The organism is Ensifer sp. VA4, assembly GCF_055710065.1.
This window is the reverse complement of the sequence record NZ_JBVQPO010000015.1, coordinates 57077-112812: the sequence shown is the minus strand read 5'-3', so window position 1 is coordinate 112812 and position 55736 is coordinate 57077. Positions and strand designations below refer to the sequence as shown.

The following is a 55736-nucleotide window of genomic DNA, read 5'->3' as shown; positions in this document are numbered from 1 at the left end:
GACATCAAGTCCGTCGGGCTTCTGCCCAACGTGCTTGCCCGCCAGAAGGCGAAGGAGGAGGGTGCGCAGGAGGCGATTTTCGTCGACGCCGATGGCACGGTGAAGGAGGGCGCCGCGACCAATGTCTGGATCGTCGATCGCGACGGAACGCTGCGCACACGCCCGGCCGAGCACGGAATCCTGAAGGGAATCACCCGCACCACACTGATGGACGTGGCGGGCCCGCTTGGGCTCAAGGTCGAGGAGAGAGCATTCTCGATCGAGGAAATGCTCGCGGCGCGCGAGGTCTTCATCACCGCTGCTACCAGCATCTGCTTTCCGGTCGTTTCGGTGGACGGCAGGCCGATCGGCAATGGCCATCCGGGAAGCATAGCACAGAATATTCGTGAAGCCTTTTTCGGCGTTGCGGAAAAGACATTGATTTGATACCAAACTTAGAGAGGTGTCGGGGAAGGTACTTGTGGCGCCTCTGATTGCAGATATCGACAAAAATGCACCGGCGCGAAACGCCGGCAAATAAGAAAGAAGCGGCGCGATGGCGGAACGTTCTCAAAACTTGCAGGATCTCTTTCTCAACACGGTCCGCAAGCAAAAGATTTCATTGACAATTTTCCTTATCAACGGTGTCAAGCTCACCGGTGTCGTGACATCTTTTGATAATTTCTGCGTCCTGTTGCGTCGCGATGGCCACTCGCAACTGGTCTACAAGCACGCGATCTCGACCATCATGCCCGGCCAGCCGCTGCAGATGTTCGAGAACGAAGAAGCCGCATCCTGACGGGACGTTAGGCACATTACCAAGCGGGATTCAAAATCGTCGTCGATCATTCCGGAGCTCGAGAAGCTCCGCGACGACATGCGCGCGGTCGTCATCGTTCCGGTCTTGAAAAAGACCGGAAGACAGTCCGCAGAGATACTCTCGGCCACGACCACACGCTCGGATGAAAGCCGCCTCGAGGAGGCGACCGGGCTGGCGCTGGCGATCGACCTCGATGTCGTGCATGGCGCCATCGTTCCGGTGGCGCAGCCGAAGCCCGGCACCTTGCTCGGCACCGGCAAGATCGAGGAGATCGGCCATATCCTCGTCGAACAGGATGCCGGTCTCGTTATCGTCGATCATCCCTTGACGCCGGTGCAGCAGCGCAATCTCGAGAAGGGATGGAACGCCAAGGTCATCGACCGAACGGGCCTCATCCTCGAGATTTTCGGGCGCCGCGCTTCCACCAAGGAAGGCACGCTGCAGGTCGATCTTGCGCATCTCAACTACCAGAAAGGCCGCTTGGTCCGAAGCTGGACCCACCTTGAGCGTCAGCGCGGTGGCGGCGGCTTCATGGGTGGCCCGGGTGAAACCCAGATCGAAGCGGACCGGCGCTTGCTGCAGGACCGCATCGTCAAGCTCGAGCGCGAACTGGAACAGGTCCGCCGGACCCGGCAGCTGCACCGTTCCAAGCGCAAGAAGGTGCCGCATCCGATCGTCGCCCTCGTCGGCTATACCAACGCCGGCAAGTCCACGCTTTTCAACCGCATGACCGGGGCGGGCGTGCTCGCCGAGGACATGCTGTTTGCGACGCTCGATCCGACGCTTCGGCGTCTGAAGCTGCCGCATGGCCGCATGGTGATCCTCTCCGACACCGTCGGTTTCATTTCCGACCTGCCGACGCACCTCGTCGCTGCCTTCCGCGCGACGCTCGAAGAGGTGCTGGAGGCGGATCTGATCTTGCACGTGCGTGATCTCTCCGACCCGGACAACCAGGCGCAGGCAAGCGATGTGCTCCGCATTCTCGCCGATCTCGGCATCGACGAGAAGGAAGCGTCCGAACGGCTGATCGAGGTCTGGAACAAGATTGACCGGCTGGATGTCGAATCGCGCGAAGCGTTGCGCGGCAAGGCAGCGACCTCGGAAAATACGGTTGCCGTCTCGGCGATTACCGGTGAGGGCGTTGACGAACTGCTCGCCGAAATCGGCCGACGCCTGTCGGGCGTTCTGACGGAATGCACCGTCGTTCTCGGCATCGACCAGTTGCAGCTTCTGCCCTGGATCTATCAGCACGCCATCGTCGACGGCCGCGAGGATCTGGAAGACGGGCGCGTGAGCCTCGATCTCCGGCTGACCGAAAACGAGGCGTCCGATCTGGAACGCCGTCTCGGAAACGGGCCGAAGCCCGTCGAAGAAGACTGGTAAGCCAAAGACTGGTTAGCCCAAACGTTTTGCTCGAGCCATCGGTTCGCTGGCTGCCTGCGAGGGACGCATCGGAAACATCATGCGTCCCGACGGTCTTAGCCGAGCTGCCGCTCGATCGCCTTGGCCGCCTGCCAAAGCTCTTCCATCCGCTCCAGCGTCGCGTTATCCAGCGTCTCGCCGCCGGCTTCTAGCTCGCGCTCGATATGGGCGAAGCGGCGGCGGAACTTGGTGTTGGTGCCGCGAAGCGCCATTTCGGGATCAGTCCCGACGTGGCGGCCGATATTGACCACTGCGAAGATCAGGTCGCCCAGTTCGTCGCTGACCTTGGCGCGATCCTTTTCGCGCAGCGCCTGGCGCAGTTCGCCGATCTCCTCCTCGATCTTGTCGAGGATCGGTTCAGGTTCCGACCAGTCGAAGCCGACCTTTGCCGCGCGCTCCTGCAGTTTCAGGGCTTCGACAAGCGCCGGAAACGAGCGCTGGACCGAACCGAGGTGGCTCTTAGCGGCATCCGGGGCGAGGCCGTGCTTGGTGCGTCTCGCCTGCCGTTCTGCCTTCTCTGCCTGCTTGATCTGGTCCCATTGCAACTTGACCGCCTCGGGCGTATCGGCGTCGGAACGGGCAAAGACATGCGGATGCCGGCGGATCATCTTGCGCGTTACTGCCTCGACGACGTCGCCGAAGGCGAAGTCACCCGCTTCCTCCGCCATGCGGGCGTGGAACACCACCTGCAGAAGAAGATCGCCGAGTTCGTCGCAAAGGTCGTGCATGTCGCCGCGCTCGATGGCGTCGGCGACCTCATAGGCTTCCTCGATCGTATAGGGCTTGATCGTCTCGAAGGTCTGAACGATGTCCCAGGGGCAGCCGGTCTCGGGTTGGCGAAGCGCCGCCATGATGTCGAGCAGGCGTTGGATGTCGCGCGAAGGTTCCATGGATCTCAGTTCAGCGGAATGGCGTTCTGATCCTTGCCCGACTGGTAGCTATCGGAAAGGCTCTGGTAGCGGGCGCGGATGCGGGCATCCTGGGCGGCAAGCCGCGCACGGGTCTCAGTATCGGCGCCCTTCGCAAGGTCCGCGATCGAGGCCGAATGCCAGAAGGCGTTGTCCTTGGCGTAGCCACCCGGCTCCAGGCGGAAGACTTCCTTCAGGATCTTCAGATCATGCGGGATCGCGAAACTGTCGCGCGAATCTTCGTGGCTGAAGAAGTAATAGAAATTGTCGAAACCGGCCCAGGTGATGGCCGAAAGGCACATGGAGCAGGGCTCGTGCGTCGACAGGAAAATGAGATCGCGCGTATCGGGCTTCTCCGCCATCTCGTAGAAACGCTTCAGCGTGTGGACCTCACCATGCCAGAGCGGGTTTTCCGTCTCGTTATTGGTTTCCGCCAGCACCAGCGACAGGTCGGATTTGCGCAGGATCGCAGCGCCAAACACCTTGTTGCCTGCGGCCACACCCTTTTCGGTGAGCGGCAGGATATTCTGCTCGATGACGGTCAAAAGCCGTTCGGCGAGGTCCGATTGGGTCATGTCTTGCATCTCCGGCAGGTCAGTGACCGCATTTAACGGAGGTTGCCCCCGCGGCGCAATGGCCGCGGAAGGGTCGGCGGCTTAAGGGGACCGGAGATATTTGCTCAAAATGGTGCACCACCGAGCAAAACAATACGGGACCGGAAAGGCATTGAAATTTCTGTTCCTTCAATTGTCGTGTTCCATGCGGGATATTCGGCGCAGCCTGTAGAAGGAACCCTCTGCCAGACCATGACGCAGCAGCTCGCCGTTTTCCCCGCATTCTTTCGCGTCGCGCAGAAGCGCGTGGCGGTGTTCGGCAATGGCGACGAGGCCTTTGCCAAGGTGCGGCTGTTGCTGAACACGGAAGCCTCGATCGTCGTCTACGCCGATGAGCCGGAAACAGAGTTCGCGCAGTACCTTCGTGATCGCGCGATCGAACGCGTGGCGGCCGCCTTCGCTCCCGAGCAGCTCGACGGCGCCATCCTCGTTTTTGCCGCGACCGGCAATGTTGCCGATGACCGGCGCATCGTTGTCGCGGCGCGTGAACGCAGGATCCCGGCCAATGCAGTCGACCAGCCCGACTTTTGCGACTTCTTCACGCCGGCGCTCGTCAATCGTGCCCCGGTCGCAGTCGCCATCGGCACCGAAGGGGCAGGGCCGGTGCTGGCCCAGATGATCCGCGCCCAGATCGATCAGCTCCTTTCGCCTTCCCTCGGTGTCGTTGCATCGCTCGCCGCGAGCTATCGCGAGGCCGTTGACCGCCTGGTGCCGCGTGGTGTGGCGCGCCGCCTCTTCTGGCGCCGGTTCTTCCTGGGTCCGGTCGCCGACAGGGTCGCCGGCGGCGATCTGGCGGCTGCCCGCCGCGAGGCGTCGCGTCTGCTCGATGCGCCCGAGAAGGCGGCTGGCCATGTCTGGCTCGTTGGTGCCGGTCCGGGCGCTGAAGACCTGCTGACGCTTCGCGCTCAGCGCGTGATGATGGAGGCCGATGCGATCGTCTATGACGCGCTGGTGCCGCAGGCGATCGTCGATATGGGCCGCCGCGACGCCGAGCGCCTGTCCGTCGGCAAGCGCAAGGGCTGCCACACGAAGTCTCAGGACGAGATCAACCAGTTGCTCGTGGCGCTCGCGGCCGAAGGCAAGCGAGTCGTTCGCCTGAAGTCCGGTGATCCCTTGGTCTACGGCCGCGCTGGCGAAGAAATGGCAGCACTGCGCGAAGCCGGTATCAGCTATGAGATCGTCCCGGGGATTACGTCGGCCTTTGCTGCCGCCGCTGATTTCGAATTGCCGCTGACGCTGCGCGGCGTTGCCTCTTCGCTGGTCTTCACCACCGGTCACGATCTGACCGGCGAAGTTCTGCCCGATTGGGCACGGCTTGCCGTTTCCGGTGCCACGATCGCGGTCTATATGGGCCGGACTGTCGCCGCGTCCGTCGCTGGCCGTCTGATGCAGGCGGGCCTTCCGGCGGAAACGACCGTCGCCGTCATCGAGAACGCCAGCCGCGCGGATCGTCGCTTGCTGCATGGCACGCTGAAGGATCTTCCGGATCTCGAAAACCGGAGCGAGCTTTCAGGTCCGGTCATGGTCATCATTGGCGAGGCCGTTGCCGGCGCCAACTTCGGGCGGTCCGAACCGCTCGTCGTCGGCAAATCACGCGGTGCCAAGAAGACCGCTGAAGTCGCCTCCGGGCGCAACGAACAGATTTTGAGCTGAGGAAGAGACGATGGTGAGCAAGGTTTTGACGGCAAATCGGCTTTCGGACGGCATTTCCGTCTGGCTGGATGCCGCCGGCAACTGGGCCGAATCGCTTCAGGATGCCTTTGTTGCCCGCCATGCCGAGGCCGTGACGGCACTCGAAGCCACGGGCAAGCAGGCGTTCGAGGATAACAAGGTCGTCGACGTCAATGTCGTCGACGTCGAAGAGATCAACGGCACGCTTCGGCCGCTGCGCATGCGTGAACGCATCCGCGCCGAAGGCCCGTCCATCCCCTATGCTGCCGGCTACAACGGTCTGGCCGGCCCGAAACACGCTGCCTGAGGAACCGATACCCGATGTACCGTTACGATGAATTCGACCACGCTTTCGTTTCCTCCCGCGTCGAACAGTTCCGCGATCAGGTCGGGCGCCGCCTGAGCGGCGAGCTCGCCGAAGATGCCTTCAAGCCGCTGCGCCTGATGAACGGAGTCTATTTGCAGCTGCATGCCTATATGCTGCGCGTCGCCATTCCCTATGGCACGTTGTCGAGCCGTCAGATGCGCATGCTCGCCCATATCGCGCGCAAATATGACCGCGGCTATGGCCACTTCACCACCCGCCAGAACATCCAGTACAACTGGCCGCGCCTTTCCGATACGCCGGATATCCTGCAGGAACTGGCGACGGTCGAGATGCACGCGCTCCAGACTTCGGGCAACTGCATTCGCAATGTCACCGCCGATCACTTCGCCGGGGCGGCGGCCGATGAGGTCGCTGATCCAAGGCCTTATGCCGAGATCCTGAGACAATGGTCGAGCGTTCACCCGGAGTTCTCGTTCCTCCCGCGCAAGTTCAAGATCGCCGTCACCGGCGCCGAACGTGACCGCGCCGCGATCCAGGTCCACGATATCGGTCTGCACCTCAAGAAGGACGAGAACGGCCGCATCGGCTTTGCCGTCTATGTCGGCGGTGGCCAGGGCCGCACCCCGATGATCGCCAAGAAGATCCGCGACTTCCTGCCGGAAGAGGACCTGCTGTCCTACACGACGGCGATCATGCGCGTGTACAACCTCCACGGCCGCCGCGACAACAAGTACAAGGCCCGCATCAAGATCCTCGTGCACGAGACCGGCGCCGAAGAACTGGCGCGCCAGGTCGAGGTCGAATTTGCTGCACTCAAGGACACGGAGCTGAGGCTGCCTGAGACGGACATCCAGGCGATCGCCACCTATTTCGCGCCGCCGGCGCTCGGCAACCGCGCCGAAGGCTGGGAGAGCCTCGCGCGCTGGAAGAAGACCGATGCGGACTTTGCCCGCTGGGTGCAGCAGAACGTGCAGCCGCACAAGCACCCGGATTACGGCATGGTGACGATCTCGCTGAAGCCGATCGGCGGCATTCCGGGTGACGCCAGCGACGCGCAGATGGATGCCGTTGCCGATATCGCCGAGGAATATGCCTTCGACGAAATTCGCGTCAGCCACGAGCAGAACCTCATCCTGCCGCATGTGGCGCTGGCCGATCTCGAGCCGGTTTACCGTGCGCTCGTTGCCGCCGGCCTTGCGACCGCCAATGCCGGCCTGATCACGGATATCATTGCCTGTCCGGGGCTGGACTACTGCGCGCTTGCCAATGCACGCTCCATTCCGGTGGCCCAGGAGATTTCGAACCGCTTCGGCTCGCCCGAGCGCCAGGCCGAAATCGGCGAGCTGAAGATCAAGATCTCCGGCTGCATCAACGCCTGCGGTCATCACCATGTCGGCCATATCGGCCTGCTCGGTGTCGAGAAGAAGGGTGCGGAACTCTATCAGATCACGCTCGGCGGCTCCGGCGACGAGAACACCTCGATCGGCGAGATCATCGGCCGCGGCTTCGAGCCGGAGAAGGTGACCGATGCCGTCGAGACGATCGTCGACACCTATCTGGGACTTCGCCGCGACAAGGACGAGACCTTCCTCGAAGCCTATCGCCGCGTCGGCCCGCAACCCTTCAAGGACGCGCTCTATGGCAGTGCGCAGGAAGCTGCCTGAGGCGCAAGGAACGGATATGACGAAAATTTGGAAGGAAACCGGCTTCGTAGGCGACGATCCCTGGATCATCGAGACGGAGGAAACGAAGGCGGGCTCGAACGAGAAGGCGATTATTGGCCTCGATGCGTTCCTCGCCAAGGTCGAAACGAGCGACGAAACCGGCCTCGGCGTGGTCATCGCGCCGGCGGATGACGTGACGAAGCTGGCGCCCCATCTCGATCGCATCGCTCTCGTGGCAGTGGCGTTCCCGGCCTTCAACGACGGTCGCGCCTTCAGCCACGCGTCGCTGCTGCGCTCGCGTCTCGGCTTTGGCGGCGAGGTGAGGGCGATCGGTGACGTGCTGATCGACCAGATCCCGCTTATGCTGCGCTGTGGTGTCGATAGCTTCGCAGTCAGCAATGCGACGGCTCTCAAGCGCCTTTCGGAAGGGCGCTTGCCTGGAATCGCCGTTCACTACCAGCCGACGGCAAAGCCCTCGACCGACGCAAAATCCTATAGCTGGCGGCGTGTTTCATGAAGCAATGCCAGGAAAAATGTGATGCGGTTTCCGTCTGGCTTGGCGCAAGAGTTGGGTCGGATCAGCCGCGACAGTGTGAAGCACGCTGAAAATCCCCCGAAAGCGACTATATTTGGAAGGGAATTCCTTCCCATCGCGCGTGGCTTGGAATATCCGGTCATTGTTGATAAACAGGGTCATCATTACAGGACTTTAGCCAGATGAATGCTCCGGCAAAAACGGAAGATTTCGCGATCCAGGCACCGGCAGGCGTTTACGTCGAGACGGTGACGAGCGTTGAGCATTATACGGATCGGCTCTTCCGGTTCCGCATGACCCGCCCTGCGGAATTCCGTTTCCGCTCGGGTGAATTCGCGATGATCGGCCTGATGGTTGGCGACAAGCCGATCTATCGCGCCTATTCGATCGCCAGCCCCGCCTGGGACGAAGAACTCGAGTTCTTCTCGATCAAGGTGCCGGATGGCCCGCTGACCTCGCATCTCCAGGCGATCAAGCCCGGCGACAAGGTGCTGATGCGCAAGAAGCCGACTGGCACGCTGGTGCTTGATGCGCTGGTTCCCGGCCGCCGTCTCTACATGTTCTCGACCGGAACCGGCATTGCACCCTTCGCGAGCCTGATCCGCGATCCGGAGACCTATGAAAAGTTCGAGGAAGTGATCCTCACCCATACCTGCCGCGACGTCGCCGAACTGAAGTACGGCTTTGATCTCGTAGAGGAAATCCGCAATCACGAGTTCCTGAACGAGATCGTCGGCGACAAGCTGCGCCACTATGCGACGGTGACCCGCGAGGACTATCCGTTCAAGGGCCGTGTCACCGACCTGATGGTCAACGGCAAGTTCTTCTCCGATCTCGGCCTGCCGCCGCTCGATCCGGCTGTCGACCGCGGCATGATCTGCGGTTCGACGGCGATGCTGAAGGACACCAAGGAGATCCTCGAGGCAGCCGGGCTGACCGAGGGCGCCAACAACAAGCCGGCCGAATTCGTGATCGAGCGGGCCTTCGTCGGCTGATCCCGGTTCCAGGCAATCTTCGATTTAACGAAAGGCGTCCCCAGGGCGCCTTTCGTTGTTTGTGGTGGGCATTCGTCGCTAAGGGCGGAGCCATATCGCCGGAGGTTTCGATGGTCTCGCATGTGGGGCATACGGAGCACGATGTCGATATTCTGGTGACCGAGCACCGGCAGCCGACCTGTGCGGCCTCGCGCCGCGCGAGCGCGGCCGCGACCCGTGGTGGCCAGACGCCTCATATCCTAATGGCGCGATGCGTGGCTTGACGGTATGAGAGTGAAGAAATCATTGTCAAAGCAAATGGTTGCGGTGATTTCCTCGCACTTGTGCGACCGGTCCTCAGGCGTCTGATAGATAGTTCATCAATTCCGTCATCGCCGCAGACGCAGTTGGAGCGTCACCCCTTTCGATCGCATCGATCACGGTGATGTGGCGGCGAACCGATCCAGCCATCTTTTCCGGAGAGGACGACGCAAACCAAATGCGACGCGCATGGGTCTGCAAAGGTGCCAGCGCCGCAGTCAGGAAGCGGTTGGAACAGGCCTCCTCCATCAGTTCGTCAAAGACCTTGTCGGCGACGAGGAAACCCTCCAAGTCGCCTGCGTCGAGACAGGCGGCCATCTCCACGCCGCAGGCTTTCATCGCGCGCCGGTCATCGGCGCTCGCGTGTGTCGCGACCAGAGCTGCCGCAAGCGGCTCCAACTTCTGCCGGGCCTGCATGACGTGGACCTGGTCGTCGGGACGGATCGTGGTGATCTGCAGGCCGACACGCGGTCGCACATCCATCAGGCCCTGCCAGGCGAGCTTCTGGATCGCCTCGCGAACCGGCGTTCGGCCAAGCCCCGCGAGCTCGATCAACCGTTTCTCGGTGACCAGGGCGCCGGGCTCGAGCTTGAGTGTCACGATGAGCCGCTCGAGCGCAAGGTAGGCTAGGTGCGCTTGGGATTGCAGTGACATGCCGTTCCTTTGCTTCTGATATATCAGGAGCTTGCACAATTTCTCACAAGGAGGCAAGCAAGGCGATCGTCGCAACCCGGTATCGCCTTTCAAGCTGATGCGAACCTTGAGAAAGGTAAATGAGCAAGCGCTCAAAAATCACGAATTTCAAAGGCATGAATAAAGGAAGCTCATCAGCCGTTTCCAGCGGGAATGATGTTGACGAATGGTAAGGGGCTTGTCAGTCTTCCCCTTGGCAACAACCATCTGACGTCGGCGTTGAGGGGCGCAGGATGCAAGTGGGCGCGTTTCTGGTCTGGTCGCTGATGGTGATTGCGGGGCTGTTGGCCGTGCCCGCAGTCAGCCACACCAACGCATTGACGACATTCTCCCTGATGGCCTCGTCTGCCGCTTTCGTCGGCATGGCGATCGCTCAATTCATGGCCGCGCGCCCGCCGTTCGTCGAAGCCTTGTTCGGCGGTCTCGACCGCGTTTATCACTTCCACCGCAGGATCGGCATCTCCGTGCTGATCCTGATCCTCGTCCATTATTTTCTAAAGCCCGATTTCAAGGGGCTGGCACTGACGAGCGGCCTGAATCACCTAGCCGCCTCGGCCGGGAAGTATGCCTTCTATGGGTTCGTCGTCCTGCTGGTCCTCAGCATCGTCAAGGTCATCCCGAGGACAAAGATAGAGATTCCCTACCACCTCTGGCGATACACGCACCGCCTGATCGGTCTGCTCTTCGTTCTCGTCGCTTTCCACCAGATGTTCATCAAACGTCCTTACGACGGCACTGCGATGCTCGCGGTCTACCTGAACGTTTTTGCCGCGCTCGGCATTCTGAGCTACGCCTATACCCAGCTTCTGCCCTGGCTCAGAACGCGCGGCTACGAGGTTTTTGACGTGGCCAGGGAGAACGGCGCGACCGTGATCGCAGCGCGGCCACTCGGGCGTCGCCTCCGCGCGAGGCCGGGGCAATTCGGGTTTCTGCGCGTGATGAAGCCGGGCCTTCGGGAGCCGCACCCATTTACGATCGCCGGCATTGAGGCTAACGGCATCGTCCGCTTCGCGATCAAGCCGCTCGGGGACTATACGCAAGCGCTCCGTGACAATATCGCGGCCGGTGATCGGCTGAAGCTCGAAGGCGGCTACGGCCGCTTCAATCATCGTCGTGGCGGCAAGAAGCAGATCTGGCTTGCCGGCGGCATCGGCGTTACGCCGTTCCTGGCGATGGCGCGGCACCTCAAGGGCGACGAAGGGCAGCAGATCCACATGGTCTATTGCGTTCGCGACCGACGCGAGGCGATCGGCCTGGAAACCTTCGAGGCGCAGGCGCGGACGCTCGGAAACTTCAGTTTCGTCCTGCATGATTCCTCTGCGGATGGACGCCTGGACGCGGCCAAGCTGGCAACCGGAAGCGTGATCGATCCGTCGGAGGCCGACCTGTGGTTTTGCGGTCCGCCGCCGCTGAGAGAAGCAATCGTCAAGGACTTGAACGAACTCGGCAAGAAGCCAAGGCGAATCGAGTTCGAGCGGTTTCAGTTTCGATAAGCAGCAGATTTCACGAGTGACTTTTTGAATGAGGAGAGGGTTTCATGCGCGGTCTGCGGAGAAGGCTGGGGAGCGTCTCGCGAAGAGCCGGCCCCGGCTCGGGGGCATTGGCATTGTCGGCGGCGGCATTGCTTGCCATCTCGTTTTGCCCCGCCCTTGCAGAAGCACGCGATGCCTTCGCCGATGACGCGTTTTCGACCTACAAGGCGAATGTGGAAAACGGCCAGTACATGTTCAACGCAGCAGGCTGCGGCGCCTGTCACGGATCCGGCGACAATACGGAACTGCTTTCCGGCGGCATGGAGATGAACACTGCGATCGGCACCTTCTATGCGCCGAACATTTCTCCGCACGCCAACGGTATCGGCGGGTGGACAAACGCACAGTTCCTGAACGCGGTGCTGGTCGGCCTCGATCGAGAGGGAAACAACCTCTACCCGGTCATGCCCTACACGTCCTATGGCGGGATGAAGCCGGAGGATGCGCTCGACATCAAGGCCTATATCGAAACGCTGCCGCAGTCGGACGCCACCTCCAAGGAACACGAGATCGCCTTCCCCTTCAGTCGCCAGACGACGATCACGCTCTGGAAGCGCAGCCACTTCACGGTGCCGGGCTATCAACCGCGGGAAGAGACGCAAGCCGAGCGCGGTCGTTACCTCGTCGAGAATGTCGGCGCTTGCGGCGATTGCCATACGCCGCGCACCACCACCTATGGCTTCGATCTCGAACGTGCCTACCAGGGTGAAAAGGACCTGACGGGGGCGGTTGCGCCAGACATCAGCAAGGCGAAGATGGCGGGCCTTGCTTCGCCCGAGGTCTTCACCAAGGGTCTCATCGACGAAGGAAAGAAACTCTCAGGTGCGCCAGTCAGCGATCCCGTCATGCGGCGCATCGCCAAGGGGCTGAAAGCTTTGACGGAGGACGACCGGCGGGCGATCTACGCCTTTCTTTCCGACCGCGAAGTGAAGGCGCCGGCGCCGGTGGCGCAGTCTGTGACCGCCGTCTGCAAGGAAAGCACGGCAGCGGAAGCGCTCGGCGGCGACCATGCGGTGCTGGCACAGCAGGCGGATGCCTTCATCGGCAAGTATTGCCGCAATTGTCACGGACCGGGCGAAAGTTCGCAGGGGAGCTACCCCGCCGGCGATCTCGCTTCGATCGCCGCCGATGCCAATTTCGTGGTACCGGGCGACGCATCGAAGTCGCGTCTCTATTCCACGGTCGTCAGCGGCCGCATGCCGCTCGGCAAACGGCCCTCGGCTGAAGAGATCAAGGTGCTGGAGGACTGGATCAACGCGCTGAGCGAGAAAAGCCTACCGCAAACCGCAGCGACCAAGCCCGAACGCTCGCGCCCGATGTTGACCTACGGGCAGTTCGTCGAGGCGGCGCTGAAGGACATAGGGACTGTCAGCGAGCGCGATCGTCCGTTCATGCGCTATTTCTCTTATCGCGACCAATACAACGGCATGATGGGCTGCGAGGACGACCAGACCTTCATGAAGCGCATGGACGTGCTCGCGGGCGGCTTCAAGAAACTGCTCAATTCGCTCTCCTATGGGCCGAAACTGGTCCTGCCGACGGAGGTCGACGGCACCAACGGGCTGCTGGTGCGCGTCGATCTGCGCGAGCTGCAATGGGAGGCCGCGGACTATGACTTCCTGATCAAACGTTATTTCTACGGCATCGATCCGCAGAGCGATCCGTCGCTGGCGGCACTTTCCAGAGAAACGGCCACGCAACTGCCGATCATGCGGATCGACTGGTTCATGAGCAATGGCGCCCGGCCGGAGATCTACAATCGGCTGATGAGGCTGCCGACCCAGATTGGTGAGCTCGAGGCGCGCTTCAAGATCGACGTCGCCGGCAACATCCGCCGGCGCGACGTCCTGCGTGCCGGCTTCGCCGACGGCTCTTCCGGCGTATCCGACCATAACCGCATGCTGGAGCGGCACGACATGCCCTTCGGCGGCTATTACTGGAAATCCTATGATTTCGGCGGCGACGTCGGCAAGCAGGTGCTGAAGCGGTTCCCGCATGGGCCGACGGAACTCGCTCCGCTCGATGCGGGTCTGGTGCCCTTCGAGCATGATGGGGGCGAGATGATCTTCTCGCTCCCGAACGGCTTGCAGGGGTACTACTTATCGACCGCGGCGGGCAAACAGCTTGATGTCGGACCGACGACGATCGTGTCGTTCCGCAAGCGGCCGATCGGCAAGAGCGTCGAGATCGTCAATGCGCGTTCCTGCGTCGATTGCCATGCCGACGGTATTCTGTCGAAGCGCGATCAGTTGCGTGAGCATATCGAGACATCGACGCTTTTCAGCAAGGATCAGCAGGACGTGCTGCTCGCCATGTATGTGAAGCAGGAGGAACTGGACGAGGCCTATCGCAAGGATCGCGAGCGCTTCGTCGCCGCCCTCAAGGCGCTTGGAGTGACCGAGCCGACGCCCGATGGCGGTCTCCAGAGCAGGCATGCGCCGGGCGACGCAGAGATCATCACCTACTTCGCGGACAAATACGAAGACGAACTCGACTTTGACGGCTTGGCGGCAGAATTCGACATGACGCCGAAGCAATTCTCCAATGCCATCAAGCGCGTGACGAACACCGATGTCCTGCGCCTGGGGCTCGACTGGGTGACGACCCTGGAAGCCGGCGGAACGATCCCGCGCAACGAGGTCGAACAGCAATATGCCTTGCTGCTGGAACCATTGCTCCAGCGCCGTCCCCTGGACACGGCGGCAATCGTCGTTGCCGGTGCCGATCAGTCGTCGGACGCGAAGCCACAATCGATCGCGGTCGCGGTGCCCGATTATCGCAAGGAGAAAGCGGAAGCTGGCGACAGGCTGGCGCTCGCACTGAACGTGAAGTCGACGACGGCGAAGGTCGGCGATCAGCTTTCTTTCGAGCTCAGCGCCAATCAGGCCTGCGAGTTGCAGATCCTTTATGTCGAGGAGAACGGCAATGTCGAGGTCATCCCGGATGTGATGATTGGCAACACGACGCTGCAGCCGGGCGAACGGCGCCTGATCCCGCAGCCGGGGACAGGCACGCTGACCTTCGACACGCCGGCACCATCCGAGTCGATGTTGGCTTTCTGTCGCGTCGGTGGGCTTGGCGATCAGAGACTCACTGTGGAGAAGGCGCGCGACTACGTGGCGAAGTCGCGGTTGCCGCCGACGAGGGGGCTGGCGATCAATCTGGCCAAGCAGGCCCAGGGCGATGGCGGGGCCAGCAGCGTTCAGATGGTGACGTTCGAGATCAGGGAGTGACGCGCGAATTATGGCAAAGGTGATGAAATCCCTCATTCTCGTGTCGGCGTTGGCGCTGCCTTTTGCCTGGCCCGCGACGGCCTGCGATGGCCTTCGCCAGGCGTCCGAAGCGCTGAACCGGAGCGACGAGGCGGCTGCGCGCGCAGCGGTCGATCCCGAGCGTTTCGCCGGATGTTCGGCGACCGAGATCGCGCTGACGCGTCGGGTCGCGGCGTTGGCGACTTTCAATCGGGTCGCGGCCGCTGTGGGGCAGGGCGCCAAGCTCGAAAGCTTCGAAGGCGACCTGACGACTGCGAGCAGGGACGCCGGTGGGCCCTGTCTCGATGCTCTCGGCGACATCAACCGGGAGCGCCGGGATTATGAGGCGGCGGCGACCTATTATCAGCAGGCGCTGGAAGATGCGGCGAACGAAGAGCTGACCCCCGATTGGATGGCGCCGGACAAGGACTATATCCTGCGGCTGGACAGGCTGGCCTCGGAGATGCGACTTGCGGCAACCAAGCCCGTCAAGCTCGCGGCGCGCGGCGCCTGCAAGTTCTCCTACCGCGGCATATCGATCAGGAAAAAGGCCACGCCGGTGCGCTACGTCTTTGGCACCGCCGAGTTCACGCCCGAGGGATTGCAGTCGGCAAAGGATCTTTTCGAATGCCTGAAGTCGGCAAAACCGCCGACAATCACGCTGATTGGTCATACCGATCCGGTTGGCACGACAGAGGCGAACAAGGCGCTGTCGATCGCACGCGCCGAGGCATTGGCGAAGTACCTCGTCGGTGCCGGCTACCCAGGCACCTGGACAGTCGTCGGCAGGGGCGAGGAAGAGCCGTTCAAACCGGACGATCCGAACGCCTATGACGAGGTGATGCTGCACCAGCTCGACCGGCGGGTGGAAGTGGATGTGGGGAACTAGCGGTGCTGCACAGGATCCTGCTTTCGACGGCGCTCTTCGTCCTGCCCGCAGCTCCCGTCTTCGCTGCCACTTCGGCGCTTGTCGTTGGGGTCGATGCCTATCCGCATGAAGTGAGCCTCGACGGCGCGGTCAAGGACGCACGCGATGTCGCGCAGGCGCTAAAAGCGGCCAATGTCGGCACGATACGGCAGTTCATCAACGAGCAGGCGACGAAGGACGCCATCCGCTCCGCGTGGACCGAATTGATTGCCGGCGCAGCCCGCGGCGATACGATCGTCTTCACCTATGCCGGGCATGGCGCGCAGATGCCGGAATTGGTCGCGGGCAGCGAGGATGACGGCCTGGACGAGTTCCTGGAACTGCCAGGCTTTGACAGAAGCCTTGCGGAGGAAACGGGCAAGGAGATCATCGTCGACAACGAACTGAACGCCTGGTTCGCGGAAGCCGAGGCCAAGGCCATTCAGGTTCTGTTTGTTTCGGACAGCTGCTTTTCCGGCGGCATGAACCGTTCCATATACGGCAAGACGCGGCTTGCGCCGATCGTGCGCGCGAAGGTACCTCCACCATCCGAGGAGGCGCTCGAGGGCGCCAGGGTGAAGGAGGCGGAACTGTCCAGTGTGACGATCCTGGCCGCATCGCTGGAAAGCCAGCCGACACCGGAAGTGGTGATCGGCGGAGAGCCGCGCGGAGCCCTGAGCTGGAGCTTCGCCCGGGCCCTCGAAGGCGCTGCCGATCGCGACGGCGATGGCCGGATCTCGCGCATCGAACTCGAGGACTACGTCTTCTCCAACGTCAAGCTTCAGTCGGAAGCCCTGCAGGTGCCGAACTTTACCCCGCAGTTGCCGCGCTCCGACAAGGAGATTGTTCTGTCGCTGCCGCGCAGTGCAACGATTGGTGCGACTGCGACCGGCGAAGCCAGGACGCGGCTGAAATCACCGCGTGAGATGGGGTGGACGGGGAAACTGGCACTGAGCGTTGCTGGTGCGGCGCCGCCGCTCAACAATCTGGGCGGCAATGGCGTGCCCTACCGCTGGGATGCGGCGACCGGCGTGTTTTATACGCCAAACGGCGATGTCGCCGGCGAGCATATCGCGCCGGAAATGCTCCAGGGCGCCGTCGACAAGTTCATCCTGGTCGACTTCCTGAAAACCTTGGCGGCGCAGAGCCCTGGCAGCGTTTCGCTTGCGCCGCTCAAGGACATCTATGCGGCAGGGGACCGTCTCAATTTTAAGGCGGCGCAGGGCGACTACGCCAACATGCTGGTTTTCAATCTGGCGAATACCGGTGAAGCGCAGCTTCTCGATGCGCAGATTGCGGGCAGCGGCAGCCATGCGTTTCAGCTTCAGGGCCTGGAAGTGGTGAAACCCTTCGGCGCCGATCATCTGGTCGTCATTTCGACCAACACGCCGATCGACGCCATTGCGGCCGCCTTCACCAACTCCAAGCTCGACGCCGCGGCGCTTCTGCGCCTTCTTGAGACACGATTGGAAGGCAGCGACAGCACGGTCGCCATCCAGCCGCTTTACACGAGGGAGCGGGGCCAATGAGCACGCATGGCAGGTCTTGGTGTGCCGTGCTTGCTGTGGTGACATGTCTCGCCTTGCATCCTGCTCCGGCCGCAGCCGGCGACCGAGCCTTGCTCGTCGGTGTGGGAAGTTACGCGAACGCCGAGCTTCTCGAGTTCGTAAGGGCGCAATCGACCGCTGATTGCGCTTCGCATGACAAATGCGGCAATCTCGACCCGCAGTTGGAAAGCAAGGCGCAGGCTCTTGGTGAGAGCGCAGTCGCGCCCGAAAAGCTGGACGCAAACGGCAACGGGCAGGGGGCTTATCTGCAAGCCGGCACTCCGAACCTAGCCCACCCCATCCATCAAGATGCCAATGCCGTCAACGCGGTCAGCGACATCATCGGCAAGACAGAGACCGGAGATGTCAGGATTGCCATAGACTGACCGACACCATGAGGGCCGGCGACGTTTTCAAGCTGACGGTGACCAGCCGCACCAGCGGCGACCTGCTGCTCTTCGACGTGAACAGCCAGGGCAAGGCGAGGCAGATCTTTCCGAACGAGTTCGCGCGGGAGATCACGCCGCTTGCGCCAGACGTGCCGCTGACATTGCCGGACGAATATTACGGCTTTGATTTCGAGGCGTCGGGCGAGGGCGAAAATGTCCTCGTCGCTTTCGTGATCAGCGATGCCATCGATTTGAGCGGTGTTGCACCGAAATCCCGTGGGCTGAAGGTCGAGCTGAATGCCCGGGATGCGCCTGGCGACATCGTTGCGCGATTGCAGAATACCTGGACCGACGATCTCGACAGACGCGGCATCCGTTGGTCCGTCGGCACGTTGCGCTATCGAGTGGAATAGGACGACCATCCGATCGCTGAAATGAAAACGCCCGCCTCATCGAGGCGGGCGTTTCTCTCAGACGGTTCTCCGTCCGGAATTGGTTTAGTGCAGGATTTGGCTGAGGAAGAGCTTGGTGCGCTCATGCTGCGGATTGTCGAAGAACTCGGCCGGCGAGTTCTGCTCGACGATCTGGCCCTGGTCCATGAAGATCACGCGGTTGGCGACCTGGCGGGCGAAGCCCATTTCGTGGGTGACGCACAGCATGGTCATGCCTTCTTCGGCAAGGCCGACCATGGTGTCGAGCACTTCCTTGATCATTTCCGGGTCGAGTGCCGAGGTCGGCTCGTCGAAAAGCATGATCTTCGGGTTCATGCAAAGCGAACGGGCGATCGCCACGCGCTGCTGCTGGCCGCCCGAAAGCTGGCCCGGATATTTATGCGCCTGTTCAGGGATCTTGACGCGCTTCAGGAAGTGCATCGCGATTTCCTCTGCCTGCTTCTTCGGCATCTTGCGCACCCAGATCGGCGCAAGCGTGCAGTTTTCCAGGATCGTCAGGTGCGGGAAGAGATTAAAATGCTGGAAGACCATGCCGACTTCGCGGCGCACTTCGTCGATCTTCTTCAGGTCGTTGGTCAGCTCGATGCCATCGACGACGATCTTGCCCTTCTGGTGTTCTTCCAGGCGATTGATGCAGCGGATCATCGTCGACTTGCCGGAGCCCGACGGGCCAGCAATGACGATGCGCTCGCCCTTCATGACCTTCAGGTTGATGTCGCGAAGGACGTGGAAGTCCCCGTACCATTTGTTCATTCCGGTGATTTCGACTGCAACATCCGTCGCAGAAACGGTCATTTTGGAAGCAGTGGCGGTGTTTGCCATGCGATCCTCCCCTCTTTTATCGTTTATGGGCCGTGTCGAGCACGCGTTCCATGAAGCCTGAATAGCGCGACATACCGAAGCAGAAAAGCCAGAATATGAAGCCAGCGAAAATTAGCCCTGAGATCGGCGTGACCGACGAGGCCCAGTTCGCGTCGGTGAAGTTGAAGCGAACGATGCCGAGCAGGTCGAACATGCCGATGATCGAGACCAGCGACGTGTCCTTGAAAAGGCCGATGAACGTGTTGACGATGCCGGGGATCACCAGCTTCAGCGCCTGCGGCAGCACGATGAGGTTCATCTTCTGCCAGTAGCTGAGGCCTAGCGAATCCGCCCCTTCGTATTGACCCTTCGGAATGGCCTGGAGGCCGCCGCGCACCACTTCAGCCATATAGGCCGATGCGAAGAGCGACACACCGATCAGTGCCCGCAGGAACTTGTCGAAGGTAACGCCCTGCGGCAGGAACAAGGGCAGCATGACGCTCGCCATGAACAGCACGGTGATCAACGGAATGCCGCGTACCAGTTCGATGAAGGCGGTGCAGAGCATCTTGATGACCGGCATGTGCGATCGTCTGCCGAGCGCCAGCAGAATGCCGAGCGGCAGCGATACGGCGATGCCGACGAATGAGAGTATCAGTGTCACCATCAGGCCGCCCCAAAGCGGCGTCTCGACGAAGGTCAGCCCAAACCAGCCGCCGGGAAGCAGGATCAAGGAGACGATCGGTAGTACCGCGAACAGCAGGATGGCGTTGATGCTCTTGTAGGGCACCTTCGGGATCAGCATCGGCACGAGCAAAAGCACGAACAGGATGCCGACGAGGGTGGGCCGCCAGCGCTCCTCGAGCGGGTAGCGTCCATAGACGAACTGGTCGAGCTTCGCATTGACGAAGGCCCAGCAGGCGCCGCTCCAGCCCTCAGGCTGGGCGCCGCCCTGGGCGACCGTGGCACACACGCCGCGACCACCGCCGGTCCAGGCGGCGTCAAGGAAGAGCCACTGGATTGCCGGCGGCACGAGCCAAGCGAGCACCAGCAAGCTTATGATGGTAAGCACGGTGTCCTTGGGCGTGGCGAAGAGATTCTTGCGCAGCCAGCGGACGAGCCCGCCTTCTGCGATCGGTGGTGACGATGCCTCGATCATCGAGGCGCGCACGAAAGTAGCCTGGTGTGTGGTCATGGTCTTATCTCTCCACCAAGGCCATGCGGGCGTTGAACCAGTTCATGAACAGGGACGTCGCCAAGCTGAGTGACAGGTAGACGACGATCCAGATCGTGACGACCTCGATCGCCTGACCCGTCTGATTGAGGATCGTGCCGCCAACGGCCACAAGATCCGCATAGCCGATCGCGACGGCGAGCGACGAGTTCTTGGTCAGGTTCAGGTACTGGCTGGTGAGCGGAGGAATAATGATCCGCAGCGCTTGCGGGACCACGACGAGGCGCGTCGTGAGGCGCGGTCGGATGCCGAGCGCATGGGCGGCCTCTGTCTGTCCCTTGGACACGCCGCGAATGCCGGCGCGTACGATCTCGGCGATGAAGGCGGCGGTATAGAACGAGAGCGCCAGGAACAGCGACAGGAATTCGGGTCCGATTACCGAACCGCCGGTAAGATTGAATTTTCCGGCCACCGGAACGTCAAAGGTGATCGGCGAGCCGGTGGCGAAGAACGTCAGTAGCGGCAAGCCGATGACAAGGCCAAGAACCGTCCAGAGAATCGGGAAGCGCTGCCCGGTGGCGTCTTGTTTCTTGTGCGCAAAGCGTGCCACCGCGATGCTTGCGACGATTGCAATGACCAACGCAAAGAGCGTGTATTGCCAGCCGTCGCCGAGGATCGGTTTGGGGAAGGCGAGGCCGCGGTTGTTGAGGAACATGTTGAGCGGCAGCGCCGCCGATTCGCGCGGTTGCGGCAAGATGGCCAGAACGCCGCTGTACCAGAAGAAGATGACGAGCAGCGGCGGGATGTTCCGGAACACCTCGACATAGGTGAGCGACAGCTTGGCGATCAGCCAGTTGTGCGAAAGCCTTCCGATGCCGACCGCAAAGCCGATAATGGTTGCGGTGAAAATCCCGCAAATCGCCACAAGCAGCGTATTGAGCAGGCCAACGAGCAGCGCACGCTGATAGGTGGAATCGCTGGTAAAGGCGATCAGCGATTGCCCGACGTCGAAGCCCGCGCGTCCGTTCAGGAAGCCGTAGCCGGAAGCGATGTTCGCCCGTTTCAGATTCTCGATCGTATTGTCGGCCACCCAATAGACGAAGGCCGCGAGAACGACGAGGGTGATAACCTGATAAAATATCCCGCGGACCTGCGGGTCATTGATGATAGACCCCGACGGTTTGCTTTTCTCAGGCGTAGTTGTGACGCCAATCGCCATGCAATGCCTCTTTCCCCTTTTCACCCTTATGGGTGTTCTTATCGTTGGAAGGGAAGCGGGAGGCCCGCTTCCCCTGTTGTATCAGATCGCCTTAGCGGACCGGCGGGGCATACTGGATGCCGCCCTTGTTCCACAGCGCATTGAGGCCGCGCTCGATCTTCAGCGGGCTGCCGGCGCCAATGTTGCGGTCAAAGACTTCACCGTAGTTGCCGACCGCCTTGATGACGTTCACGGCCCATTCGTTGGTCAGGCCGAGGTCGGTGCCGATCTTCGAGTCGGCCTCGACGCCGAGGAAGCGCTGGACATCCGGGTTGGTCGACTTCTTCATTTCTTCGACGTTCGCCTGGGTGATACCGAACTCTTCGGCCTGGATCAGGGCGTAGTGAACCCAGCTGACAATGTCGTACCACTGGTCGTCACCCTGGCGCACGGCCGGGCCGAGCGGTTCCTTCGAGATGATTTCCGGCAGGATCATGTGATCATCCGGCTTGGAAAGCGTCAGGCGCAGCGAATAGAGGCCGGACTGGTCCGTCGTGTAGACGTCGCAACGGCCGGCGTCATAGGCGGCGTTGACCTCTTCGAGCTTTTCGAAGACGACCGGGTTGTACTGCAGGTTATTGGATTTGAAATAGTCGGCAAGGTTGAGTTCGGTGGTGGTGCCGGTCTGCACGCAGACGGCCGCGCCCGAAAGCTCGAGGGCCGACTTGACGTTCAGGCTTTTGCGAACCATGAAGCCCTGGCCGTCATAGTAGTTGACAGGGCGGAAGTTGAAGCCGAGCGCGGTGTCGCGGTTGATCGTCCACGTGGTGTTGCGGGCAAGAACGTCGACCTCACCGGACTGCAGTGCCGGGAAGCGTTCCTTGGCCGAAGTGGGCGTGTACTTTACCTTGCTGCCATCCGCGAAGATCGCGGCGGCGATTGCCTTGCAGTAGTCAACGTCGAAACCGCTCCAGTTGCCCGAAGCATCCGGTGCCGCGAAGCCGGCAAGGCCGGTGTTCACGCCGCACTGGACAAAGCCCTTGGCCTTCACGTCGTCAAGGGTAGCGCCCGAAGCCGCCTGTGTGCCAATCCCCATGACAGCAGCGCCAACGAGAGCTGTCAGAATTCTTCTTGCCATTTTTAGAACCTTTTTCTGTTGTCGTTAGTTCCCGTCTGCACCGGCGCCTCTTCCGGCGCGTGCAGTCTCCGCCACCCTCCTGGCGCGAGCACAGGCTATCTCATGCTCAAATTCCATGAGGGTCAAGAGAGGCTGCCGATTTTCTGATTTTGCATGTGAAAAACTCGAAACAAGCCAGAAAGTTAGGCAGTTTTTGGAGGAAGCGAGCGGGCGCTGGGCGAAAAATCGCCAAATGCCCGCCAATAACTGCCAAAACGACACTCCATGATTTTTGCCACTTGACCGCAGTTGTAGCTCATTCGAAGAGTTTCTCATTCGAAATCAGAAGCGGAACATGCAATGGCAGACAGCGGCAATGTGAATGGCAAGAGGGGCATCAACACCCGTCTCGCTCATAGCGGCAACAATCCCTCCGACTATTTCGGCTTCGTCAATCCGCCGGTGGTGCACGCATCCACCGTGCTGTTTCCCAATGCGAAGACGATGGAAACGCGCGCACAGAGATACACCTACGGGACGCGCGGAACGCCGACTACGGATGCGCTTTGCGACGCGATCAACGAGCTCGAAGGTTCCGCCGGGACGATCCTGGTGCCCTCGGGTCTGGCTGCGGTGACGGTGCCGTTCCTCGCTTACCTTTCGGCGGGCGACCACGCACTGGTCGTCGATTCGGTCTATTTCCCGACGCGCCACTTCTGCGACACGATGCTGACGCGTCTCGGCGTCACCGTCGAGTATTACGATCCGATGATTGGTGCGGGTATCGAAACGCTGATCCGCCCGAACACGCGTCTGGTGCACACCGAAGCGCCGGGTTCGAACACGTTCGAAATGCAGGACATTCGTGCGATTGCCACCGCCGCCCATCGCCACGGCTGCGTCGTCACCATGGATAACACCTGGGCGACGCCGGTCTATTTCAAGCCGCTTGACCATGGTGTCGACGTCTCGATCCATGCGGCCACCAAATATCCCTCCGGTCATTCGGACGTGCTTTTCGGCACCGTGTCGGCGAACGCTGCGCATTGGCCGGCATTGACGGAGGCGATGGTCACCCTTGGCGTCTGTGTCTCGCCGGACGACAGCTATCAGATCCTGCGCGGCCTCAGAACCATGGGCATCCGTCTCGAACGCCATCAGGAAAGTGCGCTGACGCTGGCGAAATGGCTCGAAACGCGGGACGAAGTCGCGCGCGTACTGCATCCGGCGCTGCCGAGCTTCCCGGGCCACGAACTCTGGAAGCGTGACTTTAGCGGCGCGAGCGGCATCTTCTCCTTTGTCCTCAAGGCGGAAAGCGCCGATCGTTTCAAGGCCAAGGCGCACGCTTTTCTCGACGCGCTGAAGCTCTTCGGGTTGGGGTACTCCTGGGGCGGGTTCGAAAGTCTCGCCGTTCACGTTGGCCTGGGAGATCGCAAGGTCGCGTTGGCGCCGACGGAAGGGCCGGTCATCCGCCTGCAGATCGGCCTCGAGGATGTGCCGGATATCCGCCGCGACATCGAAGCGGGATTGGCGGCGGCGAACGCCGTCTGACGAAAAAGAGGCGCCGCAACCGTTCGCGGCGCCTTGCCAGCATCGATTATGCTGGACGTTTCGCCGCGCGTCTTGTCGGACGCGCGGCGGTCGCCGTTGCGCTTTGGTTTATTGCCTGTCTTCGCCCTCGAATCGCGGTCTATTTAAGAAGACATGCAGCAGCGTCTTAAGAAGACATGCAGCAGCGTCGGAACTAGGGCCGTTGGGCGCCGTAGCCGTAGAGCCAGTCGAGGTCGGCGGCGAGCGCGTCCGGTCCCTTGAGTTTCAGGACGATGTCGCGGCCGAGGCGTAAAGGCCCCCGGGCATGGTAGGCGAAGTGATTGAATGCCGCGCGCCGGCGAACCCGGGCGATGCGTGGTCGGCGCCTCGCTTCGAATGTCGCCAGCGCCAATGGGACATCGGTGCCGGTGGCCAGGCAGTCGGAAAGCTCGAAGGCGTCCTCGATTGCCATGGCTGCGCCCTGTGCCGCAAAAGGCGTCATTGCATGGGCCGCATCCCCGATCAGCACGGTCTTTCGCCCGTCTTGCCAAGCGCCATCGTCCACGGTGCACAATGGCCAATAGGTGGGAGCCGTAGCCTTTTCGAGCAGCGAGCGAATGCCTGCATTCCAGCGCGAGAATGCATTCAGGCAATCCTGGCGCCGCTCGTCCGAATCCTTGCCGACCCAGACGGCGTCGGTCTCCTTGCCCTCGATGATCGCGACGAGATTGAAGCCGTCAACTTCCCGCAACGGATAAGCGACGAGATGGGCGCGAGGACCGAGGAACGCCGTCACCTGGTTCGGTTGGAGGAGGCCCGCGGCCGTGTCGCGCGTGAGCGTCATGCGCCAGGCGACGTTGCCCGAGAAGCTTACGCGGCCGGCACCGGGTATGCTGTTGCGCAATCGCGACCAGATCCCGTCGGCGCCGACGATGATGTCCGGGCGGCGCCCCGTCAGTCTTTCAATCGTCTGCTCATCGGGAGCATCGATCTGATGCCCAAGCTGCAGGCGGCAGCTAGACTCGGCCTCGACTGCGGAAAGCAGGACCTTCTGCAGGCTGGCGCGATGCATGACGGCATAGGGGGCATGCCAGCGGCGGCGGGCGAAAGCGCCAGCCGATACGCTGGCCAGAGGGCTCAGGGTTACGCCGTCGACCAGGCCGATGTGCTCGGGCTCGCTCCAGCAGCGTTCGAGCTTCGCGAGGAGGCCGAGCTTGATGAGGATGCGCGAGGCGTTCGGTGACAGCTGCAGGCCGGCGCCGACTTCGGTCAGTGCCTCGGCCCGCTCGATGATGTCAACCTCGAAGCCTCGGCGGGCGAGGCACAAGGCGGCCGCAAGCCCGCCGATACCGGCGCCGATGATCGCGACAGCGCGCGACATCGTGGCGTGTCAGGCGGCTTTGTGGGCGAAGAGGCAGCCGGGCGGATTGGTTTCCGTCGCCTTCAGCTTCGGATTGTAGCGATAGAGCGTGGAGCAGTAGGAGCAGACCTTTTCGTTGTCGTCGCCCATATCGATGAAGATGTGCGGGTGATCGTACGGAATGGACGCGCCGGTGCACATGAATTCCTTGACGCCGATTTCGATTGCCTGATGTCCGCCGTCGTTCTGGAAGTGCGGGATGCTGTGGCCGGCCATGTCATGCTCCGATGAATGCAAGTCTGAAAGTTGCCGGCACCATAGTGAGCTTTGCTGCAAAAGTGTAGCGGCAAACACGCCGCAGCTGTGGTTTTTACCGGGGCGGGGTTTCACTCGCCAGGGCGACGAACTAGGTTGCGCCGGATCGATACCCCTAGGATGATAAAGATGGATCTCAATCCGCCGCCGTTTTCCCGCTTTACCCACGAGGGCCTGGAGATCGCCTTCTTCGACGAAGGTGATCCAGCCGGCGCACCCATTCTGCTCATTCACGGGTTTGCCTCGAGCGCCAACGTCAACTGGGTGTTCCCGGGCTGGCTGAAGACGCTGGGCGATGCCGGTTACCGGGTAATTGCGCTCGACAATCGAGGGCACGGCGTCAGCAGCAAACCCTATGATCCAGCACTCTATCATCCACAGCAGATGGCGGGCGACGCCGTAGCGCTTCTGGGGCATCTCGGCATCGCCGAAGCGCATGTGATGGGCTACTCAATGGGCGCGCGCATCTCCGCATTCCTGGCGCTCGCACATCCCCACCGGGTGCGCTCGCTGATCTTCGGCGGCCTCGGCATCGGCATGGTGACAGGGGTAGGGGATTGGGACCCGATCGCCGATGCCCTGGTGGCGCCCTCTCTGGAGGTCGTGACCCATGCGCGCGGCCGCATGTTCCGCGCCTTTGCCGACCAGACCAAAAGCGACAGGCAGGCGCTTGCGGCCTGTATCTCGACATCCCGTGATCTGCTGACGGCCGAGGACATGGGGCGCATCGACATGCCCACCCTGATCGGTGTCGGGACGAAGGACGACATTGCCGGCTCGCCGCAGGAACTGGCGGCACTGATGCCCAATGCGCGTGCGCTTGATATTCCGGGCCGGGACCATATGCTCGCGGTTGGTGATCGGGTATTCAAGAAGGCCGTGCTCGAGTTCCTCGCGGAAGTGGGCGGAGAGCACCGTACGCTTGCTCGCTCCTGAGGCGCTCGACCGAGAGTGGAACTGGGGCCGGGCCATTTAAGTCATGTCGGATTTCCCCTATAGTGACTGTAGGACGGACAGGAAGGAGAGCGACGATGGTCGCCAAGACCGAACTTCGCCAGACGGAAGCGTTGAAGGTGATGGACCCGATCTGGAACAGCCTGCGTGAGGAAGCCCGCGTGGCAGCCGAGCAGGACCCGATGCTTGCGGCCTTCCTCTATTCGACGGTGGTCAATCAGCACTCGCTCGAAGAAAGTGTGATCTATCGCATTTGCGAGAGGTTGGATCATCCCGACCTCCAGGCGAACCTTTTGCGACAGACCTTCTCGGAGATGCTTGAGGATTGGCCGGAATGGGGCGCCATCCTGCGCGTCGATATCCAGGCGGTCTATGACCGCGATCCCGCCTGCACCCGCTTCATCGAGCCGGTGCTCTATTTCAAGGGCTTCCACGCCATCCAGACGCACCGCCTTGCCCATTGGCTCTTGAAGCGCGGCCGCAAGGATTTCGCCTTCTATCTGCAGAGCCGTTCGTCGAGCGTCTTCCAGACGGACATCAACCCGGCCGCCCGTATTGGCCGCGGTATCTTCCTTGACCACGCCACCGGTCTCGTCGTCGGCGAGACGGCCGTGATCGGCGACAATGTCTCTATCCTGCACGGCGTGACACTCGGCGGCACGGGCAAGGAAGGCAGCGATCGCCATCCCAAGATCGCCGATGGAGTCCTGATCGGCGCCGGCGCCAAGATTCTCGGCAATATCCATATCGGCCACTGCTCGCGCATCGCCGCTGGCTCCGTCGTGTTGAAACCGGTACCGCCGAAAACGACGGTCGCAGGCGTGCCGGCGAAGGTGGTGGGCGAGGCCGGTTGCTCCGAGCCGTCGCGTCAGATGGACCAGATCCTGAGCAGCTTCGATATCTGAACACACGGGAACCGGTGCGTAAGCCTCTTTCGAGGGGTTTACACCCGGCGATGCAGCGTGCGAGAAGCGCCGCACAGATAAACGGCTACGGAGACGTGTTTTGAAGCCCGAAGAAATCCGCAAGCTTGAAGCTTATTTCAAGCGCACCTTCAACCAGCAGATGGTCGTCAAGGCTCGCCCGAAGAAGGACGAGTCCGCTGAGGTCTATCTCGGTGACGAGTTCCTCGGTGTCGTTTTCCGCGATGAGGAAGATGGCGAGCTTTCCTACAACTTCTCCATGGCGATCCTCGACATCGACCTCTAAGTCCTGACGACGGACGACAAAGTAGCGAGCCCCGAAAATCCCCGCGATTTTTGGGGCTTATTGTTTCTGATGAAGCCTTGATGTCGTTTTGGGCAATTGCTCGCGGCATTCATCTTCCGTCTTCGGCAAAAATCGAAGGAAATTTTACGCTCGACGGCATTTCTTCATCAAGTTGTTGCATCCGTTGTATTTTATTGCGTTGCACACTCGTCTTGACTTTTTGTGCAGTGCACATAAACTGAAGCCTCCAGATCAGGCCGTCACTAAGGAGACACCCGATGTTCAACTTCGATGATGCAAACAAGAAGAGCAAAGAAGCCATTGATGTGGCTGTAAAGAGCTATTCCGCCTGGACCAAGGGTCTCCAGGCTATCGCGACCGAAGCTGCCGACTATTCCAAGAAGTCCTTCGAAGAAGGCGTTGCGCACGTCGAGAAGCTGTCGGCCACCAAGAGTGTCGAAGCTGCTTTCGAACTGCAGACCAACTACATCAAGTCGAGCTACGAAGGCTTCGTCGCCGAGGCTACGAAGATCGGCGAAATGTACGCCGATCTCGCCAAGGATGCTTACAAGCCCTACGAAGCGCCGGTTGCCAAGGCAACGGCAGCAGTCAAGGCCGCCGCTGCCGCCGCCTGATCGCTGAGCACACAAGTTTATCGAGGGCCGGTCGCAGCAATTGCGACCGGCCCTTTTGTTTTCTCGCTTTTTGCTGTGAGCGGCCCGAAGAAAGTTGATCAATCTTGCGCGCGCTCGTGCGATTATGATTGCAGTGCGTTGGTTCGGTCTTAAAATCTGGAAACGAACCATTAGATAAAGGGCAAGCACGCTGCGGCCGTGTTCAATGGGGTCGCTGCTGTACAAGGAACTGACAAGAATGATCGCCATGCCGGTCCGGATGCAGCAAGGTAGCGATGACGAGGGAAACGGCAACAACCGCAGCACGTCCGTCATCACGCGTACCAAGCCGAAGACCAAAAAGCCGAGTTTGTATCGTGTTCTGCTTTTGAATGACGATTACACGCCGATGGAGTTTGTCATCCACATTCTGGAGCGCTTCTTTCAGAAGGACCCGGAAGAGGCGACCCGTATCATGCTCCACGTCCACAATCACGGCGTCGGAGAGTGCGGCGTCTTCACCTATGAGGTCGCCGAAACCAAGGTGACGCAGGTGATGGATTTTGCCAGGCAGCATCAGCATCCGTTGCAATGCGTCATGGAAAAGAAATGAGGAACTAACGTGCCAACATTTTCGCCCAGCCTCGAAAAGGCGCTGCACCAGGCACTGACTTTTGCCAACGAGCGCCATCATGAATACGCCACGCTCGAGCATCTGCTTTTGGCATTGATCGATGATGCCGACGCGGCAGCCGTGATGGGCGCCTGCAACGTCAATCTCGAGACGCTGCGCAAAACCGTGACGGATTATGTCGACAACGAGCTCTCCAATCTCGTGACCGGCTACGATGAGGACTCCAAGCCGACGGCGGGCTTTCAGCGTGTCATCCAGCGCGCGGTGATCCACGTCCAGTCGTCCGGCCGCGAGGAAGTGACCGGCGCCAACGTGCTGGTTGCCATCTTCGCCGAGCGCGAGAGCCATGCTGCCTATTTCCTGCAGGAGCAGGAGATGACGCGTTACGACGCCGTCAACTTCATTTCGCACGGTATCGGCAAGCGCCCGGGCAGTTCCGAGTCGCGGCCGGTACGCGGCGCCGACGATCACGAATCCGAGCAGAAGCCTTCGCGCGACACCGAGGAAAACGGTCCCAAGAAGCAGCAGGACGCTCTGACCGCTTACTGCGTCAACCTCAATGAAAAGGCGAAGTCCGGCAAGATCGACCCGTTGATCGGGCGTCACTCTGAGGTGAACCGCACCATCCAGGTGCTGTGCCGCCGTTCCAAGAACAATCCGCTCTATGTGGGCGACCCCGGCGTCGGCAAGACGGCGATTGCCGAGGGCCTTGCCAAGCGGATCGTCGAAAAGAAGGTACCGGAGGCGCTGCAGGACGCGACGATCTTCTCGCTGGACATGGGCACCTTGCTCGCCGGCACGCGCTACCGCGGCGATTTCGAGGAGCGCCTGAAGCAAGTCGTCAAGGAACTGGAGGATTATCCCGGTGCCGTGCTCTTCATCGACGAGATCCACACGGTCATCGGTGCCGGCGCCACGTCCGGTGGCGCGATGGATGCGTCCAACCTGCTGAAGCCGGCGCTGTCCAACGGTGCGATCCGCTGCATCGGCTCGACGACCTACAAGGAATACCGTCAGTTCTTCGAGAAGGACCGGGCGCTCGTCCGCCGCTTCCAGAAGATCGACGTGAACGAGCCGACGATTGCCGATGCGATCGAGATCATGAAGGGGCTGAAGCCGTACTTCGAGGAATATCACCACCTGAAATACTCGAACGAGGCGATCAAGGCGGCCGTCGAGCTCTCGGCCCGTTACATCAATGACCGCAAGCTGCCCGACAAGGCGATCGACGTGATCGACGAGTCCGGCGCGGCGCAGATGCTGCTGCCCGCCGGCAAGCGCCGTAAGCTGATCACCGAGAAGGAGATCGAGGCGACGATCGCGACGATGGCGCGCATTCCGCCGAAAACCGTCTCCAAGGACGACGAGGCAGTGCTTGCCAATCTCGAGAAGGAACTGCGCTCGGTCGTCTATGGCCAGGATCTGGCGATCGAAGCACTCGCTTCGTCGATCAAGTTGGCGCGCGCTGGCCTGCGGGAACCGAACAAGCCGATCGGCTGCTACGTCTTCTCCGGCCCCACCGGCGTCGGCAAGACGGAAGTCGCCAAGCAGCTTGCGACGTCGCTCGGCGTCGAGCTTCTGCGCTTCGACATGTCGGAATACATGGAGCGGCACACGGTTTCGCGCCTGCTCGGTGCACCTCCCGGCTATGTCGGCTTCGACCAGGGCGGCCTGTTGACCGATGGCGTCGACCAGCATCCGCATTGCGTGCTGCTGCTCGACGAGATCGAGAAGGCGCATCCGGATCTGTTCAACATCCTGTTGCAGGTCATGGATCACGGCTCGCTGACCGATCACAACGGCAAGAAGATCGATTTCCGCAACGTCATCCTGATCATGACGACCAATGCCGGCGCATCAGAAATGGCCCGGGCCGCCATCGGCTTCGGTTCTTCCAAGCGCACGGGTGAGGACGAAGAGGCGCTGAACCGCCTATTCACGCCGGAATTCCGCAACCGTCTGGACGCGGTGATCCCGTTCGCTTCGCTGCCGACCCCGGTTATCCACCAGGTGGTGCAGAAGTTCGTCATGCAGCTGGAGACCCAGCTTGCCGAGCGCAACGTCACCTTCGACCTCGCGCCCGAGGCGATCGCCTGGCTTGCCGAGAAGGGCTACGACGAGAAGATGGGTGCCCGGCCCCTGGCGCGTGTCATCCAGGAAAACGTCAAGAAGCCGCTCGCCGATGAAATCCTCTTCGGCAAGCTGAAGAAGGGCGGCGTCGTCAAGGTGACGATCGGCACCAAGGCCGATGGCACCAAGGGCTTGCTGCTGGATGCCGTTCCCGAAACCACGCCAATCAAGCCGAAGGCGGAGGTTTCCCGCCCGGCGATGAAGACCACAAAGCCGAAGAAGGCCGAAGATAAGGAAGAAGTGGGCGCCGAGTCTGCGCCGAAGTCCAAGCCGAAGAAGGCTGCCGCCAAGGCGTCGTCGGGTAGAGAGGCTGGGGCCAGCGACGTGGCTCCGAGAAAGGGCCGCACGGTGCCGAAGGTGCCTCGCAAGAAATAGGCGCTTGCAAGAGATGTTCGACGGTGCCGGATGCAAACCATCCGGCACCGTTTTTCTGAGTCAAAGACAATCCGGAAGTGCCGATGAACAGGGAAGAAGACGAGCAATCTTCGCTCGCCTGGTTCGGGAAGGGTATGCGCGGCATCTTCAGCCTGCCGGCCTTCATCCTGATGCTGTCCTTCGTCGGCTTCTGCTCGCTGACGGCGCAGGCTGGAATTCCGGTGCAGCAGGTCGTCTTCATGACCGGCATCGTCTGGGCGCTTCCGGCCAAGGTAATCCTTGTCGGCTCGATGATGAGCGGCGCAAATCTTGCGGCCGCGTTCCTGGCGGTATCGCTGTCGTCCGTTCGTCTGATGCCCATGGTTGCGGCGCTCGTTCCGGAATTGCGCACGTCGCGAACGCCCACATGGCTGCTCCTCTTCTTGTCGCACTTCATCGCGATCACCGCCTGGGTGTTCGCAATGGAGAAGGTGCCGAAGGTGCCGCGCGGGCGGCGTGCCGCCTTCTTTGCCGGCTTCGGCATCACGCTTGTCGCGACAAACATGTTGCTGGTCGCCGTCGTCTACCACTTCGTCGCGGACTTCCCGCCGATCGTTGCCGGCTGTCTCTTCTTCCTGACACCCGTCTATTTCCTCGCATCGATATGGCATTCCGCGCGCCATCCCGTCGTCTACGTCGCGCTCCTGTTCGGCCTCGCCGGCGGGCCGCTGTTCTACTGGCTGTTTCCGGAATTCGATATCCTGATTGCCGGCCTCGTTGGCGGCACGCTCGCCTGGTTGGTCGAGCGCCTTTGGCGCCAACGCAAGGAGGTGGGCGCATGACGTGGCAGGACGGTTGGTGGCCCTATGCCTTCATCGCGATCGCCGGCTGGCTGGCAACCGACGTCTGGCGCTGGCTGGGCGTGGTTGCCGGCAACAAGCTGCGCGATGATTCCGAAGCGTTGAATTGGGTGAGGGCGGTCGCGACCGCTCTCGTCGCCGCGGTCATCGCCAAGCTCGTCCTCTATCCGACGGGAGTGCTCGAGCAATCCCCACTCTGGCTGCGCACGGGGTCCGTTGCGCTTGGGGCCGTGGCTTTCTTTCTCTTCGACCGAAAGCCGGCGATCGGGATAGCGACCGCGATCGCAGGGCTCGCGTCAGGGCTCTGGTTGCTCGGTTTCTGAGCGGTTGTCTTCGCCGAAGACCGGTGACGTGAAAAAGCCATCCGCCGAGCAGGGAAGCCGTCTCGGCGGAACAACAACTCAGGCAGAGATTGAAGGCGCGATCAGAGCGCCTGCCGAACCTTTTCGGCATTGGCCGCCAGCACGGCGCCGTCTTCCATGGTACCTGAATGCGGCTTCAGCGGCACGCCCGCGCGCCGCGGAATGACATGGAAGTGCAGGTGGAAGACCGATTGGCCGGCCGGTGCCTCGTTGAACTGCATGACCGTGACGCCATCCGCCTCGAAGGCCTCTTTCGCTGCGATCGCCAGTTTCTGCACGGTCGCAATCAGCGTTGGCAGCGTCGCCGGATCGGCATCGAGCAGGTTGCGCGAGGGAGCCTTCGGAACGACGAGCAAGTGGCCTTCGGCCTGCGGCATCACATCCATGAACGCGATCGTCGCATCGTCCTCGTAGACGCGGTGCGAAGGAATTTCGCCGCGCAGGATCTTGGCGAAGATGTTGTTGTCGTCGTATCTCATTGTCGTTCCTCGTGAATTGGCGCAGGCCGGCCCTCGCCGAAGCGGTCTAGTCGTCTTGCCGCTCACCTTTGCGGAAAGGTCCGTGTTCTGCAAGAATCTCGCCCGTTTCCTCCACATCCCTGCGCTCGCGGTCAAGATAGTCGGCGACCGCGCGGGCGAGCCCCGGATGGGTGATGAAATGCGCCGAATGGGTGGTGACGGGCATATAGCCCCGCGCGAGCTTGTGTTCGCCCTGGGCACCGGCCTCGACCCGCTTCAAGCCCTTGGCGATCGCGAAGTCGATCGCCTGGTGGTAGCAGACTTCGAAATGCAGGAACGGATGGTCCTCAATGCAGCCCCAGTGACGGCCGTAAAGCGCGTCGCCGCCGATGAAGTTGATCGCGCCGGCAATGTAGCGGCCGTTGCGACGCGCCATCACCAGCAGGATATCGTCGGCCATGCGCTCGCCGATCAGCGAATAGAAGGCGCGTGTCAGGTAGGGACGACCCCACTTGCGGCCGCCGGTGTCCATGTAGAAGGCGAAGAACTGGTCCCAGATCGCTTCCGTCAGATCGCGGCCTGTCAACCAGTCGATCGAGATGCCGTTCTCGAGTGCAGCCCTGCGTTCCTTCTTGAGCGCCTTGCGCTTGCGCGAGGCAAGGGTCTCCAGGAAATCGGCGTGCGATCCGTAACCCTCGTTTGAGAAATGGAACTGCTGGTCGGTGCGGTGCAGGAAGCCGGCACGCTCGAGGGCTGGCATCTCGGCTTCCGGCACGAAGGTGACATGCGCCGACGAGACGTCGTGCCTGCGCGCAAGCTCCTTCAAGCCCGCGGCAAGCGCATCCTGTACCGCTCGACCATTCTCCCCCGGTGCCGTAAGCAGTCTCGGTCCGGTGACCGGTGTGAAGGGGATGGAGCTTTGCAGCTTCGGATAGTAGCGCCCGCCGGCCCGCTCAAAAGCGTCGGCCCAGCCATGGTCAAAGACATATTCGCCCTGGCTGTGGCTCTTCAGATAGCAGACGAGGCCGCCCCGCAGATGGCCGTCCGATCCTTCGAGAAGCAGATGCTGTCCGAGCCAACCGGTCTTGGCGGTAGCCGATCCGGATTCCTCAAGAGCGGAGAGATAGGCATGCGAGAGGAAGGGATTGTAGACGCCGTCGGGATGCTCCTTCGCCGCACCGGAAAGCACGTTCCAACGTGCTGCCGGCACATCGGCAAAGGATTGGGCTATACGGATGGTGACGGCGTCTGACATCAGTTCAGGAAACCAGGGCCTCCCGCGGGTCGAAACCCTCGAAGGTCATTTGGTCCGCGTGGGCGTAGGTGTAAGCCTCGGCCTGCCGGTCGCGTACGGTCCAGGTGATGATCGTCTTGCCGAGTGTCCGCTCCTTGGTGATGAACGGGTTCGGCAGGTGGCCGTAGTGGTAGGAGATGAAGTCGAGCCCCAACTGCATCGCTTCCTCGTGCACGAAGAAGGTTTCGGGATTGGCGCCTTCTGCGGTCAGGCCGAGCGGGTAGGGTGCGTCGAGCGCCTTCAGATCCTTGAGCAGCCAGTGATCGAAGCTCATCAGGGCGACATGTCCCTTATAGCCTTCGAGGGTCTCCAGAACGGCGGCGGCAAAGCCTTCGTCGTCGCCCTTGCGGCCCTTGAGTTCGATGACGAGTGGCACCTTGCCGTCGACCAGCCGCAGCATCTGCGTCAAGGTCGGCACCTTGTCTTTCGTCCCGCCGATCGCCATCAGGCCGAGCTCGCCGGCGGTGCGTGAGCGAACATCGCCCTTGATACCGCAGAGGCGCTGCGTGTCGTCGTCATGGAAGACGACCGGGATGCTGTCGGCGGTGTATTGCAGGTCGCACTCGATCGCGAAACCCGCCTCGACGGCGCGGGAGAATGCCGAGAGTGTATTCTCCCACACTTGCCTGTTCATGTCGTGATAGCCGCGATGGGCGATCGGTTGGGCCTTCAGCCAGGAAATATCAGCCATGCCGGGCACCCCGATCAGGCGATCTCGATGACCGCGTCGATTTCGACGGCGGCATTGAAGGGAAGCGAGGCCATGCCGACGGCGGCGCGGGCGTGTTTGCCTGCTTCGCCGAGCACGCCGGCCAGCAGATTGGAGGCGCCGTTGATGACCAGATGCTGCTCGGTGAATTCCGGCGTCGAGGCGACGAAGCCGTTGATCTTTACGAGACCACGGATGCGTCCGAGGTCGCCGCCGAGCGCGGATTTTGCCTGTGCGAGGATATTGATCGAGCAGAGTTCGGCGGCGCGCTGTGCGCGGGCGACGTCGACATCCTTGCCGACAATGCCCGTCACGGCCACCTTGCCGTCCTCCATCGGAAGCTGCCCGGAGATGTACAGCATGGAGCCGCTGATCACGTACGGCACATAGTTCGCGACCGGGGTCGCAGCCTGGGGAAGGGTGACGCCGAGGTCCTTGAGGCGCGTTTCGATCTCTGCGGACATGGAAAGCTCCATTGTTGTCTTTTGTGTTAAAATCCTGCATTCAGGCCGGATCGCGGCGGGGGCCCGGCTTTTCCTGCAATCACCGCCTCGCTTCTGCCGAACGCTTGTTTATAGCATTGCCGGCGAGTCCAACAGGAGGAAACGGATGTTTCATAAAGGCTTCGGTCTCGTCACACTGGGCAGCGTTTGTTTCGCCGTCATGACGGCGTCGGGCGCGACGGCGGCGAGTGCGAACATCCTCGTGCCGCATCGCGCCGTCTATGATCTCGAACTCAAGGATGCGTCGGATCGTTCGGGCATTGCCGGAATGTATGGTCGCATGGTCTATGAATTCAATGGCTCCGCCTGCGAGGGCTATACGGTCAGCTTCCGCTTCGTGACCCAGGTCGACACCGGCGAGGAAGTGCGTCTCACCGACCAACAGACGACCACCTATGAAGACCTGAAGAGCGGCAACTTCCGCTTCCTGACACGTTCCTTCACGGACGAGAAACTGGATAAGGAAGTGCGCGGCACGGCGCACGAGGAAAAGGCCGGCGTCAAGGTCGAGCTGACCGCGCCCGACAAGCGTGAGGTGGAACTCGCGGCCAGCCGGTTCCCTACCGCCCACATGATGGAAGTGATCTCGCGGGCAAAGAAGGGGGAAAGCCTGTTCGAGGCGCGCATCTTCGACGGTTCCGACTCGGGCGACAAGACGCTGATCACCTCGACCTTCGTCGGCAAATCGCGCAAGCCCACCGCCGACGAGCCGGATGCGGGCAAAGCCGGCAAGTTCGGTAGCGAAAGCTATTGGCCGGTGACGATCTCCTATTTCAACGACGACAAGAGCGGCGATGCCCTGCCGATCTACCGCATGTCATTCAAGCTCTATGAAAACGGGATCACCCGCGACCTGACGATGGACTACGGCGATTTTGTCCTCAGCGGAAAGCTCGCTGACCTCGAAGTCTTCAATTCCGAGGACTGCAAATAGGCGATCCCGCCAAAAAGCGGCTTTCGCGTCTTGATTTCTCGGGCGGTTGAGGTTAAGGGGCTGCCCATTCCACACGTGAAGCATGGGATGTTCCGGGAGAAATCCGGATCGTTCCGCCGGTGGGCCGGTCGAAAGACCATGCTCGACGCTTCGCGGAGGTTCAACCGGAAAAGGAGAAAAAGGCATGGCATTGCCTGATTTTACCATGCGTCAGCTTCTGGAAGCTGGCGTTCACTTCGGCCACCAGACGCACCGCTGGAACCCGAAGATGAAGCCGTACATTTTCGGCGATCGTAACAACGTTCACATCATCGACCTCGCTCAGACCGTACCGATGCTGTCGCGCGCCCTGCAGGTCGTCAGCGACACCGTTGCCAACGGCGGCCGCGTTCTGTTCGTCGGCACCAAGCGCCAGGCTTCGGAAATCATCGCTGACGCTGCCAAGCGTTCGGCCCAGTACTACGTCAACGCTCGCTGGCTCGGCGGCATGATGACCAACTGGAAGACGATTTCGAACTCGATCCAGCGCCTGCGCAAGCTCGACGAAATCCTCGCTTCGGAAGCTTCGGGCTTCACCAAGAAGGAACGCCTGAACCTCGAGCGCGAGCGCGAAAAGCTGAACCGCGCACTCGGCGGTATCCGCGACATGGGCGGCACCCCGGACCTGATGTTCATCATCGACACCAACAAGGAATCGATCGCGATCGACGAAGCCAAGCGCCTCGGCATCCCGGTCGTAGCCGTCATCGACTCGAACTGCGATCCGGACCAGATCGACTATCCGATCCCGGGCAACGACGACGCTTCGCGCGCCATCGCTCTCTACTGCGACCTCATTGCTCGCGCTGCCATCGACGGCATCGCACGCCAGCAGGGCGCAGCAGGCCGTGACCTCGGCGCCTCTGCCGAAGTTCCGGTCGAGCCGGCACTCGACGAGGCCACCGACGCCTGATCGGGCTCTGGCGGCAGATAACCCTGTCGCCCCCAATGAAATGTCGGGACGAGGCCGTTTGTGATGAAAGTCTGAACGGCCTTGTTCTTTTCAGCCGGGGATGGCGCCGATCCGTTCGGATCGTTGGATCCGAGCAACATCAGCGTGATGCATTCATCACGGTGTCACATTGAAAAGCCATTCCCTGCCAAACCTCCTGGCATCGCGCCATGCGCGGGTACGCCCCGCCAAACAGACAAAGAGGCAAAAAAGATGACTGTGACTGCAGCAATGGTGAAGGAACTGCGCGAAAAGAGCGGCGCAGGCATGATGGATTGCAAGAAGGCACTTGCTGAAACCAACGGCGACATGGAAGCAGCGATCGACTGGCTGCGCGCCAAGGGTATCGCGAAGGCCGACAAGAAGTCGGGTCGTACGGCTGCCGAAGGCCTCGTCGGCATCGTCAGCGGCGGCACCAAGGCCGTCGTCGTCGAAATCAACTCCGAAACCGACTTCGTTGCCCGTAACGAAGCCTTCCAGGAACTCGTTCGCGGCGTCGCCAACGTAGCGCTCGGCACCGACGGCACGGTTGAAGCCATTGCAGCCGCAAACTATCCGGCGACCGGCAAGTCGGTCGACGAATCGATCAAGGACGCGATTGCCACGATCGGCGAGAACATGACGCTGCGTCGCGCGGCTCTGCTCAAGGTCGAAGACGGCGTTGTCGCAACCTACATCCACAACGCTGCCGGCGACGGCATCGGCAAGCTCGGCGTTCTCGTCGCGCTGAAGTCGGTCGGCGACAAGGAAGTGCTGTACTCGGTCGGCCGCCAGATTGCCATGCACATCGCTGCGACCAACCCGCTGGCGATCCGCGCCGAAGAAGTCGACGCTGCTGTCGCCGAGCGCGAGCGCAACGTCTTCATCGAACAGTCGCGCGCTTCGGGCAAGCCGGACAACATCATCGAAAAGATGGTCGAAGGCCGCATGCGCAAGTTCTTCGAAGAAGTCGCCCTGCTGTCGCAGGCCTTCGTCATGAACCCGGAAATCACCGTCGGTCAGGCCGTCAAGGACGCTGAAAAGCTTGCTGGCGCACCGATCGAAGTGACCGGCATGGCTCGCCTGCTGCTCGGCGAAGGCGTCGAGAAGGAAGAGTCCGACTTCGCTGCAGAAGTCGCGGCCGTCGCCAAGGGCTGATTTCTTCACCCATATTGGGAAAACCTCGGGGCATCGCGTGACAACGCGGTGCCCTTCGTGTATCGGGCTTCGTCAATGCGCCGGACCCGCCGGAAATGACTCCGCAGCGGTTGAAACCGGAGAGCGCAATATGTCCTTATGCGCTGTGCGCCGCCGTCGTGCGCACGCGCACCGATCTGATCAGGAGCGATGATGCCGGCCGAGCCAATCTACAAGCGTGTTCTCCTCAAAGCCTCCGGTGAAGCCCTGATGGGCAGCCAGGGCTTCGGTATCGACGTGGCGGTCGCCGACCGCATCGCCGCCGACATCGCCGAAGCGCGCGCCATGGGCGTCGAAGTCGGTGTCGTCGTCGGTGGCGGCAACATCTTCCGCGGCGTCGCGGTGGCCTCCAAGGGTGGAGACCGGGTGACCGGCGACCACATGGGCATGCTGGCAACGGTCATCAACGCGCTGGCGCTGGCAACCTCGCTGCGCAAGCTCGACATCGACACGGTCGTGCTTTCGGCAATCGCGATGCCGGAGATCTGCGAAAGCTTCTCGCAGCGCGCAACGCTTCATCATCTTTCGCTCGGCCGCGTCGTGATCTTCGCCGGCGGCACCGGCAATCCCTTCTTTACGACGGACTCGGCTGCGGCGCTGCGCGCGGCGGAAATGGGGGCTCAGGCCATTTTCAAGGGCACTCAGGTCGATGGTATCTATTCCGCCGACCCGAAGAAGGATCCGACTGCGACCCGCTTCGATCGCTTGACCCACAGCGAGGTCCTTGAAAAGGGCCTTGCCGTCATGGATGTTGCCGCCGTTGCGCTTGCACGCGAAAATACCATTCCGATCGTCGTCTTCTCGATCCACGAAAAGGGTGGTTTCGCGGAAATCTTGACCGGCAGCGGTCGCGCGACCATCGTCACAGACAACTAAGTACGCCGCAGAACGGCCCTCGGGCCGGCGAATGATAGAACGGGAGTTTCGACCATGAGTGAAGGTGTTGAACTGAAGGAACTGAAGCGTCGCATGGATGGCGCCATTTCCGCATTCAAGAGCGATATTGCATCGCTTCGTACCGGCCGGGCGTCGGCGAATGTTCTCGACCCGGTGACCGTTGAAGCCTACGGCTCGCGCGTACCGCTCAACCAGGTTGCCAACATCACCGTTCCCGAGCCGCGCATGCTGTCCGTTTCGGTCTGGGACAAGCAGATGGTTGGCGCCGTCGATCGCGGCATTCGCGAATCGAACCTCGGCCTCAATCCGATCATCGACGGCCAGAACCTGCGCATTCCGTTGCCCGAGCTCAACGAAGAGCGCCGCAAGTCGCTGGTCAAGGTGGCCCACGATTACGCTGAAAAAGCCAAGGTAGCCGTACGTCACGTGCGCCGCGACGGTATGGATGACCTGAAAAAAGCCGAAAAGGATGGCGAAATCGGTCAGGATATCAGCCGTTCTCAGTCCGAGCGCGTGCAAAAGATGACCGACGAAACGATTTCCGAGATCGACCGCTTGCTCGCCGAGAAGGAAAAGGAAATCATGCAGGTCTGATCTGCTCGTGATCTGAGTCTCCTTTCGCGGACGCCTTATGCAAAACCTCATCTCCACGACCGTTCCTGAACATGTTGCCATCATCATGGATGGCAACGGGCGTTGGGCTAACGCACGTGGGCTACCGCGCACCATGGGGCATCGCAAAGGCGTCGAGACCGTTCGCGATGCCGTCAAGACGGCGGCCCAGTTGGGTATTCGCTATCTGACGCTTTTTGCGTTCTCCTCGGAAAACTGGAGCCGGCCGGAGCCGGAGGTGAGCGACCTCATGGGGCTGCTCAAGACCTTCATCCGCCGGGATCTCGCCGACCTGCATCGCGAGAACGTCCGCATCCGTGTCATCGGCGACCGCTCCAACCTGCGCGGCGACATCCTGCCCTTGTTGATAGAGGCCGAGGAAACGACGCGGGCGAATACCGGAATTACCCTGGTTATCGCCTTCAACTACGGCGCGCGGGACGAGTTGAGCCGCGCGATGCGTCGCCTCGCCGTCGATGTCGCCGAAGGGCGCTTGCGCCCGGAGGACATCAACCAGGAACGCATTGCGGCTGCGCTGGACACTGCCGATATACCTGATCCGGACCTCATCATCCGTACGAGCGGCGAAGAGCGTCTATCGAACTTCCTGCTCTGGCAGGGCGCCTATTCCGAGCTGATCTTCGTTCCCGAACTGTGGCCGGATTTCACACGTGAGACCTTCCTGGCGGCTCTGGAGAAGTATGCTTGCCGGGAGCGCCGTTTTGGCGGATTGGTCGAGCCGACGCGGGCGGTTGGTTCCTGATGCAAACTGAACTCAAGCTTCGCATCGCTTCGGGGGTGGTGCTCGCAGCGGTCGCTCTCGCTGCGACTTGGTTCGGCGGGCTCGCTTTCCAGTTCCTTTCCGTCCTGATCGCGCTTCTCGTCTACTACGAGTGGTCGACGATCACCGGCCTGGTTGAGCGCGATTTCCAGGGCAATGCCTTCGGTTGGCTCTCCATGGCGGTGATCGCAGGTCTGGTCGTCACCGGCTACATCGGCTACAGCCTTCCCTTCCTGGCGTTCGGCATCGGCGCCGCATTGCTTTGGGTCCTTGTTCAAAAGACGAGCTGGTGGCTGCCCGGAGGCATTGCCTATGCGGGCCTCACCGGCATCTCGCTGGCCGCACTGCGTGGCGCCGACGATCTCGGCCTGATCGCGACGCTGTTCGTCTTTGCCGTGGTATGGGCAACCGACATTTTCGCCTATTTCACCGGTCGTGCGATCGGTGGCCCGAAGCTTGCGCCGCGCATATCGCCCGGCAAGACCTGGTCGGGCGCCATCGGCGGCACGATTTGTGGCATCCTCGCCGGTATTGCCGTTTTTATGGCATACTTTTCGCTGCAAGATCTTCGGATCCCGATTATTGCCCTGGTGCTTTCGGTTGCCAGCCAGATTGGGGATCTGTTCGAGTCCTTCATCAAGCGGCGCTTTGGCGTGAAGGATTCGAGTCGTCTCATTCCGGGGCACGGCGGAGTCATGGATCGAGTCGACGGTTTGATATTCGCCTGCATCGCGGCGTTGATTCTGGTCATGATTCAGTATTTCGTCAGCGACGGGCGCCAGATCGCCTTCGGTTCGGTCCTGCTCGGCCCTTGATGCCGACCGCAGGGACTTGAGGAACGTTCATGACCTATCTGCTCGATGCCTTTCAGTTTCTGACCGGCTATATCATCCCCTTCCTTCTCGTGCTGACCTTGCTGGTCTTCGTACACGAGATGGGGCACTACCTCGTCGGCCGCTGGTCGGGAATACGCATCCTTGCCTTTTCGATCGGCTTCGGTCCCGAACTGTTCGGCTGGACCGATCGACGCGGAACACGCTGGAAATTGTCGGCGATCCCGCTCGGTGGCTACGTCAAGTTCTTCGGCGACGAGGACGCTGCGAGCGTGCCGGACTACAAGCGCCTGGAGGCGATCGCGCCGGAAGAGCGCGGCAAGACCTTTGTTGGCGCCAAGCTCTGGAAGCGTGCGGCCACCGTTGCCGCAGGGCCGATCGCCAACTTCATCCTCGCGATTGCGATCTTCGCCGTTCTGTTCTCCGTTTACGGCCGCCAGGTCGCCGATCCGGTGGTGGCGCGGGTGAACGAAAACAGCGCAGCAGCGCAGGCGGGCGTCATCCCGGGCGATCGGCTGATCTCGATCGACGGCACGCCGGTGACGACCTTCGACGACGTTCGCCGCTATGTCAGCGTGCGGCCCGAACTGAAGATCACGATCCGAATCGAGCGCAATGGCGCGATACTCGATCTGCCGATGGTGCCTCAGCGGACGGAACTCGCCGACCAGTTCGGCAACAAGATGGAGATTGGCATCATCGGCATCCTGACCGACCAGGAAGCCGGCAATTTCCGCACCGTCACCTATGGCCCGATCGAGGCCGTGGGCCAGGGCGTCCTGCAAAGCTGGCACGTGATCACGGGCACCTTCGACTACCTGGGCAACGTACTGACCGGACGGATGAAGGCGGACCAGATCGGTGGACCGATCCGCGTCGCCAAGGTCTCCGGACAGATGGCGACGCTCGGTATTCCATTCCTGCTGAATATCGCTGCGATCCTGTCAGTTTCCATAGGATTGCTTAACCTCATGCCCGTGCCGGTGCTTGATGGCGGCCATTTGATGTTCTATGCGATTGAGGCCTTGCGCGGGAAGCCTGTCGGTCCTGCCGCGCAGGATGTCGCCTATCGGATCGGCTTTGCCATGGTTTTGATGCTCATGGTCTTTGCCACCTGGAACGACATATCGATGTTCTTCGGCTAGCGTTCGGTCGGGGAAAGGCGAGGGGGAATTCGGCGGACACTGTGAACGATTGGTTTTCAACGGCCTGCGAAGAAAGGTTTTGTTTACGATAACTCGAGGCTGTAGTGGCCGTTAAGCCACGGTTCGAATTGAAGTAAACAGAAATTAACGAGCTGGCTTGCTTGTATGGGAAAAGCGGTTAAAACGGCAACCGTGACCGGAGTCGGCACGAAACTGCCGCGCGACGTTTGGAAAAGGTAAGATTTGAACATGAAAGCTGGTTCAAGGTTTTTGAACGCGGTGTCGGCGGCTGCGCTGTCAACAAGCATTGTTGTTTCCGGCGCTGGAGTTGGGTTGCTCGCAGGCACGTCTGTCGCAGAAGCTGCGGTCATCAATCGTGTCGAAGTGCGCGGGGCAACGCGCGTCAGCGCGGAGACCGTCCGTGCGAACATCACGATCGTTCCGGGCAAGGCCTTCAGCAACACTGACATCGACGCTTCCGTGAAGCGCCTCTATGCCACCGGCTACTTTTCCGACGTCAGCATCAATGTCGCCGGCGGTACACTGGTCGTCAGCGTGAGCGAGAACCAGCTGGTCAACCAGGTCGTCTTCAACGGCAACCGCAAGATCAAGGACGACAAGCTGCAGGGCGTCGTCCGTACGCAGCCGCTCGGCCCGTACAGCGAAGCGACGGTCGAAACGGACATTCAGGCAATCAAGGACGCCTATGCTGCCATCGGCCGCAGCGACATCACGGTGACGACGCAGGTCGTTCCGGTTGCCGAAGGACGTGTCAACCTTGCCTTCGTGATCAATGAAGGCGAGCGCACCAAGATCTCCCAGATCAATTTCGTTGGTAACGAGGCCTATAGCGACGGCCGTCTTCAGTCGGTCATCGCGACGAAGGAATCGGGCATCTTCTCGTTCATCACGCGCAAGGACGTCTACAATCCGGACAAGCTTCGCGCCGACGAGGAGCTGCTGCGCCAGTTCTATTACAACCGCGGTTACGCGGACTTCCAGGTCGTTTCCTCTGACGCGACGCTCAATGAGGCGACCAACGAGTACACGGTGACGATCACCGTCGAAGAAGGTCCGCGTTATGACTTCGGCGCCGTCAATGTCGAATCGACCGTCGAGGGCATCAATGCCGAAGAGCTGAAGGGTCTCGTCGTGAGCCGTGAAGGCTCGGTCTACAAGGCCAAGGACGTTCAGGCGACGATGAGCGAGATTTCGAAGCGCGTCGCTTCGGCTGGTTATCCTTTTGCGCGCGTTACGCCGCGCGGCAACCGCGACCTCGCCAACCACACGATCGCCGTCGACTACCTCGTCGACCAGGGCGACCGAGCCTACGTCGAGCGCATCGAGATCCGCGGCAACACCCGCACGCGTGACTACGTCATCCGTCGCGAATTCGACATGGGTGAAGGCGATGCCTTCAACCAGGAGATGGTTGCGCGCGCCAAGCGTCGCCTGGAGGCCCTCGGCTACTTCTCGAGCGTCAATATCTCGACTGCACCGGGCAGCGCTGCTGACCGCGTCGTCGTGATTGTCGATGTTCAGGATCAATCGACCGGTTCGTTCGGTATCGGTGCTGGCTACTCCGCCGGTAGCGGTGGCGGCTTCCTGGTCGAGGCGTCGATCGAAGAGAAGAACTTCCTGGGTCGCGGTCAGTATATTCGCGTCGCTGCCGGTCGCGGTGACGAGAGCCGGACCTACAACGTTTCGTTCACCGAGCCGTACTTCCTTGGTTATCGTCTGGCTGCTGGCTTCGACGTGTTCAAGAACGAGAACGATTTCGACGACGACAACTACAGCTACGAAGATCAGGGCTTCAGCCTGCGCGTAACGGCGCCGATCACCGAAAACCTGTCGACCACGCTGCGCTACAACTTCACGCAATTCGACTATAGCGGCAACGTTGCGAAGCTGTCGTCGCCCTACGTTCGCGCGGTCGAGGGTGGAAACTGGGTTCGTTCGTCGGTATCGCAGTCGATCACCTACAACACGCTCGACGATGCGCAGCTGCCGCATGACGGTATCCTGGCGACCTTCACGCACGAGTTTGCAGGCCTCGGTGGCGACTCCGATTTCTACAAGATGACCGGCAAGGCCAAGTGGTACTACACCGTCAACGACGAGGCGGACATCATCGCGTCGCTCGGTGGTAGCGCCGGTCACATCTTCGAAACCGGCAGCGATCTCCAGGTCTTCGACCAGTTCCAGCTCGGTTCTAACGACATCCGCGGCTTCGAGCGCAACGGTATCGGCCCGCGCGACAAGGCTACGGGCGATTCACTCGGCGGCACGACCTACTTCACGGCTTCGGCCGAGGCGACGTTCCCGCTTCCGGGTATCCCGCGTGACAGCGGCTTCCGTGGTGCGGTCTTCGCCGATGCCGGCACGCTCTACAGCAACAAGGTCACGATGGCGCCGGGCGAAACGGTTGAGGGCAACGACTCCTCGCTGCGCGCATCGGTGGGTATCGGCCTGATCTGGGCTTCGCCGTTCGGTCCGCTGCGTGTTGACTACGCTTGGCCGGTTGCCAAGGAAGACTTCGACCGGGTACAGAACCTGAAGTTCGGTATTTCCTCGTCGTTCTGATAAACGAGCAGTCCAGAACTGCCAGAAAAGATCGTTCTGGAGTGTCCATGGAACAGAACTGGTTTTTTCCGCCCCATGAAGGGATTCGCCTGGGTGACCTGGCCGATCAAATTGGGGCGGAGTTGGTGGATGTCGCGGTCGCAGACCGCGCTGTCCGTTCGGTAGCGCCGGTCTATCGGGCAAAGGCCGGTGACGTCTGCTACATGTTGTCTCGCAAGAGCCGCGCCGAGCTTGATACGTGTCAGGCATCCGCGATCATCTGCGACAAGACGATCTCCAGCCTTGTACCTGCCCATATCCCGGTCCTGCTGACGGCTCGCCCGCATACGGCCTTTGCTCTTGCCGGTACGTTGCTGCACGAGGTCGCGATGCGCCCCGCGCGCAACACCAGCCTCAAGGGCGTGGCGCCGGGCGCTTTCGTGGATCCGACCGCGCGTCTCGAAGACGGTGTCGAAGTCGAGCCGATGGCGGTCATCGGAGCCGGCGCGGAAATCGGTCGCGGCACCCGCATTGCTGCCGGCGCGGTCATCGGCCCGGGTGTGCGCATCGGCCGCGACTGTACGATTGCCTCGGGCGCGAGCGTGCTCTGTGCTCTCGTCGGCAACAGCGTGATCATCCATCCAGGCGCCCGTATCGGGCAGGACGGGTTTGGCTATGCCCCGGGTCCGAAGGGCGGAATGATCAAGATCGTTCAGGTTGGGCGCGTGATCATTCAGGATCACGTGGAGATCGGCGCCAACACGACGATCGACCGTGGCACGATGGATGACACGGTGATTGGCGAAGGAACGAAGATCGACAATCTCGTCCAGGTTGGCCACAACGTGCGCATTGGCCGCTATTGTGGCATCGTCAGCCAGGTCGGAATTGCAGGCAGCACGAAGATCGGCGACGGCGTGATGATCGGCGGCGGTAGCGGCGTCAATGGTCACATCACGGTCGGCGATGGCGTGCAGATCGCGGCGATGAGCGGCGTGGCAAGCGATGTTCCCGCCGGCGAACGTTATGGTGGTATTCCGGCGCGTCCGATGCGCGATTTCCTGCGCGACGTCGCGGAGATGGCGATGCGGGCAAGCGACAGACAGAAAAAGAAGAAGGGCGGCTCGAATGAGTGAGGCAGCAACGGTTCTCGGTACGGCGGACATTCAGGAAATTCTGAAGCTGCTCCCGCATCGTTATCCATTTCTGCTCGTCGATCGGATCATCGAGATCGACGGCGACAATTCGGCGATCGGCATCAAGAACGTCTCGGCGAACGAACCGCATTTCACCGGTCATTTTCCCGAACAGCCGATCATGCCCGGCGTCTTGCTCGTCGAGGGCATGGCTCAGACGGCCGGTGCGATCTGTGCCCGCAAGGTGGGGACCGGAACAAACCTCGTCTATTTCATGACCATCGACAATGCGCGGTTCCGCAAGCCGGTCGTTCCGGGCGATCGCGTCGAATTCCATGTCGTGAAGCAAAAGCAGCGCGGCAATATCTGGAAATTTCACTGTGATGCAAAAGTTGACGGGCAACTGGTCGCAGAAGCTGATATCGGCGCAATGATCGTCAGCAAGGAAGACGCCTGAACATGATTGCAGCAACAGCGAAGATCCACCCGTCCTCGATCATCGAAGACGGCGCTGTGGTCGGCGAAAACGTCAAGATCGGCCCTTTTTGCCACGTGGGTTCTAAAGTCGTTCTCGGCGACGATATTGAGCTTCACAGTCATGTCGTGGTGACCGGCCGTACAACCATCGGCAAGGGGTCCAAGATCTTCCCGCAGGCCGTGATCGGCGCCGACTCGCAGAGTGTTCATCATAGCGCCGTCGATACGGAACTGCTGATCGGCACGAATTGCACGATCCGCGAAGGCGTGACGATGAACACGGGCACCGTCGAACATGGCGGCAAGACGGTCGTCGGCAACAACAATCTCTTCCTGGCCTATTCGCACGTGGCGCATGATTGCCGCCTCGGCAACAATATCATCCTGTCGAACAACGTGATGCTGGCGGGCCATGTCACGGTCGAAGACCGCGCCATTCTTGGCGGCGGCTGCGCCGTGCACCAGTTTACCCGTGTCGGCCGCCAGGCCTTCATCGGGGGCCTCTCCGCCGTCAGCTATGACGTCATTCCCTACGGCATGCTCAACGGCAATCCGGGTGTGCTGAGCGGGCTGAACGTTGTCGGCATGACGAGAGCCGGGATCGACCGCGCAACGATCCACGTCGTTCGTCGTGCTTACAAGCAGATCTTTGAAGGCCCGGAGTCGATCCGCGCCAATGCGGCCGCCATTCGCGAAGAATATGCCGACTGCGCACCGGTCGTCGAAATCCTCGATTTCATCGCGGCCGAGAGCGACAGGGCACTATCGTCGCCGTCCCGCGGCAAGGCGTGAGCGTGATGTCGGCTGCTGCGAGCCACGCAGCGACCGGCGGTCGGCTCGCAATCATCGCCGGCGGGGGCGCGCTGCCGCACCATGTGGCCGAGGCCGTCCGGGCGCGCGGCGAAGATCCTTTCATCATCGCGTTGTCGCGAGAGGCGGAAGAGGCCGATTGGGTCGGCTTCGATCATTCCGTGCTGGGAATCGGCGACTTTGCCAATATCAGCCGTACCTTCAGGGAAGAGGGGATCGATCGCGTCGTCCTGTCGGGCTGGGTTCGCCGCCGGCCCGAATGGCGTGATATTCGCCCGACGCTCAGAACGCTCGCAAAGATCCCGGCTGTGTTGAAGACGTTGGTATCCGGTGGAGACGATGCCGTGCTGCGCATGGCCATGGCGCTGATCGAGGCAAGCGGAGCCCATGTCATTGGCGTCCATGAAGTGGTGCCCAATCTCTTGGCGGAACCGGGGCCGATCGGTGCGGTCACGCCCGATGCCGACGACCGCCGCGACATTGAGGCCGGCATCGCCGCTGCCAATGCCCTCGGCGCTCTGGATGTGGGGCAGGGTGCTGTGGCCGTCGGCGGGCGCGTCGTGGCGCTGGAGGGCGCTGAAGGTACCGATGCAATGCTGGAGCGTGTCGTCGCCTTGAAGGCCGAGGGCCGTGTCTCTTCTCGCCGGCGGGGGGTCCTCGTCAAACTCTGCAAACCGGGGCAGGATCTTCGCGCCGACTTGCCGTCGATCGGGCCCTCTACCGTGGCGCTTGCAGAAAGGGCCGGTCTTGCAGGCATCGCGGTCGAAGCCGGCAGGGCCCTGGTGCTGGAACGCGCCAACGTGATCGACGTCGCCAATCGCTCCGGTCTGTTTGTCGCCGGGGTCGAGCGATCGGCCAAGGGAGCCGAGCGATGAGCGCGTCCAGCTACAAACTCGCGGTGATCGCGGGGGAGGTTTCCGGAGACCTTCTGGGCGCCGATCTCGTCCGGGCGCTTCGGACGCAAAGCCGCAGCACGATCGAGATCGTTGGTGTCGGCGGCGAGGCGTTGGAGGCCGAAGGCCTTCGCTCCCTCTTCGACTATTCCGAACTATCCATCATGGGCTTCACCCAGGTGTTGGCAAGATTGCCGAAGCTCATCATGCGCATTCGCCAGACGGCAAAGGCGATCATTGCCGCGCGTCCCGATGCGTTGCTGATCATCGACAGCCCGGACTTTACCCACCGCGTGGCGCGGAAAGTCCGTGCGGCACTGCCGGATGTGCCTGTCATCAACTATGTCTGCCCGAGCGTCTGGGCCTGGAAGCCGGAGCGCGCGCCGCGCATGCGCGGCTATGTCGATCACGTTTTGGCCGTGTTGCCGTTTGAGCCGGAGGCGATGCAGAGGCTGCAGGGCCCTCCGACGACCTATGTCGGTCACCGTCTCGCAAGCGATGCGAATGTGCTTGCGGTTCGGGCAAGCCGCCAGCAGCGCCTTGCCGGCGCCATGGATGGGCGCGTGTCGACATGCCTCCTTCTGCCGGGCTCCCGTTCAAGTGAAGTTGGCCGCCTGTTGCCGATCTTCGGCCGGGTGGTGGAGGAGCTTGCCAGCCGGCATCCTGGCATCCGCTTCCTGTTGCCGACCGTTTCGCGGCAGGAGAAGCTGGTGCGCGAAATCACCGCATCCTGGCCCATTCAGCCGGAGATCACCGTGGGCGCGGCGGAAAAATGGGCGGCCTTCGACCAGGCCGATGCGGCGATCGCTGCCTCGGGAACGGTTCTCCTGGAACTGGCGCTGGCCGGCGTTCCCGTCGTTTCGACCTACGATCCCGATTTCCTGGTGAAGCTTTTGCACAAGCGCATCCGCATCTGGAGCGGCGCCTTGCCGAATTTGATCGCGGACTTCCCGATCGTCCCGGAATACTTCAACCAGGCAATCCGCCCCGGTGCCTTGACGCGTTGGATGGAGCGGCTTTCCGGTGCAACGGCGCAGCGCGCCTCGATGCTGGATGGCTACGCAGTGGTACAGCGGCGCATGGCGACGAGCCACCCGCCGGGAGAGATGGCGGCCGAGATTGTTCTCGGCTATCTCCAGAAGGCCAATAGGTAAGCTTCACAGTCCCCTGAGCGCGCAGGATGCATCCCTCGATGCGCCGACGCCGCCGAAACTATGCGCTGGGCTTCCGCCCGCCGTGGCCAGTTTGCGACCGGCATTGCTTGCGGCCAGTCTGATGGAAACGCGTACGAGCCGATGTCGCGGCCCCCGTAAACAAAAGCCCGGTCATCGCTGACCGGGCTTCGCTTTCTGGTCTGAAACCGATCAGCGCTTGGAGACCGGCACGTAGTCGCGCTGCGGAGCGCCGACATAGAGCTGGCGCGGGCGGCCGATGCGCTGCTCCGGGTCTTCGATCATCTCGTTCCACTGGGCGATCCAGCCGACGGTGCGGGCAAGCGCGAAGAGCACGGTGAACATGGTGGTGGGGAAGCCCAGCGCCTTCAGCGTGATGCCGGAGTAGAAGTCGATGTTCGGATAGAGCTTCTTCTCGATGAAATACTCGTCCGTGAGTGCGATGCGCTCGAGTTCCATCGCGACCTCGAGCAGCGGATCGTCCTTGTGGCCGAGTTCCGCCAGCACTTCATGCGTGGTCTTCTGCATGATCTTGGCGCGCGGGTCGTAGTTCTTGTAGACGCGGTGGCCGAAGCCCATCAGGCGGAACGGATCGTTCTTGTCCTTGGCCTTGGCGATGTATTCCGGAATACGGTCGGCCGTGCCGATTTCGGCGAGCATGTTGAGCGCCGCTTCGTTGGCGCCACCATGCGCCGGGCCCCAGAGGCAGGCGATACCGGCAGCGATGCAGGCGAACGGGTTGGCGCCCGACGAACCGGCGAGACGAACCGTCGAGGTCGACGCGTTCTGCTCGTGGTCGGCGTGCAGGATGAAGATGCGATCCATGGCGCGCGACAGGACCGGGTTGACGACATATTCCTCGCACGGAACGGCGAAGCACATGCGCAGGAAGTTCGAGGCGTAGTCGAGGTCGTTCTTCGGGTAAACGAAGGGCTGGCCGATGTGGTACTTATAGGCCATGGCCGCGATCGTCGGCATCTTGGCGATCATGCGCAGCGAAGCGACCATGCGCTGATGCGGATCGGTGATGTCGGTCGAGTCGTGATAGAAGGCCGACAGCGCGCCGACGCAGCCGCACATGACGGCCATTGGGTGCGCGTCGCGGCGGAAGCCGGTGAAGAAGCGCGACATCTGCTCATGCACCATGGTGTGGTGCGTAACGCGATAGTCGAAGTCGGCCTTCTGTGCCTTCGTCGGCAGTTCGCCGTAGAGCAGCAGGTAGCAGACTTCCAGGAAATCGCCGTGTTCTGCGAGTTGCTCGATCGGATAGCCGCGGTGCAGAAGCACGCCTTCGTCGCCGTCGATATAAGTGATCTTGGATTCGCACGACGCCGTGGAGGTGAAGCCCGGGTCGTAAGTGAACATCTTCGTCTGCTTGTAAAGCGAGCCGATGTCCACGACGTCAGGGCCGATGGACCCCGATCGCACCGGAAGATCCGCCGACTTTCCATCGAGTGTTACAACCGCGGTTTTTTCAGTCATCGGACCCTCCGTCTTATGGCAACGTGGCACCGAGACGTGCCACGAAAATGAACGTTGCGAATTTGCTATATGATTTATTTTCGACTGCCAAGCTGTACGAAAGGCAAATTGTGCGATGCGAAAATGTGCATATGGCGACGCAACAATGGCATGTTACGGCAATAAGTCCAAGCAGATCAACAATCTCGTCGGATGATGGTGCGGTACCATTCTATATAGGTTTGCCGCTTTTTTCAGCAGATAGCGCAGCGGTTGCGGTCGTGTGCCTTTGGTTGCATGATCGGGCGCATATTCGGGGGGAAAGAGCGCTGGCGCAATGAACGATACTGAAGGGCGGTATGCGTCGCACGACGCGGAGCGCGGCAGCTTCCTGTTGTCCGGTTCCGATCCTGCCAATGCCGTTGCAGTCCTTGCTCCCAATGCGCCGCCCGCCTTGCTCTCGACACGGGTGAAGCGCGGGATATCCATATTCTCGGCTCACCTCAGCCCGCGTCTGGTCAAAGTGTCTTTCGCCTCCGCGATCGAAGACGAGCGCGCGTTCGGTCACGGCTTCGTGTTGATACCGGTACTGCTGAGCTTCGGTGTCCTCACTTGGCTGTCGCTCCCATTTGATGTCGGAATCGCCAAACTTGCACTGCTGCTTTGCGTTTTTGGCATGGCGACGGTGGCTTGCGTTGGAAAATCTGCATTGCTGCGGGCACCGCTGATCGCGGCGATGCTGTTTGTAGCGGGAATGGTGCTGATCGCGGCCGAGACGGCGCGCATCGATACAATTATCCTCGATGCACCGGTGACGACGAATGTGCGGGGCGTGGTGTTCTCCCGCGAACAGGACGACCGGGGCCAATGGCGCTACGGGGTAGAGGTTCGAGAGACCACCAAGCCGCGCCTGCGCCGCCAACCAACGAGAATAACGCTGGTAGCGCGAGGTCGGGACGAGCCGCTGCCGATAGGGGCGACCATCGAGGGCAGGGCGCGGCTGTCGCCGCCGTCCGGCCCGGCACTGCCGGGGCTGAACGACTTTGCATTTGACAGCTACTTCAGGGGCATCGGCGCAGTCGGCTTCTTCTATGGTTCGCCGACGGGCGGAAAAGCGCCTGCGGCCGGAGAATTGGAGGCGACCCTTTCCTTCGGCTCATCCTTGGCGACCAGCATCGCCTCGATACGAGAGGCAGTCGGAGAGCGCATCCGCACCGCGATCGGCGGCGATACCGGAGCACTTGCCGCTGCACTGGTGACGGCGGAAGAGCGTGCCATCAGCCGCGAGACGGTCGAGGTGTTGCGGCAAGCCGGCCTTGCCCATGTGCTGGCGATCTCGGGCCTCAACATGGCACTTGCCGCCGGAACCTTTCTGATCGGCGCCCGCACTGTCCTCAGCATGGTCCCTGGCCTGGCCCATCGTGTGCCGGTCAAGAAGGTCGCGGCGGCCGGCGCGCTGCTGATGGTCTGCCTCTACATTCTCATCGCCGGTGGCGCCGTGTCGGCATTGCGCGCCTGGATCATGATTTCGATCATGCTCGTGGCGGTGTTTTTCGATCGCATGTCGATCAGCCTGCGCAACGTTGCGCTTGCGGCGATCGTCATCGTCTCCTTAACGCCGTCGGCGGTTGCCGGACCTGGTTTTCAGATGTCGTTCGCCGCGACCCTTGCGCTCGTTGCCGGTTATGCGCGCTGGCGCGAGCGGCGGGAAACGGAGCTACCGGCAGCGGAAAGGCGGAGCAAGGGAAGGGGGCTGGTCACGGGCGTGGTCGCCGGCGTCGTCATCACCTCGCTGACTGGCGGGTTGGCGACATCGGTCTATTCGATCGCCTATTTCCACAGGTTGCCGGCTTACGGTCTGCTCGCCAATGTTCTCACCATGCCGGTGATCAGCATCGTGATCATGCCGTTCGGCCTGTTCGCCATGCTTCTGATGCCGCTGGGGCTTGAACACTATCCGCTGGTGGCAATGGCATGGGGTCTCGAACGGATGCTTGACATCGCCCGCTTCGTAACCTCGCTTGATGGCGACATCGTCACCGGTCGCATCGGGTATCTCGGCTTTGTGCTGATTGCCACGGGCGGTGTTCTCGTCTGTGTTTTGCGGAGCTGGCTGGCGCTGTCAGGAGCCCTGCTGATTTGCGCCGGTCTCGTCAGCCTCGCCGTGGAGCGCGACCGTCTTCCCGACGTCGTAATAGCCGAAGACGGCCGCCTCATCGGTCTCGTCGTGAACGGCGCGATCGCCACAAACAGGATGCGCCCGTCGGATTTCGTGTTTTCACAATGGCAGCGAGCACTTGCGGTGGGAAAACATCTTGCGCCGGTGACGCTTCCGCCACCAGCTTCTGCCGATCCTTATCCGGCTACGGAGCCGAACGGGAAGGGCGCTCCGCCGCTCGAAGAGGCAAAGGTGGCCGCAATCCGCGCGGATCTGTCGTCGGCGATCGAGGCGAATGCTGCGGGTGTCTTCGTCTGCCGGGAAAAGCAATGGTGTGCGGCGCGCAACACTTACGGCTGGACGATCATCGCGCTCGAGAACCCGCGCCTGTTTCCAGCCTTGTGCGGCCAGGCGGATTTGGTGGTGACGGCCGCCCGGGTTGATGGCGCGACGTGCCCGAGCGATCGCGCCCGCATTGTGAATGCACAGACGCTGCGTCGTACGGGTGCGATCGAAATACGAGCGCAACCGGATACGGAGCAAGCGCCGCCGCCAATGCAGTTTCGGACGGCATTCACGACTCTTGCCCGCCCGTGGGAACGGCACCGCGCCTATGACTGGCGGACGGCTACCTTCACGGATGATCCGTCAGGCTTTTGACCGCAGTTCCAGTGCGTGTTCTGTGCGCCCGGTAGGTTGCGAAATTATTCTTGATTGATAAACTCCACAAATCCTTGTCATTCGGCTCCCCCTTGCGTAAAGAACCCAAAAAGCACGCAAGGGATGCAGCGGGTGACGACCTTCCCTTCGCTCTGAAACGACGAAACGGACCAGTACGTGAGGAACAAGATGCCGAACCGAGCGCGATCGACGATCAATCTGCTGGCAGCCGCGATGCTCGGTCTGTCATCGGCTGCTTTGCCTGCGGTTGCGTTCGCTCAATCAGCGAGTGAAGGCGCATCGTCAGCCCCGGTCACGAGCGGCAATCAGGAAACTGCCACGCGTTCGCCTGCGCAGGCGCCGATCGCAGAGGGCCGGACCGCCGGCAGCGCGCCGGTAAACCAGGCGGCTCCGGCCGCGCAGGTGCAACCTGCAGCGCAGGCCACGTCGCCTGAGGCTGTCCCCCTTGCTGTCGAGGACACCGCTGCTGTGGCCGAAGGTGCGGCGAGCCCGGTGCTGCCGCACGATCTCTCGCCGATTGGCATGTTCATGGCAGCAGACGTAGTCATCAAAGGCGTAATGATCGGCCTGGCAGTGGCGTCCATCGCCACCTGGGCCATCTTCCTGGTCAAGGCACTGGAGCTTTTCGGTGCGAAGGCACGCCTTACCCGTGCGATTCGTCTCCTGTCAGCCGCCAACGGCCTCGCGGATGTCAAGAATGCATTCGATGGCAAGTCGGGCCCCGCGCCTGAGATGGTGACGGCGGCGATCGACGAAATGGTGCGTTCGGAGGCGGTGGTTGACCATGCGCCCGCAAGCGGTATCAAGGAGCGCGTCTCTTCGCTGCTGAACCGCATCGAGGTTCGTGCCGGCAAACGCATGGCCAGTGGAACCGGCATTCTGGCCTCGATCGGCTCGGTCGGTCCCTTCGTCGGCCTCTTCGGCACGGTGTGGGGCATCATGAATTCCTTCATCGGCATCAGTAAGGCGCAGACGACCAATCTCGCGATCGTCGCACCCGGTATTGCCGAAGCGTTGCTCGCCACTGCGATCGGCCTCGTCGCAGCCATTCCGGCGGTGGTGATCTACAACTATTTCGCCCGTTCGGTGGGCGGCTACAAGGTGATCCTTGCCGATGCGGCGGCCGCCGTGGAGCGGCTCGTCAGCCGTGACCTCGACCACCGTCTGGTCCGCAAGGCGCAGCCCCGCCGTCAGGAAGGCTTCGTCCATGCCGAGACAACCATCGCACGGATCGGGTGACCCATGGCCGGAAAGGTAAGCCAGGACGGCGTTGATCTCGACGAGAACAGCGAAATCAACGTCACGCCCTTCATCGACGTCATGCTCGTACTCCTGATCATCTTCATGGTGGCGGCGCCGCTCGCCACGGTGGACATGAAGGTGGATCTGCCGCAATCGGCGGCAAAGCCCGCACCGCGCGACGACAAGCCGGTC

The 55736-nt window shown here is 61.5% G+C and carries 55 protein-coding genes and 1 pseudogene (2 of these 56 running past the window's edge); 41 read left to right on the top strand and 15 right to left on the bottom strand.

Annotated features, from left to right (window positions below; translation table 11 throughout):
• The 3 genes from AC0C6X_RS25285 to hflX all read left to right on the top strand — a co-directional run.
• Window positions 1-426: the final stretch of a D-amino-acid transaminase gene (locus AC0C6X_RS25285; RefSeq protein ID WP_472955860.1), read on the top strand. 438 nt of this gene lie to the left of the window's left edge; 426 of the gene's 864 nt are visible here — the last part of the coding sequence; the start codon falls outside the window, past its left edge; the stop codon is at window positions 424-426.
• A 109-nt stretch (window positions 427-535) separates the two neighbouring features.
• Window positions 536-778: an RNA chaperone Hfq gene (gene hfq / locus AC0C6X_RS25280; RefSeq protein ID WP_003535434.1), complete on the top strand. Its 243-nt coding sequence runs from the start codon at window positions 536-538 to the stop codon at window positions 776-778.
• Window positions 779-856: 78 nt separating this feature from the next.
• Window positions 857-2182, top strand: a complete 1326-nt coding sequence (gene hflX / locus AC0C6X_RS25275) for a GTPase HflX (protein WP_472955856.1) — start codon at window positions 857-859, stop codon at window positions 2180-2182.
• Window positions 2183-2277: 95 nt separating this feature from the next.
• On the opposite strand, the gene mazG is transcribed toward hflX, so the two are convergent.
• Window positions 2278-3111 (bottom strand): nucleoside triphosphate pyrophosphohydrolase, encoded by an 834-nt coding sequence (mazG, locus tag AC0C6X_RS25270; RefSeq protein WP_173516353.1) that lies wholly within the window; start codon window positions 3109-3111, stop codon window positions 2278-2280.
• 5 nt (window positions 3112-3116) lie between these two features.
• Window positions 3117-3704, bottom strand: a complete 588-nt coding sequence (locus AC0C6X_RS25265; protein ID WP_173516354.1) for a deaminase — start codon at window positions 3702-3704, stop codon at window positions 3117-3119.
• Between the two features lie 231 nt (window positions 3705-3935).
• Here AC0C6X_RS25265 and cysG point away from each other — a divergent pair, with 231 nt between their 5' ends.
• From cysG to AC0C6X_RS25235, 6 genes and pseudogenes are all read left to right on the top strand, one after another.
• Window positions 3936-5396, top strand: coding sequence for a siroheme synthase CysG (gene cysG, locus AC0C6X_RS25260; RefSeq protein WP_472955855.1), 1461 nt, complete (start codon window positions 3936-3938; stop codon window positions 5394-5396).
• 10 nt (window positions 5397-5406) lie between these two features.
• Window positions 5407-5721 carry a DUF2849 domain-containing protein gene (locus AC0C6X_RS25255; protein WP_173516356.1) on the top strand — a complete coding sequence of 105 codons (315 nt, stop codon included), beginning with the start codon at window positions 5407-5409 and terminating at the stop codon, window positions 5719-5721.
• A gap of 14 nt (window positions 5722-5735) precedes the next feature.
• The gene (locus AC0C6X_RS25250; protein WP_472955854.1) at window positions 5736-7406 is read left to right on the top strand and encodes a nitrite/sulfite reductase; all 1671 of its coding nucleotides are present in this window, start codon (window positions 5736-5738) and stop codon (window positions 7404-7406) included.
• A 16-nt stretch (window positions 7407-7422) separates the two neighbouring features.
• Entirely contained in the window at window positions 7423-7923 is a 501-nt protein-coding gene (locus AC0C6X_RS25245; protein ID WP_472955853.1) for a DUF934 domain-containing protein, read from the top strand.
• 200 nt (window positions 7924-8123) lie between these two features.
• Window positions 8124-8936 (top strand): ferredoxin--NADP reductase, encoded by an 813-nt coding sequence (locus tag AC0C6X_RS25240; RefSeq protein WP_173516359.1) that lies wholly within the window; start codon window positions 8124-8126, stop codon window positions 8934-8936.
• A 77-nt stretch (window positions 8937-9013) separates the two neighbouring features.
• Window positions 9014-9141: pseudogene (locus tag AC0C6X_RS25235) on the top strand (acetyl-CoA hydrolase/transferase C-terminal domain-containing protein); the annotation flags it as partial.
• A gap of 131 nt (window positions 9142-9272) precedes the next feature.
• On the opposite strand, the gene AC0C6X_RS25230 reads toward AC0C6X_RS25235, so the two are convergent.
• Complete coding sequence (locus AC0C6X_RS25230) at window positions 9273-9890, bottom strand: GntR family transcriptional regulator (RefSeq protein WP_472955851.1); 618 nt, start codon at window positions 9888-9890, stop codon at window positions 9273-9275.
• 272 nt (window positions 9891-10162) lie between these two features.
• Here AC0C6X_RS25230 and AC0C6X_RS25225 point away from each other — a divergent pair, with 272 nt between their 5' ends.
• The 6 genes from AC0C6X_RS25225 to AC0C6X_RS25200 are packed head-to-tail and all read left to right on the top strand — an operon-like array spanning window position 10163 to window position 17968.
• Complete coding sequence (locus AC0C6X_RS25225; protein WP_472955849.1) at window positions 10163-11422, top strand: ferredoxin reductase family protein; 1260 nt, start codon at window positions 10163-10165, stop codon at window positions 11420-11422.
• Between the two features lie 44 nt (window positions 11423-11466).
• Window positions 11467-14694, top strand: a complete 3228-nt coding sequence (locus AC0C6X_RS25220) for a c-type cytochrome (RefSeq protein ID WP_472955848.1) — start codon at window positions 11467-11469, stop codon at window positions 14692-14694.
• 22 nt (window positions 14695-14716) lie between these two features.
• Window positions 14717-15601, top strand: a complete 885-nt coding sequence (locus AC0C6X_RS25215; RefSeq protein WP_472955846.1) for an OmpA family protein — start codon at window positions 14717-14719, stop codon at window positions 15599-15601.
• Between the two features lie 2 nt (window positions 15602-15603).
• Window positions 15604-17148, top strand: a complete 1545-nt coding sequence (locus AC0C6X_RS25210) for a caspase family protein (RefSeq protein ID WP_472955845.1) — start codon at window positions 15604-15606, stop codon at window positions 17146-17148.
• Complete coding sequence (locus tag AC0C6X_RS25205) at window positions 17145-17552, top strand: hypothetical protein (protein WP_173516366.1); 408 nt, start codon at window positions 17145-17147, stop codon at window positions 17550-17552. Before AC0C6X_RS25210 ends, AC0C6X_RS25205 begins: the two co-directional genes overlap by 4 nt.
• Window positions 17553-17560: 8 nt before the next feature.
• Complete coding sequence (locus AC0C6X_RS25200) at window positions 17561-17968, top strand: DUF4384 domain-containing protein (RefSeq protein WP_472955843.1); 408 nt, start codon at window positions 17561-17563, stop codon at window positions 17966-17968.
• Between the two features lie 84 nt (window positions 17969-18052).
• Here the strand turns inward: AC0C6X_RS25200 and AC0C6X_RS25195 are convergent, their stop codons facing one another.
• The 4 genes from AC0C6X_RS25195 to AC0C6X_RS25180 form a co-directional block, all read right to left on the bottom strand.
• On the bottom strand, window positions 18053-18829 hold the full coding sequence (locus AC0C6X_RS25195; RefSeq protein ID WP_173516368.1) for an amino acid ABC transporter ATP-binding protein: 777 nt from the start codon (window positions 18827-18829) through the stop codon (window positions 18053-18055).
• A 16-nt stretch (window positions 18830-18845) separates the two neighbouring features.
• On the bottom strand, window positions 18846-20003 hold the full coding sequence (locus AC0C6X_RS25190; protein ID WP_173516369.1) for an amino acid ABC transporter permease: 1158 nt from the start codon (window positions 20001-20003) through the stop codon (window positions 18846-18848).
• Window positions 20004-20007: 4 nt separating this feature from the next.
• Window positions 20008-21201 (bottom strand): amino acid ABC transporter permease, encoded by a 1194-nt coding sequence (locus AC0C6X_RS25185; protein WP_173516370.1) that lies wholly within the window; start codon window positions 21199-21201, stop codon window positions 20008-20010.
• Between the two features lie 91 nt (window positions 21202-21292).
• The gene (locus AC0C6X_RS25180) at window positions 21293-22318 is read right to left on the bottom strand and encodes an amino acid ABC transporter substrate-binding protein (RefSeq protein ID WP_173516371.1); all 1026 of its coding nucleotides are present in this window, start codon (window positions 22316-22318) and stop codon (window positions 21293-21295) included.
• Window positions 22319-22657: 339 nt separating this feature from the next.
• On the opposite strand from AC0C6X_RS25180, the gene AC0C6X_RS25175 reads away from it, so the two are divergent.
• Window positions 22658-23848 carry a cystathionine beta-lyase gene (locus tag AC0C6X_RS25175; protein ID WP_247959059.1) on the top strand — a complete coding sequence of 397 codons (1191 nt, stop codon included), beginning with the start codon at window positions 22658-22660 and terminating at the stop codon, window positions 23846-23848.
• 193 nt (window positions 23849-24041) lie between these two features.
• On the opposite strand, the gene AC0C6X_RS25170 is transcribed toward AC0C6X_RS25175, so the two are convergent.
• Both AC0C6X_RS25170 and AC0C6X_RS25165 read right to left on the bottom strand, forming a co-directional pair.
• Window positions 24042-25208, bottom strand: a complete 1167-nt coding sequence (locus AC0C6X_RS25170) for an FAD-dependent monooxygenase (protein WP_472955841.1) — start codon at window positions 25206-25208, stop codon at window positions 24042-24044.
• 9 nt (window positions 25209-25217) lie between these two features.
• Complete coding sequence (locus AC0C6X_RS25165; protein WP_057255736.1) at window positions 25218-25463, bottom strand: zinc-finger domain-containing protein; 246 nt, start codon at window positions 25461-25463, stop codon at window positions 25218-25220.
• A gap of 168 nt (window positions 25464-25631) precedes the next feature.
• Here AC0C6X_RS25165 and AC0C6X_RS25160 point away from each other — a divergent pair, with 168 nt between their 5' ends.
• From AC0C6X_RS25160 to AC0C6X_RS25125, 8 genes are all read left to right on the top strand, one after another.
• Window positions 25632-26438 (top strand): alpha/beta fold hydrolase, encoded by an 807-nt coding sequence (locus AC0C6X_RS25160; protein ID WP_472955839.1) that lies wholly within the window; start codon window positions 25632-25634, stop codon window positions 26436-26438.
• A gap of 95 nt (window positions 26439-26533) precedes the next feature.
• Window positions 26534-27361 (top strand): serine O-acetyltransferase, encoded by an 828-nt coding sequence (gene cysE / locus AC0C6X_RS25155; protein WP_173516375.1) that lies wholly within the window; start codon window positions 26534-26536, stop codon window positions 27359-27361.
• 100 nt (window positions 27362-27461) lie between these two features.
• Complete coding sequence (locus tag AC0C6X_RS25150) at window positions 27462-27665, top strand: DUF3126 family protein (RefSeq protein WP_034796738.1); 204 nt, start codon at window positions 27462-27464, stop codon at window positions 27663-27665.
• A gap of 278 nt (window positions 27666-27943) precedes the next feature.
• A complete protein-coding gene (locus AC0C6X_RS25145) occupies window positions 27944-28300 on the top strand; it encodes a phasin family protein (protein ID WP_173516376.1) in 357 nt (118 codons plus the stop codon).
• A gap of 238 nt (window positions 28301-28538) precedes the next feature.
• A complete protein-coding gene (gene clpS / locus AC0C6X_RS25140) occupies window positions 28539-28892 on the top strand; it encodes an ATP-dependent Clp protease adapter ClpS (protein ID WP_173516377.1) in 354 nt (117 codons plus the stop codon).
• A 9-nt stretch (window positions 28893-28901) separates the two neighbouring features.
• Window positions 28902-31418: an ATP-dependent Clp protease ATP-binding subunit ClpA gene (gene clpA / locus AC0C6X_RS25135; RefSeq protein WP_173516378.1), complete on the top strand. Its 2517-nt coding sequence runs from the start codon at window positions 28902-28904 to the stop codon at window positions 31416-31418.
• An 83-nt stretch (window positions 31419-31501) separates the two neighbouring features.
• Complete coding sequence (locus AC0C6X_RS25130; protein WP_173516379.1) at window positions 31502-32239, top strand: AzlC family ABC transporter permease; 738 nt, start codon at window positions 31502-31504, stop codon at window positions 32237-32239.
• The gene (locus AC0C6X_RS25125; protein ID WP_472955834.1) at window positions 32236-32580 is read left to right on the top strand and encodes an AzlD domain-containing protein; all 345 of its coding nucleotides are present in this window, start codon (window positions 32236-32238) and stop codon (window positions 32578-32580) included. Before AC0C6X_RS25130 ends, AC0C6X_RS25125 begins: the two co-directional genes overlap by 4 nt.
• Window positions 32581-32681: 101 nt before the next feature.
• Here AC0C6X_RS25125 and AC0C6X_RS25120 read toward each other — a convergent pair whose 3' ends face one another.
• The 4 genes from AC0C6X_RS25120 to AC0C6X_RS25105 are packed head-to-tail and all read right to left on the bottom strand — an operon-like array spanning window position 32682 to window position 35544.
• Window positions 32682-33098, bottom strand: a complete 417-nt coding sequence (locus AC0C6X_RS25120; RefSeq protein WP_173516381.1) for an HIT family protein — start codon at window positions 33096-33098, stop codon at window positions 32682-32684.
• A gap of 46 nt (window positions 33099-33144) precedes the next feature.
• Entirely contained in the window at window positions 33145-34332 is a 1188-nt protein-coding gene (locus AC0C6X_RS25115) for a GNAT family N-acetyltransferase (RefSeq protein ID WP_472955829.1), read from the bottom strand.
• Between the two features lie 4 nt (window positions 34333-34336).
• Entirely contained in the window at window positions 34337-35062 is a 726-nt protein-coding gene (locus tag AC0C6X_RS25110) for a glycerophosphodiester phosphodiesterase (RefSeq protein WP_173516383.1), read from the bottom strand.
• Window positions 35063-35076: 14 nt separating this feature from the next.
• Window positions 35077-35544 carry a RidA family protein gene (locus AC0C6X_RS25105; RefSeq protein ID WP_472955827.1) on the bottom strand — a complete coding sequence of 156 codons (468 nt, stop codon included), beginning with the start codon at window positions 35542-35544 and terminating at the stop codon, window positions 35077-35079.
• A 145-nt stretch (window positions 35545-35689) separates the two neighbouring features.
• Between AC0C6X_RS25105 and AC0C6X_RS25100 the strand changes: the two genes are divergently transcribed.
• The 8 genes from AC0C6X_RS25100 (at window position 35690) to rseP (ending at window position 42952) form a co-directional block, all read left to right on the top strand.
• Window positions 35690-36517, top strand: coding sequence for a cell envelope integrity EipB family protein (locus AC0C6X_RS25100; protein WP_173516385.1), 828 nt, complete (start codon window positions 35690-35692; stop codon window positions 36515-36517).
• A gap of 184 nt (window positions 36518-36701) precedes the next feature.
• On the top strand, window positions 36702-37469 hold the full coding sequence (gene rpsB / locus AC0C6X_RS25095; protein ID WP_173516386.1) for a 30S ribosomal protein S2: 768 nt from the start codon (window positions 36702-36704) through the stop codon (window positions 37467-37469).
• Window positions 37470-37721: 252 nt separating this feature from the next.
• Complete coding sequence (tsf, locus tag AC0C6X_RS25090; protein ID WP_173516387.1) at window positions 37722-38645, top strand: translation elongation factor Ts; 924 nt, start codon at window positions 37722-37724, stop codon at window positions 38643-38645.
• Window positions 38646-38837: 192 nt separating this feature from the next.
• Window positions 38838-39560, top strand: coding sequence for a UMP kinase (pyrH, locus tag AC0C6X_RS25085; RefSeq protein ID WP_173516388.1), 723 nt, complete (start codon window positions 38838-38840; stop codon window positions 39558-39560).
• A 54-nt stretch (window positions 39561-39614) separates the two neighbouring features.
• Window positions 39615-40175 carry a ribosome recycling factor gene (gene frr / locus AC0C6X_RS25080; RefSeq protein ID WP_173516389.1) on the top strand — a complete coding sequence of 187 codons (561 nt, stop codon included), beginning with the start codon at window positions 39615-39617 and terminating at the stop codon, window positions 40173-40175.
• A gap of 37 nt (window positions 40176-40212) precedes the next feature.
• On the top strand, window positions 40213-40956 hold the full coding sequence (locus tag AC0C6X_RS25075; protein ID WP_173516390.1) for an isoprenyl transferase: 744 nt from the start codon (window positions 40213-40215) through the stop codon (window positions 40954-40956).
• Window positions 40956-41789 carry a phosphatidate cytidylyltransferase gene (locus AC0C6X_RS25070; protein WP_173516391.1) on the top strand — a complete coding sequence of 278 codons (834 nt, stop codon included), beginning with the start codon at window positions 40956-40958 and terminating at the stop codon, window positions 41787-41789. Before AC0C6X_RS25075 ends, AC0C6X_RS25070 begins: the two co-directional genes overlap by 1 nt.
• Before the next feature lie 29 nt (window positions 41790-41818).
• Window positions 41819-42952 (top strand): RIP metalloprotease RseP, encoded by a 1134-nt coding sequence (rseP, locus tag AC0C6X_RS25065; RefSeq protein ID WP_173516392.1) that lies wholly within the window; start codon window positions 41819-41821, stop codon window positions 42950-42952.
• Window positions 42953-43035: 83 nt separating this feature from the next.
• On the opposite strand, the gene AC0C6X_RS25060 is transcribed toward rseP, so the two are convergent.
• Window positions 43036-43260 (bottom strand): hypothetical protein, encoded by a 225-nt coding sequence (locus AC0C6X_RS25060; RefSeq protein WP_173514879.1) that lies wholly within the window; start codon window positions 43258-43260, stop codon window positions 43036-43038.
• On the opposite strand from AC0C6X_RS25060, the gene bamA reads away from it, so the two are divergent.
• Genes bamA through lpxB form a run of 6 tightly spaced genes read left to right on the top strand, consistent with a single transcriptional unit; the run spans window position 43202 to window position 49984 of the window.
• On the top strand, window positions 43202-45535 hold the full coding sequence (gene bamA, locus AC0C6X_RS25055) for an outer membrane protein assembly factor BamA (protein WP_472955823.1): 2334 nt from the start codon (window positions 43202-43204) through the stop codon (window positions 45533-45535). The genes AC0C6X_RS25060 and bamA overlap by 59 nt on opposite strands.
• A gap of 47 nt (window positions 45536-45582) precedes the next feature.
• On the top strand, window positions 45583-46650 hold the full coding sequence (gene lpxD, locus AC0C6X_RS25050; RefSeq protein WP_472955821.1) for a UDP-3-O-(3-hydroxymyristoyl)glucosamine N-acyltransferase: 1068 nt from the start codon (window positions 45583-45585) through the stop codon (window positions 46648-46650).
• Window positions 46643-47107, top strand: a complete 465-nt coding sequence (fabZ, locus tag AC0C6X_RS25045) for a 3-hydroxyacyl-ACP dehydratase FabZ (RefSeq protein ID WP_034796695.1) — start codon at window positions 46643-46645, stop codon at window positions 47105-47107. The genes lpxD and fabZ overlap by 8 nt, the downstream gene beginning before the upstream one ends.
• A 2-nt stretch (window positions 47108-47109) precedes the next feature.
• On the top strand, window positions 47110-47919 hold the full coding sequence (gene lpxA, locus AC0C6X_RS25040) for an acyl-ACP--UDP-N-acetylglucosamine O-acyltransferase (protein ID WP_472955818.1): 810 nt from the start codon (window positions 47110-47112) through the stop codon (window positions 47917-47919).
• 5 nt (window positions 47920-47924) lie between these two features.
• The gene (locus AC0C6X_RS25035) at window positions 47925-48812 is read left to right on the top strand and encodes an LpxI family protein (protein ID WP_472955815.1); all 888 of its coding nucleotides are present in this window, start codon (window positions 47925-47927) and stop codon (window positions 48810-48812) included.
• Window positions 48809-49984 carry a lipid-A-disaccharide synthase gene (gene lpxB, locus AC0C6X_RS25030; RefSeq protein WP_472955813.1) on the top strand — a complete coding sequence of 392 codons (1176 nt, stop codon included), beginning with the start codon at window positions 48809-48811 and terminating at the stop codon, window positions 49982-49984. Before AC0C6X_RS25035 ends, lpxB begins: the two co-directional genes overlap by 4 nt.
• A 210-nt stretch (window positions 49985-50194) precedes the next feature.
• On the opposite strand, the gene gltA is transcribed toward lpxB, so the two are convergent.
• A complete protein-coding gene (gltA, locus tag AC0C6X_RS25025) occupies window positions 50195-51484 on the bottom strand; it encodes a citrate synthase (protein WP_173516397.1) in 1290 nt (429 codons plus the stop codon).
• Window positions 51485-51800: 316 nt separating this feature from the next.
• On the opposite strand from gltA, the gene AC0C6X_RS25020 reads away from it, so the two are divergent.
• From AC0C6X_RS25020 to exbD, 3 genes are all read left to right on the top strand, one after another.
• Window positions 51801-54281, top strand: a complete 2481-nt coding sequence (locus AC0C6X_RS25020) for a ComEC/Rec2 family competence protein (RefSeq protein ID WP_472955809.1) — start codon at window positions 51801-51803, stop codon at window positions 54279-54281.
• Window positions 54282-54470: 189 nt separating this feature from the next.
• On the top strand, window positions 54471-55541 hold the full coding sequence (exbB, locus tag AC0C6X_RS25015) for a tonB-system energizer ExbB (RefSeq protein WP_472955807.1): 1071 nt from the start codon (window positions 54471-54473) through the stop codon (window positions 55539-55541).
• 3 nt (window positions 55542-55544) lie between these two features.
• On the top strand, window positions 55545-55736 hold the start of the coding sequence (gene exbD, locus AC0C6X_RS25010; RefSeq protein ID WP_472955804.1) for a TonB system transport protein ExbD. It continues 234 nt past the right edge of the window; only the first 192 of its 426 coding nucleotides appear in the window; its start codon is at window positions 55545-55547; its stop codon lies beyond the right edge, outside the window.

What these genes read in the sequence shown, in the direction of transcription:
- frr (WP_173516389.1), top strand. Translation starts at nt 39,615, where the DNA reads ATGAGTGAAGGTGTTGAACTGAAGGAACTGAAGCGTCGCATGGATGGC.
- hflX (WP_472955856.1), top strand. Translation starts at nt 857, where the DNA reads ATGCGCGCGGTCGTCATCGTTCCGGTCTTGAAAAAGACCGGAAGACAG.
- AC0C6X_RS25220 (WP_472955848.1), top strand. Translation starts at nt 11,467, where the DNA reads ATGCGCGGTCTGCGGAGAAGGCTGGGGAGCGTCTCGCGAAGAGCCGGC.
- lpxD (WP_472955821.1), top strand. Translation starts at nt 45,583, where the DNA reads ATGGAACAGAACTGGTTTTTTCCGCCCCATGAAGGGATTCGCCTGGGT.
- hfq (WP_003535434.1), top strand. Translation starts at nt 536, where the DNA reads ATGGCGGAACGTTCTCAAAACTTGCAGGATCTCTTTCTCAACACGGTC.
- AC0C6X_RS25070 (WP_173516391.1), top strand. Translation starts at nt 40,956, where the DNA reads ATGCAAACTGAACTCAAGCTTCGCATCGCTTCGGGGGTGGTGCTCGCA.
- exbB (WP_472955807.1), top strand. Translation starts at nt 54,471, where the DNA reads ATGCCGAACCGAGCGCGATCGACGATCAATCTGCTGGCAGCCGCGATG.
- lpxA (WP_472955818.1), top strand. Translation starts at nt 47,110, where the DNA reads ATGATTGCAGCAACAGCGAAGATCCACCCGTCCTCGATCATCGAAGAC.
- AC0C6X_RS25170 (WP_472955841.1), bottom strand. Translation starts at nt 25,208, where the DNA reads ATGTCGCGCGCTGTCGCGATCATCGGCGCCGGTATCGGCGGGCTTGCG.
- AC0C6X_RS25255 (WP_173516356.1), top strand. Translation starts at nt 5,407, where the DNA reads ATGGTGAGCAAGGTTTTGACGGCAAATCGGCTTTCGGACGGCATTTCC.
- AC0C6X_RS25020 (WP_472955809.1), top strand. Translation starts at nt 51,801, where the DNA reads ATGAACGATACTGAAGGGCGGTATGCGTCGCACGACGCGGAGCGCGGC.
- AC0C6X_RS25185 (WP_173516370.1), bottom strand. Translation starts at nt 21,201, where the DNA reads ATGGCGATTGGCGTCACAACTACGCCTGAGAAAAGCAAACCGTCGGGG.
- AC0C6X_RS25230 (WP_472955851.1), bottom strand. Translation starts at nt 9,890, where the DNA reads ATGTCACTGCAATCCCAAGCGCACCTAGCCTACCTTGCGCTCGAGCGG.
- AC0C6X_RS25180 (WP_173516371.1), bottom strand. Translation starts at nt 22,318, where the DNA reads ATGGCAAGAAGAATTCTGACAGCTCTCGTTGGCGCTGCTGTCATGGGG.
- lpxB (WP_472955813.1), top strand. Translation starts at nt 48,809, where the DNA reads ATGAGCGCGTCCAGCTACAAACTCGCGGTGATCGCGGGGGAGGTTTCC.
- AC0C6X_RS25130 (WP_173516379.1), top strand. Translation starts at nt 31,502, where the DNA reads ATGAACAGGGAAGAAGACGAGCAATCTTCGCTCGCCTGGTTCGGGAAG.
- gltA (WP_173516397.1), bottom strand. Translation starts at nt 51,484, where the DNA reads ATGACTGAAAAAACCGCGGTTGTAACACTCGATGGAAAGTCGGCGGAT.
- AC0C6X_RS25120 (WP_173516381.1), bottom strand. Translation starts at nt 33,098, where the DNA reads ATGAGATACGACGACAACAACATCTTCGCCAAGATCCTGCGCGGCGAA.
- AC0C6X_RS25240 (WP_173516359.1), top strand. Translation starts at nt 8,124, where the DNA reads ATGAATGCTCCGGCAAAAACGGAAGATTTCGCGATCCAGGCACCGGCA.
- AC0C6X_RS25225 (WP_472955849.1), top strand. Translation starts at nt 10,163, where the DNA reads ATGCAAGTGGGCGCGTTTCTGGTCTGGTCGCTGATGGTGATTGCGGGG.
- AC0C6X_RS25060 (WP_173514879.1), bottom strand. Translation starts at nt 43,260, where the DNA reads ATGCTTGTTGACAGCGCAGCCGCCGACACCGCGTTCAAAAACCTTGAA.
- AC0C6X_RS25265 (WP_173516354.1), bottom strand. Translation starts at nt 3,704, where the DNA reads ATGACCCAATCGGACCTCGCCGAACGGCTTTTGACCGTCATCGAGCAG.
- AC0C6X_RS25145 (WP_173516376.1), top strand. Translation starts at nt 27,944, where the DNA reads ATGTTCAACTTCGATGATGCAAACAAGAAGAGCAAAGAAGCCATTGAT.
- clpS (WP_173516377.1), top strand. Translation starts at nt 28,539, where the DNA reads ATGATCGCCATGCCGGTCCGGATGCAGCAAGGTAGCGATGACGAGGGA.
- pyrH (WP_173516388.1), top strand. Translation starts at nt 38,838, where the DNA reads ATGCCGGCCGAGCCAATCTACAAGCGTGTTCTCCTCAAAGCCTCCGGT.
- AC0C6X_RS25200 (WP_472955843.1), top strand. Translation starts at nt 17,561, where the DNA reads ATGAGGGCCGGCGACGTTTTCAAGCTGACGGTGACCAGCCGCACCAGC.
- AC0C6X_RS25115 (WP_472955829.1), bottom strand. Translation starts at nt 34,332, where the DNA reads ATGTCAGACGCCGTCACCATCCGTATAGCCCAATCCTTTGCCGATGTG.
- AC0C6X_RS25175 (WP_247959059.1), top strand. Translation starts at nt 22,658, where the DNA reads ATGGCAGACAGCGGCAATGTGAATGGCAAGAGGGGCATCAACACCCGT.
- AC0C6X_RS25035 (WP_472955815.1), top strand. Translation starts at nt 47,925, where the DNA reads ATGTCGGCTGCTGCGAGCCACGCAGCGACCGGCGGTCGGCTCGCAATC.
- AC0C6X_RS25105 (WP_472955827.1), bottom strand. Translation starts at nt 35,544, where the DNA reads ATGTCCGCAGAGATCGAAACGCGCCTCAAGGACCTCGGCGTCACCCTT.
- mazG (WP_173516353.1), bottom strand. Translation starts at nt 3,111, where the DNA reads ATGGAACCTTCGCGCGACATCCAACGCCTGCTCGACATCATGGCGGCG.
- rpsB (WP_173516386.1), top strand. Translation starts at nt 36,702, where the DNA reads ATGGCATTGCCTGATTTTACCATGCGTCAGCTTCTGGAAGCTGGCGTT.
- AC0C6X_RS25075 (WP_173516390.1), top strand. Translation starts at nt 40,213, where the DNA reads ATGCAAAACCTCATCTCCACGACCGTTCCTGAACATGTTGCCATCATC.
- AC0C6X_RS25165 (WP_057255736.1), bottom strand. Translation starts at nt 25,463, where the DNA reads ATGGCCGGCCACAGCATCCCGCACTTCCAGAACGACGGCGGACATCAG.
- AC0C6X_RS25250 (WP_472955854.1), top strand. Translation starts at nt 5,736, where the DNA reads ATGTACCGTTACGATGAATTCGACCACGCTTTCGTTTCCTCCCGCGTC.
- AC0C6X_RS25110 (WP_173516383.1), bottom strand. Translation starts at nt 35,062, where the DNA reads ATGGCTGATATTTCCTGGCTGAAGGCCCAACCGATCGCCCATCGCGGC.
- AC0C6X_RS25100 (WP_173516385.1), top strand. Translation starts at nt 35,690, where the DNA reads ATGTTTCATAAAGGCTTCGGTCTCGTCACACTGGGCAGCGTTTGTTTC.
- fabZ (WP_034796695.1), top strand. Translation starts at nt 46,643, where the DNA reads ATGAGTGAGGCAGCAACGGTTCTCGGTACGGCGGACATTCAGGAAATT.
- AC0C6X_RS25160 (WP_472955839.1), top strand. Translation starts at nt 25,632, where the DNA reads ATGGATCTCAATCCGCCGCCGTTTTCCCGCTTTACCCACGAGGGCCTG.
- AC0C6X_RS25215 (WP_472955846.1), top strand. Translation starts at nt 14,717, where the DNA reads ATGAAATCCCTCATTCTCGTGTCGGCGTTGGCGCTGCCTTTTGCCTGG.
- cysG (WP_472955855.1), top strand. Translation starts at nt 3,936, where the DNA reads ATGACGCAGCAGCTCGCCGTTTTCCCCGCATTCTTTCGCGTCGCGCAG.
- AC0C6X_RS25190 (WP_173516369.1), bottom strand. Translation starts at nt 20,003, where the DNA reads ATGACCACACACCAGGCTACTTTCGTGCGCGCCTCGATGATCGAGGCA.
- rseP (WP_173516392.1), top strand. Translation starts at nt 41,819, where the DNA reads ATGACCTATCTGCTCGATGCCTTTCAGTTTCTGACCGGCTATATCATC.
- AC0C6X_RS25205 (WP_173516366.1), top strand. Translation starts at nt 17,145, where the DNA reads ATGAGCACGCATGGCAGGTCTTGGTGTGCCGTGCTTGCTGTGGTGACA.
- tsf (WP_173516387.1), top strand. Translation starts at nt 37,722, where the DNA reads ATGACTGTGACTGCAGCAATGGTGAAGGAACTGCGCGAAAAGAGCGGC.
- bamA (WP_472955823.1), top strand. Translation starts at nt 43,202, where the DNA reads ATGAAAGCTGGTTCAAGGTTTTTGAACGCGGTGTCGGCGGCTGCGCTG.
- AC0C6X_RS25125 (WP_472955834.1), top strand. Translation starts at nt 32,236, where the DNA reads ATGACGTGGCAGGACGGTTGGTGGCCCTATGCCTTCATCGCGATCGCC.
- AC0C6X_RS25245 (WP_472955853.1), top strand. Translation starts at nt 7,423, where the DNA reads ATGACGAAAATTTGGAAGGAAACCGGCTTCGTAGGCGACGATCCCTGG.
- cysE (WP_173516375.1), top strand. Translation starts at nt 26,534, where the DNA reads ATGGTCGCCAAGACCGAACTTCGCCAGACGGAAGCGTTGAAGGTGATG.
- AC0C6X_RS25195 (WP_173516368.1), bottom strand. Translation starts at nt 18,829, where the DNA reads ATGGCAAACACCGCCACTGCTTCCAAAATGACCGTTTCTGCGACGGAT.